Annotated in this window: 54 protein-coding genes, 3 tRNA genes and 1 other RNA gene (1 of these 58 only partly in view); 45 read left to right on the top strand and 13 right to left on the bottom strand. The window is 45.1% G+C overall.

Annotation, left to right across the window (positions count from 1 at the left end; all coding sequences use genetic code 11):
• The 5 genes from R7P64_RS13025 to mscS form a co-directional block, all read left to right on the top strand.
• On the top strand, nucleotides 1-712 hold the 3' portion of the coding sequence (locus R7P64_RS13025; RefSeq protein ID WP_053306783.1) for a ligand-gated channel protein. 1247 nt of this gene lie to the left of the window's left edge; 712 of the gene's 1959 nt are visible here — the last part of the coding sequence; its start codon lies off the left edge, out of view; it ends in the stop codon at nucleotides 710-712.
• A 135-nt stretch (nucleotides 713-847) separates the two neighbouring features.
• Entirely contained in the window at nucleotides 848-1885 is a 1038-nt protein-coding gene (gene epd / locus R7P64_RS13020) for an erythrose-4-phosphate dehydrogenase (protein WP_005384545.1), read from the top strand.
• Between the two features lie 151 nt (nucleotides 1886-2036).
• Nucleotides 2037-3197, top strand: a complete 1161-nt coding sequence (locus R7P64_RS13015) for a phosphoglycerate kinase (RefSeq protein WP_005384547.1) — start codon at nucleotides 2037-2039, stop codon at nucleotides 3195-3197.
• Nucleotides 3198-3351: 154 nt separating this feature from the next.
• Nucleotides 3352-4428 carry a class II fructose-bisphosphate aldolase gene (gene fbaA / locus R7P64_RS13010; protein ID WP_005380996.1) on the top strand — a complete coding sequence of 359 codons (1077 nt, stop codon included), beginning with the start codon at nucleotides 3352-3354 and terminating at the stop codon, nucleotides 4426-4428.
• Between the two features lie 424 nt (nucleotides 4429-4852).
• Nucleotides 4853-5719 (top strand): small-conductance mechanosensitive channel MscS, encoded by an 867-nt coding sequence (mscS, locus tag R7P64_RS13005; protein ID WP_005380995.1) that lies wholly within the window; start codon nucleotides 4853-4855, stop codon nucleotides 5717-5719.
• A 47-nt stretch (nucleotides 5720-5766) separates the two neighbouring features.
• Here mscS and R7P64_RS13000 read toward each other — a convergent pair whose 3' ends face one another.
• Nucleotides 5767-6249 carry a YbaK/EbsC family protein gene (locus R7P64_RS13000; protein WP_017633558.1) on the bottom strand — a complete coding sequence of 161 codons (483 nt, stop codon included), beginning with the start codon at nucleotides 6247-6249 and terminating at the stop codon, nucleotides 5767-5769.
• A gap of 26 nt (nucleotides 6250-6275) precedes the next feature.
• Nucleotides 6276-6905 carry a LysE/ArgO family amino acid transporter gene (locus R7P64_RS12995; RefSeq protein ID WP_151515121.1) on the bottom strand — a complete coding sequence of 210 codons (630 nt, stop codon included), beginning with the start codon at nucleotides 6903-6905 and terminating at the stop codon, nucleotides 6276-6278.
• A 147-nt stretch (nucleotides 6906-7052) separates the two neighbouring features.
• Here R7P64_RS12995 and R7P64_RS12990 point away from each other — a divergent pair, with 147 nt between their 5' ends.
• Nucleotides 7053-7949 (top strand): LysR family transcriptional regulator ArgP, encoded by an 897-nt coding sequence (locus tag R7P64_RS12990; RefSeq protein ID WP_225474080.1) that lies wholly within the window; start codon nucleotides 7053-7055, stop codon nucleotides 7947-7949.
• Nucleotides 7950-8156: 207 nt separating this feature from the next.
• Nucleotides 8157-8849: an oxidative stress defense protein gene (locus R7P64_RS12985; protein ID WP_005384550.1), complete on the top strand. Its 693-nt coding sequence runs from the start codon at nucleotides 8157-8159 to the stop codon at nucleotides 8847-8849.
• Between the two features lie 71 nt (nucleotides 8850-8920).
• Here the strand turns inward: R7P64_RS12985 and serA are convergent, their stop codons facing one another.
• From serA to R7P64_RS12960, 5 genes are all read right to left on the bottom strand, one after another.
• A complete protein-coding gene (serA, locus tag R7P64_RS12980) occupies nucleotides 8921-10153 on the bottom strand; it encodes a phosphoglycerate dehydrogenase (protein WP_005384551.1) in 1233 nt (410 codons plus the stop codon).
• Nucleotides 10154-10427: 274 nt separating this feature from the next.
• Nucleotides 10428-11084: a ribose-5-phosphate isomerase RpiA gene (gene rpiA, locus R7P64_RS12975; protein WP_005380982.1), complete on the bottom strand. Its 657-nt coding sequence runs from the start codon at nucleotides 11082-11084 to the stop codon at nucleotides 10428-10430.
• Nucleotides 11085-11137: 53 nt separating this feature from the next.
• Nucleotides 11138-11737 carry a 5-formyltetrahydrofolate cyclo-ligase gene (locus R7P64_RS12970; RefSeq protein WP_225474079.1) on the bottom strand — a complete coding sequence of 200 codons (600 nt, stop codon included), beginning with the start codon at nucleotides 11735-11737 and terminating at the stop codon, nucleotides 11138-11140.
• A gap of 5 nt (nucleotides 11738-11742) precedes the next feature.
• Nucleotides 11743-11927: non-coding RNA, 6S RNA (gene ssrS / locus R7P64_RS12965), on the bottom strand.
• A gap of 8 nt (nucleotides 11928-11935) precedes the next feature.
• Entirely contained in the window at nucleotides 11936-12244 is a 309-nt protein-coding gene (locus R7P64_RS12960; RefSeq protein ID WP_005384553.1) for a cell division protein ZapA, read from the bottom strand.
• Between the two features lie 249 nt (nucleotides 12245-12493).
• On the opposite strand from R7P64_RS12960, the gene R7P64_RS12955 reads away from it, so the two are divergent.
• Genes R7P64_RS12955 through R7P64_RS12945 form a run of 3 tightly spaced genes read left to right on the top strand, consistent with a single transcriptional unit; the run spans nucleotide 12494 to nucleotide 15514 of the window.
• Nucleotides 12494-13072, top strand: a complete 579-nt coding sequence (locus R7P64_RS12955; protein WP_033907447.1) for a YecA family protein — start codon at nucleotides 12494-12496, stop codon at nucleotides 13070-13072.
• 23 nt (nucleotides 13073-13095) lie between these two features.
• Nucleotides 13096-14274: a 2-octaprenyl-6-methoxyphenyl hydroxylase gene (gene ubiH, locus R7P64_RS12950; protein ID WP_104975592.1), complete on the top strand. Its 1179-nt coding sequence runs from the start codon at nucleotides 13096-13098 to the stop codon at nucleotides 14272-14274.
• Between the two features lie 31 nt (nucleotides 14275-14305).
• Entirely contained in the window at nucleotides 14306-15514 is a 1209-nt protein-coding gene (locus tag R7P64_RS12945) for an FAD-dependent 2-octaprenylphenol hydroxylase (RefSeq protein WP_033907445.1), read from the top strand.
• Between the two features lie 65 nt (nucleotides 15515-15579).
• Here the strand turns inward: R7P64_RS12945 and R7P64_RS12940 are convergent, their stop codons facing one another.
• The 3 genes from R7P64_RS12940 to ygfZ form a co-directional block, all read right to left on the bottom strand.
• Nucleotides 15580-15786 carry a DUF1107 domain-containing protein gene (locus R7P64_RS12940; protein ID WP_005380970.1) on the bottom strand — a complete coding sequence of 69 codons (207 nt, stop codon included), beginning with the start codon at nucleotides 15784-15786 and terminating at the stop codon, nucleotides 15580-15582.
• Between the two features lie 639 nt (nucleotides 15787-16425).
• The gene (locus tag R7P64_RS12935; protein ID WP_005384562.1) at nucleotides 16426-16899 is read right to left on the bottom strand and encodes an aminoacyl-tRNA deacylase; all 474 of its coding nucleotides are present in this window, start codon (nucleotides 16897-16899) and stop codon (nucleotides 16426-16428) included.
• Complete coding sequence (gene ygfZ / locus R7P64_RS12930; protein ID WP_005384564.1) at nucleotides 16892-17860, bottom strand: tRNA-modifying protein YgfZ; 969 nt, start codon at nucleotides 17858-17860, stop codon at nucleotides 16892-16894. Before ygfZ ends, R7P64_RS12935 begins: the two co-directional genes overlap by 8 nt.
• 189 nt (nucleotides 17861-18049) lie before the next feature.
• On the opposite strand from ygfZ, the gene R7P64_RS12925 reads away from it, so the two are divergent.
• Nucleotides 18050-18310, top strand: a complete 261-nt coding sequence (locus R7P64_RS12925) for a succinate dehydrogenase assembly factor 2 (protein WP_005380951.1) — start codon at nucleotides 18050-18052, stop codon at nucleotides 18308-18310.
• A complete protein-coding gene (locus R7P64_RS12920; protein WP_235429224.1) occupies nucleotides 18279-18740 on the top strand; it encodes a protein YgfX in 462 nt (153 codons plus the stop codon). Before R7P64_RS12925 ends, R7P64_RS12920 begins: the two co-directional genes overlap by 32 nt.
• Nucleotides 18741-18762: 22 nt before the next feature.
• Here R7P64_RS12920 and nadB read toward each other — a convergent pair whose 3' ends face one another.
• Entirely contained in the window at nucleotides 18763-20376 is a 1614-nt protein-coding gene (nadB, locus tag R7P64_RS12915; protein WP_005380947.1) for an L-aspartate oxidase, read from the bottom strand.
• 554 nt (nucleotides 20377-20930) lie between these two features.
• Between nadB and rpoE the strand changes: the two genes are divergently transcribed.
• From rpoE to acpS, 11 genes are all read left to right on the top strand, one after another.
• On the top strand, nucleotides 20931-21509 hold the full coding sequence (gene rpoE, locus R7P64_RS12910; RefSeq protein ID WP_005380946.1) for an RNA polymerase sigma factor RpoE: 579 nt from the start codon (nucleotides 20931-20933) through the stop codon (nucleotides 21507-21509).
• Between the two features lie 26 nt (nucleotides 21510-21535).
• Nucleotides 21536-22162, top strand: a complete 627-nt coding sequence (locus tag R7P64_RS12905; RefSeq protein ID WP_005380944.1) for a sigma-E factor negative regulatory protein — start codon at nucleotides 21536-21538, stop codon at nucleotides 22160-22162.
• Nucleotides 22159-23118: a sigma-E factor regulatory protein RseB gene (gene rseB, locus R7P64_RS12900; protein ID WP_005380941.1), complete on the top strand. Its 960-nt coding sequence runs from the start codon at nucleotides 22159-22161 to the stop codon at nucleotides 23116-23118. The genes R7P64_RS12905 and rseB overlap by 4 nt, the downstream gene beginning before the upstream one ends.
• A gap of 2 nt (nucleotides 23119-23120) precedes the next feature.
• A complete protein-coding gene (locus tag R7P64_RS12895) occupies nucleotides 23121-23591 on the top strand; it encodes a SoxR reducing system RseC family protein (protein WP_005380936.1) in 471 nt (156 codons plus the stop codon).
• 158 nt (nucleotides 23592-23749) lie between these two features.
• Nucleotides 23750-25543, top strand: coding sequence for a translation elongation factor 4 (gene lepA / locus R7P64_RS12890; protein ID WP_005384577.1), 1794 nt, complete (start codon nucleotides 23750-23752; stop codon nucleotides 25541-25543).
• Between the two features lie 104 nt (nucleotides 25544-25647).
• Nucleotides 25648-26547: a signal peptidase I gene (gene lepB, locus R7P64_RS12885; RefSeq protein WP_318123584.1), complete on the top strand. Its 900-nt coding sequence runs from the start codon at nucleotides 25648-25650 to the stop codon at nucleotides 26545-26547.
• Between the two features lie 21 nt (nucleotides 26548-26568).
• Nucleotides 26569-27246: a ribonuclease III gene (gene rnc / locus R7P64_RS12880; protein ID WP_005393907.1), complete on the top strand. Its 678-nt coding sequence runs from the start codon at nucleotides 26569-26571 to the stop codon at nucleotides 27244-27246.
• Nucleotides 27239-28201, top strand: a complete 963-nt coding sequence (era, locus tag R7P64_RS12875) for a GTPase Era (RefSeq protein WP_005380931.1) — start codon at nucleotides 27239-27241, stop codon at nucleotides 28199-28201. The genes rnc and era overlap by 8 nt, the downstream gene beginning before the upstream one ends.
• Nucleotides 28202-28316: 115 nt before the next feature.
• Entirely contained in the window at nucleotides 28317-29048 is a 732-nt protein-coding gene (recO, locus tag R7P64_RS12870; protein ID WP_005384578.1) for a DNA repair protein RecO, read from the top strand.
• Nucleotides 29045-29779 carry a pyridoxine 5'-phosphate synthase gene (gene pdxJ, locus R7P64_RS12865; protein WP_005384579.1) on the top strand — a complete coding sequence of 245 codons (735 nt, stop codon included), beginning with the start codon at nucleotides 29045-29047 and terminating at the stop codon, nucleotides 29777-29779. Before recO ends, pdxJ begins: the two co-directional genes overlap by 4 nt.
• Nucleotides 29780-29789: 10 nt before the next feature.
• Nucleotides 29790-30170 carry a holo-ACP synthase gene (gene acpS / locus R7P64_RS12860; RefSeq protein ID WP_005380927.1) on the top strand — a complete coding sequence of 127 codons (381 nt, stop codon included), beginning with the start codon at nucleotides 29790-29792 and terminating at the stop codon, nucleotides 30168-30170.
• A 69-nt stretch (nucleotides 30171-30239) separates the two neighbouring features.
• On the opposite strand, the gene barA is transcribed toward acpS, so the two are convergent.
• Complete coding sequence (gene barA, locus R7P64_RS12855) at nucleotides 30240-33038, bottom strand: two-component sensor histidine kinase BarA (protein WP_005383774.1); 2799 nt, start codon at nucleotides 33036-33038, stop codon at nucleotides 30240-30242.
• A 192-nt stretch (nucleotides 33039-33230) separates the two neighbouring features.
• Here barA and rlmD point away from each other — a divergent pair, with 192 nt between their 5' ends.
• From rlmD to rpoS, 13 genes are all read left to right on the top strand, one after another.
• Entirely contained in the window at nucleotides 33231-34550 is a 1320-nt protein-coding gene (gene rlmD / locus R7P64_RS12850) for a 23S rRNA (uracil(1939)-C(5))-methyltransferase RlmD (RefSeq protein WP_213898882.1), read from the top strand.
• 123 nt (nucleotides 34551-34673) lie between these two features.
• On the top strand, nucleotides 34674-36893 hold the full coding sequence (gene relA / locus R7P64_RS12845) for a GTP diphosphokinase (RefSeq protein ID WP_005380915.1): 2220 nt from the start codon (nucleotides 34674-34676) through the stop codon (nucleotides 36891-36893).
• Nucleotides 36894-37117: 224 nt separating this feature from the next.
• Nucleotides 37118-37921 (top strand): nucleoside triphosphate pyrophosphohydrolase, encoded by an 804-nt coding sequence (gene mazG / locus R7P64_RS12840; protein ID WP_005383780.1) that lies wholly within the window; start codon nucleotides 37118-37120, stop codon nucleotides 37919-37921.
• A 205-nt stretch (nucleotides 37922-38126) separates the two neighbouring features.
• A complete protein-coding gene (locus R7P64_RS12835) occupies nucleotides 38127-39767 on the top strand; it encodes a CTP synthase (protein WP_021034029.1) in 1641 nt (546 codons plus the stop codon).
• Between the two features lie 78 nt (nucleotides 39768-39845).
• Nucleotides 39846-41147: a phosphopyruvate hydratase gene (eno, locus tag R7P64_RS12830; protein ID WP_005383785.1), complete on the top strand. Its 1302-nt coding sequence runs from the start codon at nucleotides 39846-39848 to the stop codon at nucleotides 41145-41147.
• A gap of 425 nt (nucleotides 41148-41572) precedes the next feature.
• Nucleotides 41573-41854 carry a cell division protein FtsB gene (ftsB, locus tag R7P64_RS12825; RefSeq protein ID WP_005380907.1) on the top strand — a complete coding sequence of 94 codons (282 nt, stop codon included), beginning with the start codon at nucleotides 41573-41575 and terminating at the stop codon, nucleotides 41852-41854.
• A gap of 1 nt (nucleotide 41855) precedes the next feature.
• Nucleotides 41856-42563, top strand: coding sequence for a 2-C-methyl-D-erythritol 4-phosphate cytidylyltransferase (gene ispD / locus R7P64_RS12820; RefSeq protein WP_137282365.1), 708 nt, complete (start codon nucleotides 41856-41858; stop codon nucleotides 42561-42563).
• Between the two features lie 13 nt (nucleotides 42564-42576).
• Nucleotides 42577-43053, top strand: coding sequence for a 2-C-methyl-D-erythritol 2,4-cyclodiphosphate synthase (gene ispF, locus R7P64_RS12815; protein WP_005380896.1), 477 nt, complete (start codon nucleotides 42577-42579; stop codon nucleotides 43051-43053).
• A gap of 45 nt (nucleotides 43054-43098) precedes the next feature.
• A complete protein-coding gene (gene truD / locus R7P64_RS12810; protein ID WP_170890516.1) occupies nucleotides 43099-44142 on the top strand; it encodes a tRNA pseudouridine(13) synthase TruD in 1044 nt (347 codons plus the stop codon).
• On the top strand, nucleotides 44142-44918 hold the full coding sequence (surE, locus tag R7P64_RS12805; protein WP_005380894.1) for a 5'/3'-nucleotidase SurE: 777 nt from the start codon (nucleotides 44142-44144) through the stop codon (nucleotides 44916-44918). Before truD ends, surE begins: the two co-directional genes overlap by 1 nt.
• Entirely contained in the window at nucleotides 44918-45544 is a 627-nt protein-coding gene (locus R7P64_RS12800) for a protein-L-isoaspartate(D-aspartate) O-methyltransferase (RefSeq protein ID WP_005380892.1), read from the top strand. Before surE ends, R7P64_RS12800 begins: the two co-directional genes overlap by 1 nt.
• 13 nt (nucleotides 45545-45557) lie before the next feature.
• Nucleotides 45558-46481 carry a peptidoglycan DD-metalloendopeptidase family protein gene (locus R7P64_RS12795; RefSeq protein WP_262689200.1) on the top strand — a complete coding sequence of 308 codons (924 nt, stop codon included), beginning with the start codon at nucleotides 45558-45560 and terminating at the stop codon, nucleotides 46479-46481.
• Between the two features lie 80 nt (nucleotides 46482-46561).
• On the top strand, nucleotides 46562-47548 hold the full coding sequence (rpoS, locus tag R7P64_RS12790) for an RNA polymerase sigma factor RpoS (protein ID WP_005380887.1): 987 nt from the start codon (nucleotides 46562-46564) through the stop codon (nucleotides 47546-47548).
• 82 nt (nucleotides 47549-47630) lie between these two features.
• Here rpoS and mutS read toward each other — a convergent pair whose 3' ends face one another.
• Nucleotides 47631-50192, bottom strand: coding sequence for a DNA mismatch repair protein MutS (mutS, locus tag R7P64_RS12785; RefSeq protein ID WP_005380877.1), 2562 nt, complete (start codon nucleotides 50190-50192; stop codon nucleotides 47631-47633).
• Between the two features lie 84 nt (nucleotides 50193-50276).
• On the opposite strand from mutS, the gene pncC reads away from it, so the two are divergent.
• The 9 genes from pncC to R7P64_RS12740 all read left to right on the top strand — a co-directional run bounded on the left by pncC (nucleotide 50277) and on the right by R7P64_RS12740 (nucleotide 57668).
• Nucleotides 50277-50759, top strand: a complete 483-nt coding sequence (gene pncC, locus R7P64_RS12780) for a nicotinamide-nucleotide amidase (RefSeq protein WP_017633544.1) — start codon at nucleotides 50277-50279, stop codon at nucleotides 50757-50759.
• A 200-nt stretch (nucleotides 50760-50959) separates the two neighbouring features.
• Entirely contained in the window at nucleotides 50960-52003 is a 1044-nt protein-coding gene (gene recA, locus R7P64_RS12775; RefSeq protein WP_005380874.1) for a recombinase RecA, read from the top strand.
• Nucleotides 52004-52130: 127 nt separating this feature from the next.
• Nucleotides 52131-52598 carry a recombination regulator RecX gene (gene recX / locus R7P64_RS12770; protein WP_005383799.1) on the top strand — a complete coding sequence of 156 codons (468 nt, stop codon included), beginning with the start codon at nucleotides 52131-52133 and terminating at the stop codon, nucleotides 52596-52598.
• A 142-nt stretch (nucleotides 52599-52740) separates the two neighbouring features.
• Entirely contained in the window at nucleotides 52741-55323 is a 2583-nt protein-coding gene (gene alaS / locus R7P64_RS12765) for an alanine--tRNA ligase (RefSeq protein ID WP_213868949.1), read from the top strand.
• Nucleotides 55324-55535: 212 nt separating this feature from the next.
• Complete coding sequence (locus R7P64_RS12760; RefSeq protein WP_005383803.1) at nucleotides 55536-56723, top strand: aspartate kinase; 1188 nt, start codon at nucleotides 55536-55538, stop codon at nucleotides 56721-56723.
• Between the two features lie 92 nt (nucleotides 56724-56815).
• Nucleotides 56816-57013 (top strand): carbon storage regulator CsrA, encoded by a 198-nt coding sequence (gene csrA, locus R7P64_RS12755; RefSeq protein WP_004415691.1) that lies wholly within the window; start codon nucleotides 56816-56818, stop codon nucleotides 57011-57013.
• A gap of 334 nt (nucleotides 57014-57347) precedes the next feature.
• Nucleotides 57348-57439: transfer RNA gene (locus R7P64_RS12750), tRNA-Ser, on the top strand.
• Between the two features lie 31 nt (nucleotides 57440-57470).
• A tRNA-Arg gene (locus R7P64_RS12745) sits at nucleotides 57471-57547 on the top strand.
• A gap of 29 nt (nucleotides 57548-57576) precedes the next feature.
• A tRNA-Ser gene (locus R7P64_RS12740) sits at nucleotides 57577-57668 on the top strand.
• The last annotated feature ends 3 nt before the right edge of the window (nucleotides 57669-57671 follow it).

The following is a 57671-nucleotide window of genomic DNA, read 5'->3' as shown; positions in this document are numbered from 1 at the left end:
GGCAACAGGTTTCCGTTCTCCACAATTACGTGAAATTACTCCTGGCTGGGCGCAAGTCAGTGGTGGCGGTAATATCTACGGTAACCCAGATCTTGACCCTGAAACGTCGCTAAACAAAGAAATCAGCGTCTTGTATCAAGGTGATTCTGGCTTAGATGTCTCTTTGACAGCGTTCCATAACGAATTCAAAGACAAGATCACACGTGTTGTTTGTCCAGACACTATCTGTACTGATGGTCCAAACCAATGGGGCGCAGATCCAACGTACCGTATTAACGTGGATGAAGCCGTCACACAAGGTATTGAAGCGACTTTAGCATCGCCGTTAACGGAAACCATTTACCTTAGCTCGAGCTACACATTTACCGACTCAGAGCAAAAAACAGGTGAATACAAAGGCATGCCGCTGCAGCAGTTACCAAAGCATCTGTTTAATGTGGATGTGACTTGGCAAACGACAACAGATCTAGAGAGCTGGGCGAAAGTCACGTACCGAGGTAAAGAAATGGATCCGGTTACTGGCCCATCAAGAAACAGTATTGTAGAACCAGCTTATACCTTTGTGGACGCCGGTGTGACATACCAGTTAACCGACAATACTCGTATTAAAGGCGCTATCTATAACTTGCTAGACGAGGAAATCAGTTACGAAGAATACGGATATATTGAAGATGGTCGTCGCTACTGGTTAGGTTTAGACGTCGCATTTTAATTATCTATCGTTGTAATAAGGTCGAGCATAGTCTCGACCTTTTTTAATCCTGCTTTACTTTGATTCAACAGGTGCGTTTGTCAGCCTGATCAGGTAGTATCTGTGACACGAAATTTTTGGTAGGGCGAAGGATAAATGCTAAAGGTTGCGATCAATGGATTTGGACGTATAGGTCGTAATGTTCTGCGAGCGGTGTATGAAAGCGGAAAACACCAGCAGATCAAGGTTGTGGCGGTAAACGAACTAGCACAGCCAGAGGCGATGGCACACCTACTGCAATATGACACCAGTCATGGTCGCTTTGGTAAAAAAATTTCCCATGACCAAGAACATTTGCATGTTCATCATGACAGCGGTGAATATGATTCCATTCGCATTCTCCACCTCTCCGAAATCGAATTACTTCCTTGGCGTGATTTAGAAGTTGATATCGTCTTGGATTGCACTGGCGTATTTGGTTCGCAAGCGGATGGGCAAGCGCATATAGAAGCTGGCGCGAAGAAAGTACTGTTTTCGCACCCGGGCGCAAACGACCTAGATAATACGATTATCTATGGCGTGAACCACGAAACTCTGAAAGACGAGCACCGTGTTGTCTCCAATGGCTCTTGCACCACCAACTGTATCGTTCCCATCATTAAAGTATTAGACGAAGCCTTCGGCATAGAGTCTGGCACCATTACCACAATTCATTCGTCCATGAACGATCAACAAGTAATTGATGCGTATCATAACGACTTACGCCGTACCCGCGCTGCAAGCCAATCTATTATTCCGGTGGACACTAAGTTGCATAAGGGGATTGAAAGAATCTTCCCGAAATTTTCCAACAAATTCGAAGCAATTTCTGTTCGTGTTCCAACGGTTAACGTCACTGCAATGGATTTAAGTGTCACAATTAGTACAAATGTGAAAGTTAATGACGTAAATCAAACCATTGTTAACGCATCTCAGTGTACATTACGTAACATTGTTGACTATACTGAATCGCCACTCGTTTCCATCGACTTTAACCACGACCCCCATAGTGCGATTGTGGATGGAAGCCAGACTAGAGTGAGTAACGGGCAACTCGTAAAAATGCTCGTTTGGTGCGACAACGAATGGGGCTTTGCTAACCGGATGCTGGATACTGCCTTAGCAATGCAAGCTTCTTCGCAAGTGGAACAGTAATGACGAAGAAGTGATGGAGAATTTTTATTTCTAGCCTTGAAATAAATCCATAATATCTCCATATCTATAACCAGTTTGAAGAATTAACAGGCTTGGCAGGGTTGCCGAGTTTTCAAAAACTTTAATTATTAAATATTTGAGAGGACACATCATGTCTGTAATCAAGATGACTGACCTGGATCTTGCAGGTAAACGTGTATTTATCCGTGCTGACCTAAACGTGCCAGTAAAAGACGGTAAAGTAACTTCGGATGCACGTATCATCGCATCTCTTCCAACTATTAAGCACTGCCTAGAAGCAGGCGCTAAAGTAATGGTTACGTCTCACCTAGGTCGCCCAACTGAAGGTGAATACGCTGAAGAGTTCTCTCTACAACCAGTTGTTAATTACCTAAACGACGCACTAGATTGCGAAGTGAAGCTAGCAAAAGACTACCTAGATGGCCTAGAGCTAAATGCGGGTGAACTTGTTGTTCTTGAAAACGTTCGCTTCAACAAAGGCGAAAAGAAAAACGACGAAGAGCTATCTAAGAAATACGCAGCACTATGTGACGTATTCGTAATGGACGCATTCGGTACGGCTCACCGTGCTCAAGCATCTACTCACGGCGTTGGTATGCACGCAGACGTAGCATGTGCTGGTCCTCTACTAGCGAACGAACTAGAAGCGCTAGGCAAAGCAATGGACAAGCCAGCTCGCCCAATGGTTGCTATCGTTGGTGGTTCAAAAGTATCTACTAAGCTAACTGTTCTTGAGTCTCTATCTAAAATCGCTGACCAACTCGTTGTTGGTGGTGGTATTGCTAACACATTCATCGCAGCTGCTGGCCACAACGTTGGTAAGTCTCTATACGAAGCAGACCTAGTTGAAACAGCTAAGAAGCTAATGGACGAGTGTGCAATTCCAGTAGCAACTGACGTTGCATGTGCGAAAGCATTTGACGAGAACGCAGAAGCTGAAATCAAGCACGTTTCTGAAGTACAAGACGACGACATGATCTTCGACCTTGGTCCAGATTCAACTGCTGAACTAGCTGAAATCCTTAAAAACGCTAAGACTATCCTATGGAATGGTCCAGTAGGCGTATTCGAATTCAAGAACTTCGAAGCAGGTACTAAAGGTATCTCTGAAGCTATCGCAGCTTCTGAAGGCTTCTCTGTTGCTGGTGGTGGTGACACGCTAGCGGCTATCGACAAGTTCGGTATCAAAGCGGATGTATCTTACATCTCTACTGGCGGCGGCGCTTTCCTTGAGTTCGTAGAAGGTAAAGTTCTTCCAGCAGTAGAAATGCTAGAAGCACGCGCTAAGTAATTAAAGCAAAGCGGGGGAGTGATTCTCCCGCTTTCTTGTTTGCTGCAACGTGTGAGGAACTCTGCTAGAATAGCCTCAGTTGTGAGCAAACGTTTGCAAGATTTTCAACTTAACAAGTTTTGTTTAAAAACGACAGATAAATAGGATTACATCCATGTCTAAGATCTTCGACTTCGTAAAACCAGGTGTTATCTCTGGCGATGACGTTCAGAAAGTATTTGAAGTTGCAAAAGAAAACAGCTTTGCACTTCCAGCAGTAAACTGTGTGGGTACTGACTCTGTAAACGCAGTACTTGAAGCAGCTGCAAAAGTTAAAGCTCCAGTTATCGTTCAGTTCTCTAACGGTGGCGCTGCTTTCTTTGCTGGTAAAGGTCTAAAACTTGAAGGTCAAGAAGCTCAAATCCTAGGTGCTGTTGCTGGTGCGAAATACGTTCACGCTGTAGCTGAAGCTTACGGTGTTCCAGTAATCCTACACACTGACCACGCAGCTAAGAAACTACTTCCTTGGATCGACGGTCTACTAGACGCTGGTGAAGAGTACTTCGCGCAAACTGGTAAGCCACTATTCTCTTCTCACATGATCGACCTTTCTGAAGAGTCTCTAGAAGAGAACATCGAAATTTCTGCTAAGTACCTAGAGCGCATGGCTAAAATGAACATGACTCTAGAAATCGAACTAGGTTGTACTGGTGGTGAAGAAGACGGCGTTGACAACTCTGATATGGATGCGTCTGAGCTATACACTTCTCCAGAAGACGTTGCATACGCATACGAGAAACTAAGCGCAATCAGCCACCGTTTCACTATCGCAGCATCTTTCGGTAACGTACACGGCGTATACAAGCCAGGTAACGTTGTACTAACTCCAACTATCCTACGTGATTCTCAAGCGCACGTTTCTGAGAAATTCGGTCTTCCAGCGAACTCTCTAAACTTCGTATTCCACGGCGGTTCAGGTTCTTCTCTAGAAGAAATCCGTGAATCTATCGGCTACGGTGTAATCAAAATGAACATCGATACTGATACACAGTGGGCTACTTGGGATGGTATCCGTAAGTTCGAAGCTGAAAACCACGATTACCTACAAGGTCAGATCGGTAACCCAACTGGTGAAGATGCACCAAACAAGAAGTACTACGATCCACGCGTATGGCTACGTGCAGGCCAAGCTTCAATGGTTACTCGTCTAGAGCAAGCATTTGCTGACCTTAACGCAGTTGACGTACTATAATCGTTACTGATTAAGTTACTTAAAAACCCGCTCTTTGAGCGGGTTTTTTTATGTCTATCATTTTCTTCCAGGCTGCTTTCTCCCGATATTTTTATGCGTTAGATTGTATTTGCTAGTGAGATATCTCACCTTTAACGTTTTTTTAAAGAAAACATGGGAATATCAGTCTTAAGAGTGGCGAAATCAGAGTGCATTGCGTAACCTGTAACAAGTCAGTGTCAGAAAGCTCTGATAAAGTCTTGTTTTGCATATCTTTGCGAAACTCTGACTTTGAAAAAAGTCAGAGTTGGGATATTGTGCCAAAAATCTGACACTGTTCAGTGGAGCAATAGGGATGTTGTTTTAGAAAAGAGCCTTTAAAAAACAAGGTTCATAAATTAACGGCAATTGGATTTATATCTCTTTATTTTTGAGGATAAGAATTATGGCAGGTGAATCGGTGGGTATCGATACCACTTTAACGGATGGTCTAACTCAGGCTGAAACTTGGCTGACAAACAATTCAGATCTACTGGTTCAGTACGGTGTGAACATTATCTCTGCGCTGCTTATTCTGTTTATCGGTAATCTTATCGTTAAGGCAGTCGCTGGTAGTGTTTCTAAAGTACTAGAAAAGAAAAACATGGATAAGGCCGTCGTTGAATTTATTCACGGTCTTGTTCGTTACTTGCTATTTGTAATCGTGCTAATCGCGGCTCTTGGTCGATTAGGAGTTCAAACCGCTTCTGTTGTTGCTGTGATTGGTGCGGCAGGTCTTGCTGTTGGTCTTGCACTACAAGGTTCACTATCAAACTTTGCAGCAGGCGTACTTATTGTTGCGTTCCGTCCATTCAAATCAGGCGACTACGTAGAAATCGGTGGTGTAGCGGGTAGTGTTGAAGCAATTCAAATCTTCCAAACCGTTCTAAAAACACCAGACAACAAAATGGTTGTTGTGCCTAACTCTTCAGTTATCGGCGGTGCCATTACTAACTACTCTCGCCATGCGACACGACGTGTCGACCTAGTGATTGGTGTTTCATACAAAGCAGACCTTAAACTAACGAAGAAAGTGATTCGTGAGACGCTAGAGAAAGATCCACGTATCTTGAAAGACCCAGATATCACAATTGGTGTACTTACGTTAGCAGACTCTTCAGTTAACTTTGTGGTTCGTCCATGGGTGAAAACTGCAGATTACTGGGGCGTATACTTTGATGCAATGCAAGGTATTAAAGAAGCATTGGATGAAAATGGTATCGAGATTCCATTCCCACAAATGGATGTTCACCTGAACAAAGTCGACGCTTAATCAAAAGCAGTCGATATTCAAAAGCGAGGCCAATAGGCCTCGCTTTTTTATACTTCGTAAAGGGTGTGATGACCAGCAAGTAAGAGGCGTTTTAGATGTTTACCTGCAAATCCAAATGTGAACTCAGGTAAGCCAGGCGTATAGAGCAACTCTTGATGTTGATAGAGATTGGTATCAACAATGATAGTGATGTATTCCGGTAAGCCTATTGGGCAAACCGCGCCGGGTACGCAACCTAACACTTCGACCATTTCATCGTCATTACAAATAGAGGGACGTTTACCTGTAATCGCTTTAATCTGCTTGGCATCGAGGCGCGAGTCCTTATCTGTCAGATAAACCGCGTAACCTTGTCCTTTGAGTGTTAAAAAGAGGCTTTTGGTATGCGTACCCGTCCAACCAAGCTCTCTCGCAATGCGTATATCTGTCTCAAAGTCTAAGATGGCTTCGTGCTGCCATTCCCGAAAAGGAATAGAGAGCGCGTTGAATCGCTCTCTATTGTTGTTATAAATACGTTTTAGTGACTCCATGTCTTTGCTGCTTTACTACCTTATGATTACCAATACTTATCAATAAGCTCACTCGCTAAGATATACGCTATTGTGAACATCATCATTGCGATTGCAATGTCGATGGTTTTTTTCACTTTTGGTTTAGAGAGTGTTGGACCTAGTTTGGCGGCTCCTATCGATAAAGTGTAGAACCAAACAAAGGAAGCCATAATCGTACCTAGTGCAAAAGCAATGCGATCATGGCCTTCAAATTGTCCACCGATCGAACCTAGAATAACGACTGTATCTAAATATAAGTGCGGATTAAGCACAGTGACGGCTAACGCACCTAGAATAACCGTTCGACGACCTCGAGCTACGATCTCCCCTTTTGATTCCGATTCACTCTCTGGCTTAAAAGCACTTTTTAGCGAGAGCAGTCCATAGAAGCTCAAGAAAGCAATACCACCAAGTGTCACCGACGTCAGTAAGATTTCATTTTGAGACAGAATTGCACCACCACCAAAGATACCTAGAGAGATGAAAATCATATCTAGCACGCTACAAATAGTGGCGGTTGTTAGGTGGTGGTTACGCTTTATGCCTTGATTCAAAACATACGCATTTTGCGCGCCGATCGGAATGATCATTGATGCTCCTAAACCAAAACCTTGCAATAGAACCCACAAGTTCACACTTCACCTCACTTCAAAATAACAAATACATTTACAGAGAGGGGAAAGATAAAGCGTTTATCTAAATAAGTATAATTAATGATTTTAATCTTACATTAGATAGACTAATTTAACGGGAGGCGTTTGATCAAGAGTGAGAGGAAAGGTATGCGAGGGTTAGATTACAAATGGATTGAGGCATTAGACGCTATAGTTTATCAGGGTAGCTTTGAGCGTGCTGCCGAGCATTTATTTGTTTCTCAATCCGCCATTTCTCAACGTATCAAGCAGTTAGAGAAGTTTCTCGCGCAGCCTGTTTTAATTCGAAGCCAGCCACCTAAGCCAACGCCAATTGGTAAAAAATTGTTGGGTCTTTATCGGCGAGTACGCTTGCTAGAGCATGAAATTCTCCCCGAACTAAAAAATGATACCAGTACGCGACCTGTGCAACTCTCTTTAGCGACTAATGCAGATAGCCTTGCAACATGGCTACTGCCAGCGCTGCAAAATATTATGAAGCAGCGTCAAGTTGAACTAAAACTGACTATCTTTGGTGAATACCGCTCTATTGAAAAACTCAAAAGTGGCGAAGTGACAGGAGCGATCAGCTTGGAGTCCCAGCCAATCCCCGGATGCAGAGCAGACTATTTAGGTCGCATCGATTATGTTTGTGTCGCGAGCCCAGAGTTCTATCAGCGTTATTTTTTTAAAGGCGTAAATAATCAGACATTGGCAAAAGCACCGGCCGTTTCATATGACCAATATGATGATCTACATAAAACATTTCTTACCGAGCATTTTAACGTCAATCCTGACAGCGTTATTCATCACAACATCAGTAGTTCTGAAGCGTTTCTAAAAGTGGCGTTAGCTGGTGTTGCTTATTGCTTGATCCCCCGCTTGCAAATTACCGACGAATTAGACAGAGGTGTGTTGGTTGATGTGACTCCAGGTTTTTTAATGTCCCATCGGATTTATTGGCACCACTGGCAGTTAGAAACTGGGGTATTACAAGAAATCTCACACGCGATAGTGGGGTATGCGCAGCAGCATCTACCTCAATAAGTTTGTCAGAGCTGCATATCGTTAACTTAGTGTGTTTTGTTTAAAAATTACGCCAATGTTACATAGTCAAAGTTGTGTTAGAAGTCACTATGGGTGCTTGGATAATCGGCGGAAGTTTCTATTATGAAACCACACGCTTTCTCAGCCATGATAGTGATGTTGGAATCTGAGATTAAGTACTTAATTTTGTATGGATGGATTTATTGAATGAAATTGTATTCATTTTTGCTGGCTTCAGCACTCAGCCTTACCAGTGCTTCAGTTTTGGCGAATACGCCAGAGTTTGCTCATGTTACGACAACGGGGTATGGCGAAGTGACGGCCACACCTGATATGGCTACGTTTTCTGTAAAAGTAGTCGATACGACAATGACGGCCGAACAAGCGAAATTGTCCGTAGATAAAACCGTTGAAGAGTTTCTAAAAAGCTTATCGGATGCCGGCTTATCAAAAGACAATATTACTAGCTCGAATTTATACCTTGCTCCTCAGTACCATTACCCTAAATCAGGAAAAGCAGAACTTGTTGGGTATCGAGCATCTCGCAGTATTGATGTCACGGTGACGGATCTGAAAAACCTTAACCAATACCTAGATATGGCGTTAGAAGCGGGAATTAATCAGGTTGATAATATTCAACTTAAGGTAAGCAACCAAGCCGAGTATCAGCAAAAGGCACGAATGGCTGCGATTAAGGACGCAAGAGAAAAAGCAGGGTCATTAGCGACTGGTTTTGAGAAAAAGTTGGGCGATGTATGGCAGATCAATTACAGACAGATGCACGTTCAGCCTGTGTTAATGCGTTCAATGGCGATGGATAGTAAAGAAGGAGCGAATAGCTACCAAGATTCAACCATGATCATTCGCGATCAAGTCGATGTCATTTATAAGCTAAAGTAAGGCTTAGCAAACAGTAAAAAGCAAAAGGCAGGGAGTTACAACCCCTGCCTTTGTCATTTCTATTTCACAGTTTAATGCAGGATACGAGCACGGATTGTGCCTTCAATGTTTTTGAGCTTTGTTAGAGCTTCTTCTGAGCGTTCAGTTTCAACGTCGATCACTACGTAGCCTATTTCAGCGGCTGTTTGTAGGTACTGCGCGGCAATGTTAATGCCTTCTTCAGCAAAGATGGTGTTGATCTGAGTTAGGATACCAGGACGGTTCTTGTGGATATGAAGCAGACGAGAGCACTCACCACTGTGTTCTGGTAATGACACTTCAGGGAAGTTTACGCTTGAAAGTGTCGATCCGTTATCAGAGTACTTAGCCAGTTTACCCGCCACTTCTAAGCCGATATTTTCTTGTGCTTCTTGTGTTGAACCACCAACGTGTGGAGTGAGGATGACGTTATCGAATTTTTGTAAAGGAGACTCGAACGGGTCAGCATTCGTTTTTGGTTCAGTTGGGAATACATCAATTGCAGCGCCAGCAAGGTGACCAGCTTCTAAGCTATGGCAAAGTGCAGGAATATCCACAACGGTGCCACGTGCCGCGTTGATAAAGATGGAACCTGGTTTCATTCGAGCAAATTCAGCTTCACCCATCATGTTTTTCGTTTCCGGTGTTTCGGGAACGTGCAAAGAAATCACATCACATTTGTTCAATAGTTCACTCATGGTATGTACTTGCGTCGCATTACCAAGGGACAGTTTGTTCTCAATATCGTAGTAGTAAACGCGCATACCTAAGTTTTCGGCAATAATACCAAGCTGCGTACCAATGTGACCGTATCCGATAATGCCAAGGCACTTACCACGAGCTTCGTAAGAGTTGTCTGCACTTTTCTTCCAAATACCGCGATGTGCAAGTGCATTCTTTTCAGGAATCCCACGCACTAGTAAAAGGATTTGCCCAAGTACAAGCTCTGCCACGCTTCGAGTGTTAGAGAATGGTGCATTAAAGACAGGAATACCGCGTTTTGCTGCTGCATCTAGGTTTACTTGGTTAGTACCAATACAAAAACAGCCAATTGCAACCAGCTTGTTCGCCGCATTGATTACCTCTTCGGATAGGTTCGTACGGGAGCGGATACCAATGAAGTGTACGTCTTTTACCGCTTCAATTAGTTCTTCTTCCGGAAGGGAACCTTTATGGTATTCAATGTTGGTATAACCAGCTGCTTGAAGAACTTCAACTGAAGAAGGGTGGAGTCCCTCTAACAAGAGGATCTTAATCTTTTCTTTTTCCAGTGAAACTTTGGCCATTTTTTCTCGTCCTTAAAATGGAAAGGTGGGCTAATGTGGCGCACATTGGACAAAACTATTAAAAAGGGGATAATTAACAGTTTTGTAGGAAGACAAACGTTTCCCTGTGCGTCTTCTGTTCAATAAAGTAACAAAAAAAAATTGCTTTGGGTAAGAAAATTACGGAATAAGAGATAATTTTCTTATAGAAAGGAATAAAAAACGGTGCCTTGCAGCACCGTATGTAATGAAATAACAGAAAAGTGAACCAGATAGGTTCATTTTGGGCTGTTATTTACTCTTCAATTTTTGCACCTTCTGGTGTGCCAGTGATCACTACGTCTGCACCACGATGAGCGAAAAGACCCACAGTCACCACACCAGCGATGCCGTTTATTTTGTCTTCCATTTCTTTCGGGTTGGTAATTTGCATATTGTGCACATCCAGAATCACGTTGCCGTTGTCAGTCACAACGCCTTCACGGTAAGCTGGATCACCACCTAGTTTTACCAATTCACGAGCCACGTAAGAGCGTGCCATTGGGATTACTTCAACAGGCAATGGGAACTGGCCAAGTACGTCAACTGCTTTAGTGCCGTCAACGATACATACGAACTTATCAGAGATTGCTGCGACAATTTTCTCACGAGTCAGAGCCGCGCCGCCGCCTTTGATCATTTCACGTGCTGGGTTGATCTCATCTGCGCCATCAACATACACATCCAGCTTCATTACATCGTTGCACTCGTATACTTCAATACCAAGCTCTTTAAGGCGCTCAGTTGAAGCGACAGAGCTAGACACTGCACCTTTAATATCATCTTTGATAGTGCCTAGTGCATCGATGAAGTGATTCACGGTAGAGCCAGTACCAACACCGACAATGCTGCCTTTCTCAACATATTTTAGTGCTGCCCAACCAGCCGCTTTTTTCATTTCATCTTGAGTCATGCCAATCTCCTGAATAGATGTTCGTTAACGTTTGCGGGCGTGATTATAGCGGCTTACTTGTCACTTTCCCATTGCCATATTTGGCTTGGGGTCACGATCTTAGGTAATGGAATGTCCCAGCTTTCAATTGGTAAGCGTTCTACATGTTGGCAGTCATGAGCGATACCGACAGGTTTAGCACCCTCTCCAGTTACAAACCAACGTGACAGAGTACGATCGTAGTACCCCCCGCCCATGCCTAAGCGGTGTCCGATACTGTCGAACCCAACTAAAGGTGTGCAGATTAAATCAAGCTGGCGAACGGGTTTGAGGTGTCTGATATCGAGCTTGGGCTCTAAGATGCCGTACTTGTTGTAGACGAGCTGTTCATCACTTATATACTGAAGAAACAGTAACTGACCTTTAGAAAAGGGATGGATGACGGGCAGATAAACCGATTTTCCCTGTTGCCATAACCATTTAATGAGCGGTTTAGTATCAAGCTCACCGTCTGCAGAAAGGTAGATGGCAATATGTTGCGCCTGATCGATTTCAGGAAGTTGGGAAAATTGAGTAATCAGGTCGATTCCCGCTTGGTATTGCGTATCACTGCACAGAGCGTTGCGCTTTTCACGAATCAGTTTGCGGAAGTCTTGTCGAGAGAGGTCTGACATAGAGAGAATACCCCAGGGTGCCGTTGAGGATTGTGGCCCTTGAACCAGCTGGTTCAAGGCGGATCAGCAATGACAACCGTAGGCTTCTCGGTGCATGCCGAGCTTGCTCAATAGTTACCAAATACTAACCCTTAGGTATTGCTTATCGGCTCAGGGACTTAAATCCTGCTGACGCACACCCCAGGGTAAATTTTGTATTTACTGCTGTCCTTGCGTAACTTTGCTTAGTGCGTTCTCTAAAGACGCGGTGAGCTTTTCCATTCGCTCAGTAATTTCTTGCTGTTGACCATTGGATTCGTATGACTTGGTGTGCAACTCATAGCAAATATTCAATGCAGCAAAGGTCAGCAGTTGGATTTCATTGGTTACCTTAGTACGTTCGCTCATTTCTTTCAATCGGCGATCAAGATCTTTTGCCGCTGCAACAAGAGACTCTTCTTGTCCTGTCGGACAATTCACTCGTGTAAGTTTGCCTAATATTTCAACGTCGATCGCTTGATTGCTCATGATGAATAAACTCTATATTCGCGCTATCTAAGGTGTTGCTTCATACAACTACCGAGGAGCAAACTATAGGAAAACCGCTATTAAGATTCAAGCATTTCCCATCACAGAAAGAGAAATGATGACGAGATCACACAGGAATTGGGCAAATTGAACAAATGCTGTCCAAAATTGAATTTGATAGCCGTTTCAGACCACTAACCTTGATGGTAGGATATACCAATACATTATTACGCAAGAATGAGCCAAGTTATGAGTGAAATCACCCTTCCTGAATACCAATCTATTGCTGCTGAACTGCAATCTGCAAGTCTAGCAGTAACACCTGCGGAATTACATGGCTTATTTGTCGGCATGTTAAGTGGTGGATTGGCGATTAATGATCAAACTTGGCAGCCTATTCTGTTTGACTACACCAATGATGGTATGGGTTGGCCTTCTACCGCGCTAGCTTTTGCTCAAAGCGTATTCACTGTTACTGTCAATGAACTAACTGGCACGTCGATGGAGCTGTCTTTATTATTGCCAGATGAGCCGGGCGAAGAAGGCTTATTCGCATTAGCCGACAGTGTGTCCGACTTTGTAAACCACTTTATTTCTGGGCTAGGTCTAGCAGGCGTTGCTCTTAATAAAGCATCTGATGACGCTAAAGAAGCACTGGCTGATCTAGAAGAGATTGCCAAATTAGGCATTGATGAAGATGACGATCTTGGTGAACAAGCGCAATTGCTAGAGCAAGTGATTGAGCACATCAAAGCTTGCGTACTAACGATTCATGCTGAATTTGGTGTTCGTCCTGAAAGCAGCGACAAAAAACCTACTATTCACTAATCGTAGACCGTCCAGAGGTTAGTATGAAGCAATATGATGTAGTCATTGCTGGTGGTGCCATGGCTGGTGCAACGTTAGCATTGGCGATTGACCATTTGTCTCAGGGAAAGCTCCGCATTGCCGTCGTTGAGCCTTTTAAAGCACAATCAGATATGCACCCTGGTTTTGACTCTCGCTCAATCGCATTGTCTTACGGTACTGTCAATCTGTTGCGTCAACTACAGCTCTGGACGTCAGTAGAACCGTTTGTCACACCCATTGAACATATCCACGTTTCTGACCGTTCTCATGCTGGGATGACGGAGATTACCAAGCAAGAGGTTGGGGTGGGAGCTCTAGGGTATGTTGTAGAATTAGCCGATGTTGGGCGTGTATATCAAGAATTATTAGACAGCAGCGAATCAATTACGCTGTTTTGTCCTGACTCGGTTACCGATATCGAGCGCGAGCAAAACTGTACCCATGTGACGTTGAAAAGTGGTGAGCAACTTGAAGCAAAACTGCTGGTGGCTGCAGATGGTGCTGTTTCGACCTGTTGTCAGAAAATTGGTCTAGAACTTTCTGAGCAAGATTTTGAACAAGTGGCTGTCATTGCCAATATTGTGACTCAAGAACCTCATCAAGGTAGAGCCTTTGAACGTTTTACTGAAAATGGCCCTGTTGCTTTATTGCCAATGAGTGACAATCGAATGTCCTTAGTTTGGTGTTTGCACCCTGAAGAAGCCCAAGCCGTTCTTGAGTTATCTGATCAAGCATTTCTCCAGCATTTACAGAACGATTTTGGTTGGCGTTTAGGCGCGATGAAAAAAGTGGGGCGTCGTGCAAGTTACCCATTGCTTCTTCGCCATCGAAAGCAAAATATTTCACATCGCTTTGCGATTGTTGGAAATGCGGCGCAAACGCTGCACCCGATAGCTGGACAAGGCTTTAATCTCGGTATTCGCGATGTAGTCTCACTAGCAGAAGAAATTGTGCACCAAAGTGAGGATGTGGGTCTTTATCAAGGCCTGATGCGCTTTAGTCAACGTAGAGAAGCAGATCGAAGCGAAACTATTTGGCTAACCAGTGCCTTGGTGCATGTTTTTTCAAATGATTTACCCGCGATGCGAATTGGCCGAAATACTGCCTTAGCAGCGATGGATAACCTTTCTATTTTTAAGCAGCCGCTACTACGCCATACACTTGGCTTGGTAAAACGATGAACGGCCGCACTGAATTAGGTAATAAAAAGCAATGATGCAAAGTGTAGATATCGCCATCATCGGCGGAGGGATGGTTGGGTTGGCACTTGCTGCCGCGTTCAAAGACAGTGATCTGCGTGTCGCCGTTATTGAAGGTAAAGTGCCAGATGATTCGTTGAAAGAATTGCCCGATGTTCGTGTGTCTGCGCTGAGCCGCTCTAGTGAGACGATTTTGCGTAAACTTGGTGCTTGGCAGGGCATAGAACAGCGCCGAGCTTCACCTTACCATGGCATGGAAGTATGGGAACAAGATAGCTTTGCCAGTATTGAATTTAATGCACAAAGTATGGCACAACCTGATTTAGGGCACATTGTTGAGAATCGTGTGATTCAACTTGCGCTGCTTGAACAAGTCCAAAAGCTCGATAACGTCACTATGTTTATGCCTGCACGTTGCGCGACTCTCGCGGTCGGTGAGCAAGAAAGCTGGCTGACGCTCGATAATGGCCAAGCCATGACCGCTAAATTAGTGGTCGGAGCCGATGGGGCGAATTCGTGGCTTCGCCATCAAATGGATATTCCATTAACGCATTGGGACTATGGTCATCATGCTTTGGTCGCGAATGTCAAAACTGCTATGCCACACAACAGCATTGCGCGCCAGATATTTACTCCTCACGGACCGTTGGCATTTTTGCCAATGTCGCAACCAGATATGTGCTCTATTGTTTGGTCCACGGAGCCAAATCGAGCAGAGCAGTTAGTGGCGATGAGTGAACATGATTTCAATAAAGCGTTGACGAGTGAGTTTGATGCTCGACTTGGTCTATGTGAAGTAGTGGGAGAGCGTGCTGCGTTTCCTTTGAAAATGCGCTATGCGCGAGATTTTGTTGTCGAGCGAGTCGCGCTGGTTGGTGATGCGGCCCATACCATTCACCCATTAGCGGGGCAGGGTGTGAATTTAGGTTTATTAGATGCGGCCAGTCTTGCTCAAGAAGTATTAGCACTTTGGAAGCAGGGTCAAGATATCGGCAGTAAACGCAACCTAAGAAGCTACGAGCGTTGGCGAAAAGCGGAAGCGGCAAAGATGATCGCTACTATGCAAGGGTTTCGAGATTTGTTCTCTGGCGAGAACCCTGCTAAGAAGCTTGTTCGTGGCATTGGCTTGAGTTTAGCGGGGCAACTGCCGGGAGCGAAAGATGAGATCATGAAGCGCGCGCTTGGTTTAAAGGGACACTTGCCGGATCTGGCGCGTCAGTAAGTGCAAAGCGAACTTCAAATACACAAAAGGCTGGTTAATCCAGCCTTTGTTTTATCAACATTTTGCTAAGCATATGCGCATCGGAGTTTCATTATTTCTTGATTGATCTCTTTGACCGCTCGGAAATGGCGTTGCTCTGCTTTCTCCGGCAGTATTAACTTACCGTTATCAAACTCGAATCTACCGACCCCGTAAATATAAATTCTTCCTTTAAAAAGACGACTTATATGTTTAGCAATCATACTTGGTGTATAGCGCTTAAACAGTCTCATATTTACTTTCCTTTTATCTAACCTAGCCTAGGTATTCTACGTTCTGGACGCGAAAATTATTGTGACAGCAATAGTATTAAATACAGATGTAGGGTGTTGCGTCAGAGAATTGTGTTGTCTTAGACAATTTGACAGTGTCATCTCTTAAATAGCGTGAGGATTACCCCAAAAATAACCTCTCTAAAGGAACCCTTACGCCAATACACTCCTTTTTACGTGACGCATTAAGCAATAGTTTTGTTACAGAATTAAGAATAGAACGAAAACGGTTGTTTGCTAGTTGTTTCTATTAAGGTCGTGCTTCGCGTAACACACTTTACGTTCTAACGATTAGAGGAAATGAAAGAGAAAAAGTTCCACGTAAAAAAAAGCCCGCTTCAGCGGGCGAATAGTCACAGATGCATTACACAAAAGTGGATAACTAACTGCATGAATGCTGTCACTCAGCTAGCTGACTCACTTTATATCGGTTAAGTGCTTGTTTGAAACTTAACCAACAAATTCAGCATATACGAGTTTTATCTTTGTGACTATTTATGTTTTATATGTGATTAAAAATTCTCATGTCTATTTTTGTAGATATGAGCGAGATCACGCAGTGATAGAAACACTACGTGTCATTACATTGTTTTTAGACGATTAACGACAGATCTCAGCTACGGTCGGCTGGCACAATTGGATAAGATCTTGAATAGAAAGCGCCAGCCCAGCCATTCGATCGCCACTGCTGATCGTGACTTCCTGTTCTTCTAGTAAGCTAGGGTCGAACACGATTGGCATATGACGTTTGAGTAACAGAGGAGTGACAGTACCAATTTTGTAACCAGTGATGGACTCAACGTCGGCTTGATCAACACAAGTCATCCGGCGACATTTCAGTAACGAGCGCACTTTTTTGGGATCAACGCTACGATCACCTGGTGCACAGGCGAGTGCATATTGATTACCCATGTCTCGTAGCAAGATTGCTTTCACCATTTGAGAGGGGCGAATGCCGCGTTGGTGCGCGGCATCCTCAATGGTCGTTGCTGGTCTTTGATGCGGTAACAGACGAAACGGAATGTGTTGGTCTGTGAGAAATTGCATCAAAGGAGTATTGATTGTATTACTCATCATCAAGACTGTAAGGCAGTGATTCGATTGTCCATTCACATTCTGGTTGCGCAACTAAACGAAGACGAGTGTCCTCATCGAGATTATTAGGCAGCACGATCAGGCCAATCGCGTGATTGTCACTGAACTGGTAGTGATTTAATAAAGCACCTACTGAACGCCAGTTTTCACCTACGCTGCGTTCGAGCTCAATTGGTTCGTCACTAAATGGAGCAGAAGTTGCACCTTTTACGATATACATCGCACGTTTATTGGTACCGCGATACTTCGCTCGTGCTACCGTTTCTTGTCCCGTGTAGCAGCCCTTTGTGAAGCTTATGCCTCCTAAAGCTTGCACGTTGAGTGCTTGTGGAATGTGAGCATTCTGCGCGGATGCAGAGACAAATGGTAAACCTGCCTCAATATCGAAACGATTCCAAAGCTCATTTGTCGTAAAGACAGCGTCGGTAGTTTCAACGATTTGCTGTGCTTTTGGCGCACTTAATATCAGTAACCAACGATCTTGTGCAACTTGCACTGCTGTGCCACCGTCAACTGGGCGAACGCTGCCAGTTGTCTTGCTCATTGTTGAAATGAATTCGTCGGCTTTGACGCCAGCAACACCTAAGATAACGTCATCAGAAGCTTCAATCGTTACTTTAGAGAAAATGGCGTATTTCTTTATTTCACTAAGTTCTACGTCAATCGCCGATTTTGGTTGGATCATGCCGTAGCCATCATAATGATGGAAAAGGCGGAACACGCTCCACACTTTTCCTTTCGCATCACAATGTGCGCCCAGTGTTGATTGGTCTTGTTCTAAAGAAACAACATCGCAGGTAACCTGACCTTGTAAGTATGATTTTTTATCGTCACCGATCATGGTGATCATGCCGAAGTTATCCAGCAGTGAGATAGATAACTCTGGAAGTGCGTCTTGAGTTGAGAGAGGTAATGCTGAAAAACGAGTTTGCCATTCCATAATTACAATGCCTTTTGAAGATATTTTTCCGCTATGTTATACCCAAATAACCTTGAGATACTAGGGGAGCGATTTACGAATCAACATTTGTCTGCTTTCACTATCGTATTGTGACCCGCACACTAGTGACGTAGCACATCCCTTGTTACACTCCGCACTAACAACAAGACATCTATGAAGGAATAGTGAATGTACACTCCGGAAGAAAAAGCGCGTATTAAATGGGCTTGTCGTCGAGGCATGCTTGAGCTTGACGTAGTAATTATGCCGTTTTTTGAAGAGTGCTTTGATACTCTGAGTGAACAAGAGCAGCGTGACTTTGTTTCTTTACTTGAATGCGATGATCCTGATCTGTTTACTTGGGTAATGGGGCATGGCCGTAGCGAAAATTTAGGTCATGCAGCAATGGTTGATAAAATTGTCGCCCATAACCTCAGCAAAGTTCGTTAATTTTACTGCTTCTCCCTCTCTGACTGCCCGAGTCTTCAATGTTGTACTTTTCTTATTGATGACTTGGGCTGTTATCCTCTCTAGCATTCCGCTCGTATTATCGACTTATTTGTTATTACTGATTGTGAAGGCTTTCTCAAACCAAAGTCTTGTTCAACCTACAAGTCATGGGCATTGGTATGTGCACTGCGATGGCTCGGTTAGGTTTGATGCCCTTGAGTGTGGCGAATACTCGGAAGATATTGAGTCCGAAAAGGGTCATTTACAGCGAGTTGATACATCGGCATCACCATTCAAGATAACATTCCAATTGCAATCTGGCCGTAGTGTTACGATTTGGCGTGATAGCTGTGACGATGAGCAGTATCGTCAATTATCTTTGGTATTACGCCAATGGGAAATGAAACAGGGAGCTAATGCTCCCTGCTGATGTAATAGTTTACTCGGTAGAGTTAAAGCTGTTTAGCTGGAACCAAAATCGTTGGTCCGCTGTTTTCCAGTTGGTTCGGATAATCAAGCGTGTAGTGCAAACCTCGACTCTCTTTACGCTGCATCGCACAACGAACCATCAACTCTGCTACTTGTAAAAGGTTACGCAGTTCTAATAAGTTGTTCGACACGCGGAAATTGCTGTAGTACTCGTGTGTTTCTTGTTGCAACAGTTGGATACGGCGTAAGGCGCGCTCTAAACGCTTGTCAGTTCGCACAATGCCCATGTAGTCCCACATAAACAGACGAAGCTCGTGCCAGTTGTGCTGAATGATCACTTCTTCATCACTATTGGTTACTTTGCTTTCATCCCAACATGGCACCTGTGAAGGTAGCTCAACGTTAGTGTGATGTTTTAGAATATCTTTTGCCGCAGACCAAGCATAAACCACGCATTCGAGAAGTGAGTTTGATGCCATGCGGTTAGCACCATGCAGCCCGGTGTAGCTAACTTCACCAATCGCATACAAATTTTTCAGATCGGTGCAGCCATTTCTATCCACCATGACACCGCCACAAGTGTAGTGTGCAGCAGGTACGATTGGGATTGGCTCTTTAGTCATGTCAATGCCCAAGTCCATCAAACGTGAATAAATGGTTGGGAAGTGTTTCGTAATAAAGTCAGCAGGCTTATGGCTGATGTCGAGATACATACAGTCGGCACCTAAACGCTTCATTTCGAAGTCGATAGCACGAGCCACGACGTCACGCGGAGCAAGCTCTTTACGTTCATCGAAATCTGGCATAAAGCGAGAACCATCTGGACGACGCAGGTAAGCACCTTCGCCACGTAACGCTTCAGTTAGCAAGAAGTTACGTGCTTCTGGGTGATATAAACACGTCGGATGGAACTGGTTAAATTCCATATTAGCCACACGACACCCTGCACGCCAAGCAATCGCAATACCATCACCAGACGACACATCTGGGTTAGAGGTGTATTGATAAACCTTTGAAGCACCACCTGTAGCGAGAACCACAAATTTGGCTCGCACGGTTTCGACATGCTCTTCGTTGCGGTTCCAAATATAAGCACCGATAACTTTGTTTTTATCACCGCCAATTTTGTCTTCGGTGATTAAGTCCAGAGCATTGTGACGTTCGAGAACATGAATGTTTGGATGGTTATGAGCGTTATCTTGCAGGGAGGTTTGCATCGCCATACCTGTCGCATCTGCCGCGTGAAGAATACGACGACGGCTATGACCACCTTCACGAGTTAAGTGGTAGCGAGGTTCATCGTCAGAGTCATCTTCTTCACGATCAAATGGGACACCACCGTCAATCAACCACTGTACACACTCTTTTGAATGCTCAGCAATGAACCTTACGGTCTCCTCATCGCAAATACCATCCCCGGCGATTTGCGTGTCTTCAACGTGTGAATCAATGGTGTCTGACTCATCAAATACGGCAGCGATACCGCCTTGAGCATAGTAGGTCGCCCCTTCGCTGCGTGGTCCTTTACTCAGCACCATCACCTTACAGTGGTTAGCAACGCGCAAAGCCAACGACAAACCTGCCGCGCCACTCCCTACCACTAATACATCACACTCATGTTCACGATTTGTGTTCATATAACTTTTATAATCCCAAGCTAAGGTAACAAAGTTACCTTGTGTATTATTTGCACACCATGTGCATTCCATTATCGCGACATCTGTCGCTAAGGGCTAAGTTGGGAGACCTATCGACGTCCGTGTTACTGCGGTGACTGAGCCACTCTTCTTTTTCATGCAGAGCATGAGCATGCTTCCTAAGTTATAATTTGTAACGCGGTGTTCAGATAGCCATTAGCCATGCAAATGAAAAGTAATAGTTTGTCAATGCCATTGCTTTTCCATGCTCGACCCAGCACAATCTGGGACAGAGATCATTCATTATACCCATTTCCCTCCAAGATGCTCGCTTGTCAAACTTAGACTAAAGTCAGGCAGCGGTGGTCATTTGGGTACAGACATCACACTGTGAAAAAACAATGACAAAAAACTTGAGAAACCATGGAACTTTCTCATTCACGTTAGGGTCACAATAGTGCTCAAGTAAGCAGTGGTGTCAATACTACGTTTTGCATAATTAGTACCCATATCTGAGAAGAGTAGGGGCATAACAAATAGGAGTATCCGCTCGAATGAACGAGCAGCTGACCGATCAAGTATTGATTGAGCGAGTTCAGAATGGCGATAAGCAAGCATTCAACCTGTTGGTAACAAAGTACCAGAATAAGGTATGTAATCTTATTTCCAGATACGTTAGTAATCCTGGCGATGTACCAGATGTAGCACAAGAAGCGTTTATTAAAGCTTACCGAGCTATCCCTAGCTTTCGTGGGGAAAGTGCGTTTTATACGTGGCTGTATCGCATTGCAGTGAATACTGCGAAAAATCACATTGTTGCTCAAGGGCGTAGACCTCCAGCGACAGATGTCGATGCTGAAGATGCTGAATTTTACGAAACAGGTAGTGCACTTAAAGAAATATCGAACCCTGAGAACTTAACGTTGTCCAAAGAGTTGCAACGGGTGGTGTTCAGTGCAATCGAAGCTTTACCTGAAGATTTAAAAACCGCAATGACATTACGAGAGCTCGATGGCTTGAGTTATGAAGAAATTGCAGAAGTGATGGATTGCCCGGTAGGAACGGTACGATCGCGTATCTTCCGTGCTCGTGAGGCGGTGGAAAAGAAAATCAGACCTCTTTTGCAACGCTAGTACAAGTAATAACTATGGTGAAAATAATGGCTGACAAAGAAAAACTTTCAGCTCTCATGGATGGAGAATTGGTCGATAAGGCTTTAATTCAAGAGTTAGAGCAAGACCAAGAGAGCCGTGATGCTTGGCAGAACTATCACCTGATTGGTGATGTGATGCGAGGCGAAGCGCCAGCAAAACCTGAGTGGAATATTGCTGAAAGCGTGGCGTTAGCGTTAGAAGATGAACCTGCACACCGTGCGTTTGATTCGCACAGTGCAAATGTTATCTCAATTGCGGATACGCCAAAAGAGTCGCAACCAGAACCGCAAAAAGCAAAACGTCAATTGCCAGGTTGGTTGACGCAGTTTGGTCAAGTTGCTGTTGCTGCATGTGTATCGCTTGTTGTTATTTTAGGTGTACAGCAGTACGGTGGTAGCGATTCAATGTCGCCGCAAACAGATCAATTACCTGTATTGCAGACGGTTCCGTTTGCTGGCAGCGCAGAACCAGTGAGTTTGACTCGTGAGTCTGTAGAACGTTCTGTAGGCGAGGCAAATATGCAAGAGCAGCGCAAGCGTGTTCATGCTATGCTGCGAGACTACGAATTGCAGTTACGAATTAACAGTGATGCATCTCAACAAGATGCAAATCTGAATCCGGATATTGAATGAAAAAATTTCTGATCAGCGCTTGCGCTCTGTTCAGTATGATGTCTTCTCAAGCCTTTGCTGGTGATAAGCCAGCGGAGGCTTTATTGCATCAAATGAGCGAGGCGAGTAAGAATTTAAGTTACGAACTCTCTTATATCCTTATCAAAAAGAACAGCATTGAGCCGTTGCTGTATCGTCATGCTACGCATGGTGACGATCAATATGCTCATCTTGTCTACTTAAGTGGCCCTGTGCGTGAAGTGATTCGTCGCGGAACTGAAGTAAGTTATATCGAAACGGGTTTAGAACCGTTCACCATCGAGTCAGGTAAAATGGTCGCTCCGACTATGCCTATGCTCAACACCAATATCGATGAGCTAAACTTGTATTACGACTATGTAAAAGTGGGCAGAGCTCGTGAAGCTGGTGTGGCAACACAAGTGCTGCGTATTGTTCCTAAAGACGGTCTGCGCTATTCATACGTACTATGGATCGATGAAAAGAGTAAATTGCCGTTACGTGCCGACCTTGTGGACCGAGATGGTGAGATGCTTGAACAATATCGCACTATTTCTTACACGGTAAACCCAAAAATCGCAGAGTTAATGAGTGGCCTGCAAGATGTTCAATTACCTGCTGTTCTCACCATGCCAAAAGGCGATATTGGGACCAGTAATTGGCAGGTTGGTTGGATCCCTGAGGGTTTCGAGCCGAACGAGCTCAACCGCTATCGAATGGCCGTTACTAACCAAATGGTGGAGAGTCAGCTGTATTCTGATGGTCTGTTTAGCTTCTCTGTTTACGTAGCAAACAAAGATGAGCATTCGTTAAAAGGGCAGTTGGTTCGCCAAGGCAGAAGAACGCTACACAGTTTTGTGAGCGGTCAACATGAAATCTCTGTTGTAGGAGACATTCCACCGACCACAGCACAGCGTATCGCCCAATCTGTCACATTTAATGTAACAAAGAGTAAATAACAATGATGACCGCGTTGGCTACCGTTACAGACGTGCATCGTCGCGGCAAGCAATTCGAAATTGATTTAAGTTGCGAACAGCAGACCAGTTGCAGTAGTTGCTCTTCACAGAAAAGCTGTGGAACGGGCGTTGTTACTAAAGCCATTGGTAACAAGAGTTTATCTTGGCACCTGCGCACGGATAAATCGGTGAAAATAGGTCAAGTCGTCGAGATTGGTTTTCCTGAGTCGAGCCTAATAAAATCAGCAATGGCGGTTTATTTACTGCCATTGTTTGGTTTGATTATCGGTGCGATGTTTGGTCACTTCCTATTAGCGCCGCTGACAGCCGGCGGGGAAGGCATCATCATATTGGCATCGGTATTGTTTGCCGCTGGTGGAATGTGGATCGCAAAACGTGTTTCTCGTCCGTTAGAAGATGAATCCAAGCGCCAAGTTACCCTCGTTCGGGTACTTGGAGAGCCAATCCAGTAAGTGCTGTCCCCCTCCACTAAAGGTTATTTGGGTATGTACTTTAAATTACGTGCGCCCGTTAACGAAATTCGGTAGAATCTGCCAACTTGATTGAAATGCCGTCAGTAGATGGCGTTTCTTACTGTCCCTATTTGTAAAGAGTTAGTCACCCTAAATCTATGAAGCACATTCGTAACTTTTCGATTATCGCCCACATCGACCATGGTAAGTCGACCCTATCAGACCGTCTAATCCAAGTTTGTGGCGGGTTAACCGATCGTGAAATGGCCGCACAGGTTCTGGATTCTATGGATCTTGAACGTGAGCGTGGCATCACCATCAAATCTCAGAGTGTGACGCTAAACTACACCGCTAAAGACGGTGAGACGTATCAGCTGAACTTCATCGATACTCCGGGGCACGTTGACTTTGCATATGAAGTATCACGTTCTCTAGCGGCTTGTGAAGGTGCGCTATTGGTTGTGGATGCGGGTCAAGGTGTTGAGGCTCAAACACTGGCTAACTGTTACACCGCGATCGAAATGGATCTAGAGGTTGTGCCAATCTTAAACAAGATTGACCTACCTGCAGCTGATCCTGAGCGTGTAGCGGAAGAAATTGAAGAAATCGTTGGTATCGATGCAATGGAAGCAACCCGCTGTTCTGCGAAGACAGGCATCGGTGTTGATGACGTTCTAGAGAACATTGTGTCAGCGATTCCAGCACCGGAAGGTGATCCAGATGCGCCACTACAAGCGCTGATCATTGACTCATGGTTTGATAACTACCTTGGCGTTGTTTCTTTAGTGCGTATTAAAAACGGCGAACTGAAGAAGAACGATAAGATCAAAGTGATGAGTACGGGCCAAGTTTGGGGTGTAGATCGTCTTGGTATCTTTACGCCAAAACAAGTAGATACCGATATCCTTCGTACTGGTGAAGTAGGTTGGGTTGTTTGTGGTATCAAAGACATTCTTGGTGCCCCTGTTGGTGATACGCTGACTCTAGCGAAGAATGGTTGTGATAAACCGCTACCAGGCTTTAAGAAAGTTAAACCTCAGGTTTACGCAGGTCTGTTCCCTGTATCTTCTGACGATTACGAGAACTTCCGTGACGCACTAGGCAAACTAAGCCTAAACGACGCATCGCTATTCTACGAGCCAGAAAACTCTGCAGCACTAGGCTTTGGTTTCCGTTGTGGTTTCCTTGGCATGTTGCACATGGAAATCATCCAAGAGCGTCTAGAGCGTGAATACGACTTGGATCTTATTACCACAGCACCAACGGTAGTTTACGAAGTTGAGAAGACGGATGGCGATCTGCTGTATGTTGATAGCCCAGCAAAACTACCAGCGATCAATGATATTGAAGAAATTCGTGAACCGATTGCGCGTTGTAATATCCTTGTGCCTTCAGAGTACCTAGGTAATGTAATCACCCTGTGTGTTGAAAAGCGAGGCAGTCAAGTTGATATGGTTTACCACGGTAACCAAGTCGCTGTGACTTACGATATTCCAATGGCTGAAGTGGTACTGGATTTCTTCGATCGTCTGAAATCAACATCACGCGGTTACGCATCTTTGGATTACAACTTCCAGCGTTTTGAAGCTTCGAACATGGTACGTGTAGACGTTCTTCTTAACGGTGACACTGTTGATGCATTGGCGATGATCACACACAAAGATCAGTCTCAGACTCGCGGTCGTCAGTTGGTAGAGAAGATGAAAGAATTCATCCCTCGCCAAATGTTTGATATCGCAATCCAAGCGGCAATTGGTAACCACATTATCGCTCGTTCAACGGTAAAACAGTTGCGTAAGAACGTTATTGCGAAATGTTACGGCGGTGACGTAAGTCGTAAGAAAAAACTTCTGAAGAAACAGAAAGAAGGTAAGAAACGCATGAAGCAGATCGGTAACGTTGAGCTGCCTCAAGAAGCGTTCCTAGCCATCCTTCACGTAGGTAAAGACTAAAGTTGAACTTTGTCTCACACTTGTCGGTCTTAAGACGTTAGATATTAAAATAAGTGAAAGGGTTTCGGCTCTTTCACTTTCGTATTTTTAGATAAGGGAATTTAATGGCGAATACATTCTCACTGATGTTGGTTATTGCGACTTTGGTAACTGGCGTGGTTTGGCTATTGGAAAAGCTGGTTTTCGCGAAAAAGCGTCAGGAAAAACTGGCTGAGATTCAAGCTCAGACGTCTAATGGTTTGGATGCAGTGACCTTGCAAAAAGTTGAGCGTCAGCCTTGGTGGGTTGAAAATAGCGTCTCTATTTTTCCTGTGATCGCGTTCGTTTTAGTATTACGTTCTTTTATCTACGAACCATTTCAAATCCCATCAGGCTCAATGATGCCTACCTTGCTGGTTGGCGATTTCATTTTAGTTGAGAAGTACGCGTATGGTCTAAAAGACCCAGTATGGCGTACTCAGCTAGTGGAAACTGGTAAGCCTGAGCGTGGTGATATCGTGGTATTCAAATACCCACCACAACCAAGTGTGGACTACATTAAGCGTGTAGTTGGTTTACCTGGTGATATCGTGCGTTATTCAAGTGATAAGCAGCTTTGCGTGCAAAGCCAAGGCGAATCGGCATGTAAGCCAGTTAAACTGAGCAATGTTGAAGAAAGTCAGTTTAGCTCGAACGGTATTCCAATGATCCAACTGGATGAAAAATTGGGTAACGTTGAGCACAATATTTTGGTTAACCCTCTTGTGCGTAACCGCGTGGAGCAATATTTCCCACACAGCGGCACGACAGAGTGGGTTGTACCACAAGGTCAGTATTTTGTGATGGGTGATAACCGTGACAACAGTGCTGACAGCCGTTACTGGGGCTTTGTTCCAGAAGCAAACTTAGTCGGTAAAGCTGTCGCGATCTGGATCAGCTTCGAGTTTGATCGTGGCGCAGATAGTGTTCTACCTTCATGGATTCCAACTGGTGTGCGTTTTAACCGCATCGGTGGCATTCACTAACCATTCAAATATCGAGAGAGTATGAATTCTCCAATTGATAAACTAGAGAGAAAGCTCGGCTACCAGTTTCAAGATGCCGGGCTTATCAATTTGGCGCTGACGCACCGCAGCGCCAACAGTAAGCACAATGAACGTCTTGAGTTTCTGGGCGATTCAATTTTAAGTTTTGTCATCGCTGATGATCTGTACCATCGTTTCCCAAAAGTGAACGAAGGTGACATGAGCCGCATGCGTGCTACTTTGGTTCGCGGACATACATTGGCGGAACTGGGTCGTGAATTCGATCTAGGAGATTATTTAAAATTAGGTCCAGGTGAATTGAAGAGTGGCGGTTTTCGCCGAGACTCTATTTTAGCCGATGCGGTTGAAGCCATTATTGGCGCAATTTACCTAGACAGTGATCTTGAAGTTGTGCGAGGCATTGTACTGAGTTGGTACAACTCACGCCTTGAAGCCATTAAACCAGGCGTTTCACAGAAAGATCCGAAAACTCGCCTACAAGAGTTCCTACAAGGCAGAAGAAAACCGCTGCCTGTCTACACAGTGACTAATATTAAAGGTGAAGCGCACAACCAAGAGTTCACGGTTGAGTGCGAAGTAGCAGGTGTGGATAAGCCTGTAATCGGTAAAGGCACCAGCCGCCGCAAGGCAGAACAAGCGGCTGCTGAAACAGCACTTGAGCAATTAACAAATGGCTGATAACGAATTCGATATCGATGCGTTTTTCGCATCACAGGGTGAGCCAAGCTCGCCAGAAAACCAACACTGTGGCTTTATTGCTATTGTTGGTCGTCCAAACGTAGGTAAGTCGACACTTTTGAACAAGATTTTGGGTCAGAAGATTTCGATCACCTCACGTAAGCCGCAAACAACACGCCACCGCATAATGGGTGTGGACACGGATGGCGATTACCAAGCGATTTACGTCGACACGCCAGGACTTCACATTGAAGAAAAGCGTGCGATCAACCGTTTGATGAACCGTGCAGCTAACTCGTCATTGAGTGATGTAAACCTTGTGTTCTTCTTAGTCGATGGTACGCATTGGACTAAAGACGATGAGATGGTGCTGACCAAACTTCAAAAATCGAACTTCCCAGTTGTGCTTTGTGTAAACAAAGTCGACAACGTACAAGATCGTAACGACGTGATGCTACACATGGCGGAGATGTCGAAGAAGATGGACTTCGTGGATGTTGTGCCAATCTCTGCCAAGCAAGGTAAGAACATTGACGTACTGCGTAAGCACGTGCGTAATCACTTACCTAAAGCAACGCATCACTTCCCAGAAGAATACGTGACTGACCGTTCTCAGCGTTTTATGGCGTCTGAGATTGTGCGTGAAAAGCTGATGCGCTTTACTGGTGAAGAGCTGCCATACTCAGTAACGGTTGAAATTGAACGTTTTGATTACAACCCAGAAACCGACGGTTTCCACATCAATGCCTTGATTCTTGTTGAGCGTAATGGCCAGAAGAAAATGGTGATTGGCAAAGGCGGCGAGAAGATTAAGACTATTGGTCGCGAAGCGCGTTTAGATATGGAAGAATTGTTCGGTCGTAAAGTTTACCTAGAAACCTGGGTAAAAGTGAAATCTGGCTGGGCAGACGACGAACGAGCGTTGCGTTCGTTGGGTTATATAGACGATTTATAATCTTGGCTGCGAAGGTGCTTCGCTCCAACATCGATGAAAAATCAGTATCGATTAAAATAAGGAGCCGCTCGGCTCCTTATTTTTTATTTCACACTTTTTAGGCACAATGACTTAGATGAGTAATCTGTCTTCCGAAGGTTTACAGCGCTGTTTTGTATTGCACCGACGCCCTTACAGTGAATCGAGCTTAATCCTTGATGTATTTAGTGAGGAATATGGCCGAATGACTTTAATGGCCAAAGGCGCGCGCAGTAAGCGTTCGAACTTAAAAGGCGCATTGCAACCTTTTACCCCGCTATTACTTAAATGGTCGGGGAAAGGCTCGATGAAAACTTTGCGTCAAGCCGAGCCGATAAGTCTAGGTTTGCCGTTAACGGGCATTAATCTCTACTCAGCCATGTACGTCAATGAACTGATTGGCCGTATTTTGATGGCTGAAGTGCCGATGCCAGCACTATTTCATGATTATTTGCATGCGTTAACCGAGTTGGCGCACAACGAGAACCCTGAGCCTGCACTGCGTCGTTTTGAGTTAGCCTTGCTGTCTGCGATGGGGTATGGCGTGGATTTTTTGCATTGTGCAGGTACCGGCGAGCCCGTCGATCCAGAAATGACCTATCGTTACCGGGAACAGAAAGGGTTTATTGCTTCGGTTAGGCGCGATAACCTCACGTTTTTAGGGAATGAACTGATTGCTATCAGTGAGCGGCGGTTCGTCACTAAAGAGCAGCTAAAAGCGGCAAAACGCTTTACACGTATAGCCTTAAAGCCGTATCTTGGCGGCAAACCTTTAAAAAGTCGTGAATTTTTCATTCAGACCCCCAGAGCACGGAGTAACGGAAAATGAGCTCAATTTATTTAGGCGTCAATATCGACCATATTGCCACTCTACGTAATGCACGTGGTACAAAATACCCAGATCCTGTTCACGCTGCTGAAATTGCAGAGCGTGCAGGCGCGGACGGTATCACTATCCACTTACGTGAAGACCGTCGCCATATTTTGGATCGTGATGTACGTATTCTGCGTGAAACCATTCAAACGCGTATGAATCTAGAGATGGCAGTGACGGACGAAATGGTTGAGATTGCGCTGCAAACTAAACCAGAGTTTGTGTGTTTAGTGCCTGAAAAGCGTGAAGAACTGACGACGGAAGGTGGCTTAGATGTAGTAGGGCAGCTTGAAAAAATTAAAGCTGCGACGAAAAAGCTGACAGATGCAGGCATTAAAGTTTCGCTATTTATTGATGCTGACCGTCAACAGATTGAAGCTGCGAAAAAGTGTGGCGCTCCGTTTATTGAGCTACATACTGGCCATTATGCAGATGCGACGACAGAAGACGAGCAACAAGCTGAACTGAAGAAGATTGCCGCTGGTGCTAGTTATGCACATGATCTAGGTATTATTGTTAATGCCGGGCATGGCCTGACTTATCACAATGTCGCACCAATTGCTGCATTACCAGAAATTTACGAACTCAACATTGGTCACTCAATCATTGGTCGCGCGGTATTTGATGGTTTAAATAAAGCGGTTGCTGACATGAAAGCATTGATGATTGAGGCTCGCCAGTCATAGGGCTATCTAGATGGCGATTATAGGGTTAGGGACCGACATTGCAGAAATTGAGCGTATTGAAAAAGCGTTAGCTCGTAGTGGTGAACCTTTTGCTCAGCGGATTCTTTCAGAAGAAGAAATGGCCAAATTCTCACAGCTTAAGCTGCAAGGTCGTTATCTTGCTAAGCGCTTTGCTGTTAAAGAAGCTGCCTCAAAAGCATTGGGGACAGGGATCGCAAAAGGGGTCACGTTTCACGACTTTTCCATCTCGAACGATGAGCTTGGAAAACCAGTACTCGCATTGACGGGCACAGCCAAGCAAATAGCGGATGCGATGGGTGTTAACCACATTCACCTGTCCATTTCCGATGAGCGTCATTACGCTGTGGCGACGGTCATTTTTGAATCCTAGCTTGTAAGTCTTAAACAAAATACTAAAAAGCCAGAGCATTTGCTCTGGCTTTTGTTTCTCTTCAATAGATCACTGTTCAAGGTATAACTTTGCGGTTGTTGTTACTTTAATCATTTCATCTTGCAGCTCGAACATTTCAGGCTCAACCTCCTCAAGACTGACCCCTGAGCGCAGTGCTTGCTCAAGCGTCGCACAGAGTGACTTCAGTCTTGGAACGCCACAATATGAACTACTGCCGTGCAGCTTATGGATGACATGAATTAGGTCATCACGAGAGATATCTTCTTGCTCCAGAGCTTGGTCAACGACTGCTTCTACTTCAGGGATGAACTCAATCAACATGCGTAGCATGTCTTTAGCGAGATCCTCTTTATTCGCGCTCTGTTTTAAGGCTGCTTGCCAATCAATAATCACATCCTGCTGAGGCGAAGAAACGGGTTGTGGTGCGCTTCCTTCAGGTTCATCAACGTATGAAGGGGCGACTTTGCCAATGCTCTCTGTACAAGCATTTGGGTTCCAGTGAACCAAAACCTGTTGCAGCACATGCTCTTCAATAGGTTTGGTCAAGTAGTCATCCATTCCTGCTGAGAGCAAGCGGTCTCGTTCCCCTGCCATGGCATGCGCCGTTACCGCAATCACTGGCGTGTCTTTATTTAGCTCCAACTCTTTAATGTGCTTACAAGCGGTCACACCATCCATTTGTGGCATTTGGATATCCATGAAGATTAAATCGTACTTTTTCTCTGTCGCCAGGTTCACCGCTTGCTGGCCATTGCTACAGGCGGTGACGGTTTCTACTCGTTCGCGGAGTAGTGCAGAGATCAGCTTCAAGTTTGCAGGGTTGTCATCCACTGCTAGTACAGTGAGAGGTAAACGGTCCCCTTCGCTTGGCGTAATTGGAGCGCTTAATACCGGTGGCGATTCTACATGTTCGCTAATCAGGCTTTGTAGCAACTTACGGCGAGACAATGGTTTCGTCAGGCACTGGACGTGATGCTCTGTCATTATTTGGTCCGCAAGCGCCAATTCGGTACTCGGTGTCCCTAGGAGAACACTCGGAGCCATGCGTTTCGCTTGTTCTATCCAAGGTGTAATAACTTCCGCATCGTGAGTCTGGTTGGCCGCTAAATTCAACAGTACATAATCATATTGTTCTTCGTTGTTTGGTAGCGAAGAGCGGTAGGTTACTAAAATACCCTCCTGACTTAGAATCTGTTGGGTTACGGATGCGGCTTGCATGTTTGGTTCAATCAGCAGTAACTGCTTCCCAGTCAGAAGTTCCACTTCAATCAGTTCGCTCATTGGCATCTCGGTTGAGTGCAAGCGCACCGTAAACCAGAAGGTTGAACCTTGGTGTAGACGGCTGGTTAAACTGATTTCGCCGCCCATCTGGCTCACCAGTTTCTGAGTGATAACTAGACCAAGACCAGTACCGCCGTAACGACGTGAAATACTTGCATCTGCTTGGCTAAAGGCTTGGAACAACTGCGCTTGCTGACGCTCAGAGATACCAATACCGGTATCACGCACCATGAATTGCAGTTCGACGGAGTCTCCTGATTGAGAGCGCATTTCTACGCTAACATCAATGTTGCCTCGCTCGGTAAACTTGATTGAGTTACCGACTAAGTTCGTCAAAATTTGCTGAATACGTAGTGGATCCCCAACTAAACCTGGTGGAATTTTAGGGTCCACTTTTAGGGTGATTTCTAACCCTTTCTCATGTGCACTTGTGGCTTGTAGGTTAATTACCTCTTCTAAACTTTCTCGGAAATCAAAAGGAATATTTTCCAGCGCCAGCTTACCCGCTTCAAGTTTCGAGAAGTCGAGAATGTCATTGATGATATTCAGCAGGTTGTTCGCCGACTTCTCAATCGTCTGTAGGTAATCCGTTTGGCTGTTAGAAAGCTGCGTTTTAAGCATTTGACGAGTAAAGCCAATCACCCCATTGAGCGGAGTACGCAGCTCGTGCGACATGTTCGCCAAGAACTCTGACTTAACCCTGGCTGCTTCTTGCGCGCGTTTCTTCGCGATATCCAGCTCAACGTTCTGAATTTCTAGCTGCTCAAGCGTTTCACGTAAGTCGGACGTGGCTTGGTCTATACTGTGCTGCATCTCCACGTGATATTCTGATAACGATACCGCCATGGCGTTGATGCCATTTTTTAGCTGGTCTAACTCACCGTGCATTTTGCCTTCGATACGCACATCCAGATGACCACGGCGAATTCGGTCAACGACATTCTTCATGTGGGTGATAGGTTGGGTCACATCGTGCATTAGACGTGAAGCAAACACACTTGCTAAGCCAAGACCGAGAACCAGAACTAAAAACGCAGAGAAGACTTCTTGATACTGTTGCAGCCTCAAGGAGGAGAGATCTAACTCGACGGCGATGTAACCAATCGCTTTTGTGCCTTGGCTTTCGTTCGACAACTCCGCTAAGTAGTGACCTTCTGACAAAATGGGGACACGCAATATCAGTGAGTTTTCGTAGATTTCCGAATTACCCAGTTGCGGGATCGGTTTATCTTTGGGAAACATCAAGGCTTCAAAATTAGGATGAAAGTTAGAGGTTACAAAGAGCTCATGATGTTCATCAAATACCGCGATACTACGAACCAGTTTGGAGTTTTTACGGTGCGCGTAGCTTATCAAGCGACGTACCGCCTCTCGGCTTTCTGATAGTAGATGAGTTTCACTGGCAATCGCCAGCGGCTCAATAATGCTGTTACCAGTGGTGATAACTTGTTTCTCAAGGTCTTGGTAGCGGTTAAATGAGAAAAAGCCGCTCAGTAATAAACCAATAATGAGAGTGGGAGCGAGAGTTAGTGTAATTACACGTGCTCGTAAGCCATATCTGGTCATGTTATCTAATTACATCGGAGTCTGGATATGGGAAAATAACGCATTATTTCTCAAGCGCACGATAAAGCCTTGAGCAAAGAAGTGACGTCACCGAATAAACGGTAAGCATAATCAAGTCACTCGAATCACACAACGGCTGCAATCAAGAATAGTGAAGCCGAAGAGCAATTACACATAAATCAGGCATAGAGCATGGCACGCATCTTTCAACCGAAAAAGAAAACCCAACTCAATACTCGGCACCAAGCAGTGCAAGTAGAGCGTTTAGATCACCACGGCGCAGGCATTGCTTACCTCAAAAAGAAGCCATTGTTTATTGATGGAGCACTGCCGGGTGAGGAGGTGGTCACTCAATTGGTGGAAGAAAAGAGCAAATACGCTCGCGGTAAGTTGATTAAAATCCTTAAGCCGAGTGAAGCTCGTGTGGAGCCATTTTGCCCACATTATCATGAGTGCGGTGGCTGTGATTTGCAGCATTTAGATTATGACCAACAATTGACGTACAAACAGCAAACGTTGCGTCAGCTAATGCGAAAATTTTCAGGCAGTGATATTGAACTAGATGCCCCGTTATTGGGATATTCGCAGGCCTACCGTCGCCGTGCGAGAGTGAGCTTGTTTGTTGATAAAAAAACACGTCAGCTACATTTTGGTTTCCGTAAAAAGCAGAGTAAGCAAATTGCGCAAGTGACCGATTGCCTAGTGCTGGCACCGGAACTGAATGTTTTGCTGCCAGAGATTTACTCAGCCCTAAAAGCGTTCAAAAAGCCGGAACAATTGGGTCATGTAGAGCTGGTACTTGGTGATAATGGACCGTGTATTACGCTGCGCCACTTGAGCGCTCTGACAACGAGTGAAACTCAATCTCTAACGGAGTTGGCAAAACGTCATGGCGCATCGTTGTACTTGATGCCATCGACAGAACAATTAGACCTTATCGAAGGCGATATGCCTTTTTATCAAGAAGTTGGAGTGAAAATCCCTTTTGCACCAAATAACTTTATTCAAGTAAACCAAGGTGTAAACCAACAAATGGTCAAGCAAGCGGTTGAGTGGTTAGACCCACAAAAAAGTGACCGAGTGTTAGATTTGTTCTGTGGTTTAGGCAACTTTAGTTTACCAGTTGCGAAATTAGCTAAGCACGTGGTTGGAGTAGAGGGTGTTGCAGAGATGGTAGAAAAAGCCACAAACAATGCATCTTTGAACCAAATCAATAACGCGCAATTTTATCACGCTAACCTTGAGCAAGATTTTGAAGGCCAAGCCTGGGCCGCAGAGCGGTTTGATAAAGTATTATTAGACCCGGCACGCGCGGGAGCGAGTGGGATCATCGATCAAGTTTCTGAGCTTGGCGCACAGCGTGTAGTTTATGTTTCTTGTAATCCTGCTACCCTTGCTAGGGATAGTCAAAGCTTGATAGAGCAAGGCTATAAATTAACTAAATTAGGTATGCTGGATATGTTCCCTCATACCAGTCATCTAGAATCGATGGCATTGTTTGAAAAGTCCTAACTTTAGGACTTTGACCCCTTATTTGTGGTGGGTGGTCATAAAGCCAGCGTGTACGCGCGGTAAAAAGAACTAACCTGGACGGTGTTAGTCAAACCACACGAATATAATAATTAGGATGATGAGATGGTTGCGGTAAGAAGCGCGCATTTAAACCAAGATGAACAGTTTGAACTCGAAAACTGGGTGGCTAGCCTAGGACAAGAGAAAAACACAGCCTCACGCTTAATCGAAGTATATCGAGATTGCCAGACGGTATTGGCTGATAACGAGCAAGCGGAGCTGTTGTTGTGGCGTGGACGAGAAATGATCGAAATTTTGATCACCTTGTCTATGGATCAAGCCACTTTAGTGGCTGCTCAACTGTTTCCTTTGGTTTCAAGTGGTGCTTTTAACAGAGAAATTCTGGAAGAGAAATACAGCAAAGAAATCATAAAATTAATCGACGGCGTTGAAGAAATGGCTGCTATTGGCCAACTCAACGTCAACATGGAAGGCAGTGCAGCGTCATCTCAGGTAGATAACGTACGCCGCATGCTGCTTGCCATGGTGGATGACTTCCGCTGCGTAGTTATCAAGCTCGCGGAACGAATTTGTAACCTTATTGAAGTTAAAAAAGCGCCAGATGAAGTTCGACGTGCGGCGGCAAAAGAGTGTGCCAACATCTATGCGCCGCTAGCAAACCGATTAGGCATCGGTCAGCTGAAATGGGAAATTGAAGATTACGCTTTCCGCTACCAACAACCGGAAACTTACAAACAAATTGCCAAACAGCTTTCTGAGCGACGCATCGTTCGTGAACAATACATCAAAGACTTTGTTGAAGACCTCACGCACGAAATGGAAGTGTCGGGCATCAATGCCGAAGTGAGTGGTCGACCTAAGCACATCTACAGCATTTGGCGAAAAATGCAGAAAAAGAGTTTGGCCTTTGATGAGCTGTTTGATGTGCGAGCAGTGCGTATCATCGCAGACAAACTGCAAGATTGTTACGCGGCTTTAGGCGTAGTTCACACCAAATACAAGCATCTACCGAGCGAGTTTGATGACTACGTTGCTAACCCTAAACCAAACGGTTATCAATCGATCCATACAGTAATTCTAGGGCCAGAAGGCAAAACCATCGAGATCCAGATTCGTACCAAGCAAATGCATGAAGAGTCGGAACTGGGGGTTGCAGCGCACTGGAAATATAAAGAAGGGGCAAGCAGCCGAAGCGGTTATGATGAGAAGATCACGTGGCTGCGTAAGCTACTGGATTGGCAAGAAGAAATGTCTGACTCTGGCGAAATGCTCGATGAGCTGCGTAGCCAAGTCTTTGATGACCGTGTTTATGCCTTTACACCACGTGGTGATGTTGTCGATTTGCCAATGGGGGCAACGCCGCTAGATTTTGCCTATCACATTCACTCCGAAGTGGGACACCGTTGTATCGGTGCCAAAGTCGGAGGTCGTATTGTGCCGTTCACGCATAAATTACATATGGGTGACCAAGTCGAGATTATCACTCAGAAAGAACCTAACCCATCACGTGACTGGTTAAACCCATCATTAGGCTTCGTTCATTCTGGTCGTGCGCGTGCCAAAATTAACGCCTGGTTCCGAAAACAAAGCCGTGAGAAGAACCTCGAAGCAGGTCGTGAAATCCTTGAGCATGAGTTAGCCAAAATTGGCGCAACGTTAAAAGATGCAGAGCATTACGCCCTCAAGCGGTTTAACGTCAAAACACCAGATGAATTGTATGTTGGGGTAGGTAGCGGTGATTTGCGCATCAACCAAATCATTAACCATATCAACGCGTTAGTTAACAAGCCAACGGCAGAGGAAGAAGACCAGCAAGCACTGGAAAAACTGCAAGAAGCTGAGCATAAATCACCCGCGCAAAGCCGACCGAAAAAAGACGCAGTTGTAGTAGAAGGCGTCGATAACCTAATGACACATCTAGCACGTTGCTGTCAGCCAATTCCAGGTGACGATATCTCTGGTTACATAACGCAAGGTCGTGGGATTTCAGTACACCGTAGTGACTGTGAACAGCTAGAAGAACTGCGCCATCATGCGCCAGAGCGCATCATCGATACAGTCTGGGGCAGCGGCTTTGTGGGGTCATACATCCTCACCGTGCGTGTTGAAGCGATGGAGCGAGGTGGTCTACTCAAAGACATTACGACACTGTTCGCCAACGAAAAGATCAAAGTGACCAGTATGAAGAACCGAGTCGACTACAGACGTCAACTTGCCATCATGGACTTTGACCTAGAAGTCACCAATATTGAGGTGCTTTCGCGGGTTTCGAAGCGTGTGGAACAGATCAAGGATGTCATGACGGTGAAACGCCTCGGCTAAAACTCTCGTCATAGTTATCGTTGTAGCGTTGTTGCCTGCGCTCACTCCGGAGTGCCGGCCCAGGCTCATCACATAGGCGAGCTATGCTCAGGAGTCGCGAAAATTTGTTGCCTTGTCAAAGTAACAATTACTTAGTGAAAGCTGCTGAGAAAATATAATGTAGAAGGTGAGTGGTTTTGGCTGCTCACCTTTTTCTTTAATAGAAAGGTTTAAAGGAACAAAAAATGAGTCATCCAATTGAACAGTTAGAACAAATCATGGCGAAGCTGCGTGACCCAGAAAACGGTTGCCCTTGGGACTTAAAACAAACCTTTGACACCATCGTTCCGCATACTATAGAAGAAACCTACGAAGTGGTGGACGCGATTCAAAATCGAGATTGGCCCAATCTAAAAGAAGAGCTAGGGGATTTGTTGTTTCAGGTGATTTTTTACAGTCAGCTAGCGAAAGAGCAAGAGCTGTTTGACTTTTCGGATGTCGTTGAAACCGTGAACGAAAAACTGACTCGTCGCCACCCGCATGTTTTTTCAGATGTTGAGTTTGAATCTGACGAGGAAATTAACGCGAACTGGGAAGCGGAAAAAGCAAAAGAAAAAGCCCTAGTAGGCAAAGCGGAAGAAAGTATCCTAGACTCAATACCAAACTCTTTACCGGCACTTTCTCGTGCTACAAAAATTCAGAAAAAATGTGCAAAATTTGGGTTTGATTGGGATTCACTTGGCCCGGTTGTCGATAAAGTACGAGAAGAAATTGACGAAGTCATGGAAGAGGCACTGCAAGTTCAGCCCGATGAAGAGAAAGTTGAGTTGGAGCTCGGTGATTTGCTATTTGCGACTGTCAATTTGGCTCGCCACCTTGATAAAAACCCAGAAGTCGCACTAGGAAAAGCAAACGTAAAGTTTGCGCGACGTTTTAAACAAGTTGAAGGCAAGGTCCAGCAGTCAGGCAAAGTACTTACAGATTGTTCTTTATCAGAACTTGACCATTTTTGGGATGAAGTAAAACAAGAAGAATCGAGGCAGAGGTAAACTGGCAGAATACATAATATAAGGTCCGCTTGTTTGGTTACACGAAAACGGACTTTGGTTTGTCTTTGCTCACTTTGATTTGAAGCAAAAAATAAAAAATTACGGTGTGATAGATTTCACGTTGTGGCGGTAAGGAGCTTCTGGTATATTTATCTCCCGTCCAGAAGCACTCCATTTCCCTCATTCAACCAATTTCAGGTTAAACATGACGACAAATTACATTTTTGTTACTGGCGGGGTTGTATCCTCTCTAGGTAAAGGTATTGCAGCAGCATCTCTTGCGGCTATTCTAGAAGCTCGTGGTCTTAAAGTGACTATGATGAAGCTTGACCCTTACATCAACGTTGACCCGGGCACAATGAGCCCTACTCAGCACGGTGAAGTGTTCGTTACAGAAGATGGCGCAGAGACTGACCTTGACCTTGGTCACTACGAGCGTTTCATCCGTACCAAGATGACCAAGCGTAACAACTTCACTGCAGGTCGTGTTTATGCCGACGTACTTCGTAAAGAACGTCGTGGTGACTACCTAGGCGCAACTATTCAAGTTATCCCTCATATCACTAACGCGATCAAAGATCGCGTTATTGCAGGTTCTGAAGGCCATGATGTGGCTATCGTTGAAGTTGGCGGTACTGTTGGTGATATCGAATCACTACCATTTATGGAAGCGATTCGTCAGCTAGCTGTTGAGCTAGGCCGTGAGCGCGCAATGTTCATGCACCTAACACTTGTTCCTTACCTAGCGGCAGCGGGCGAAGTGAAAACTAAGCCGACGCAACACTCTGTAAAAGAACTTCTATCTATCGGTATTCAGCCAGACATCCTAGTTTGCCGTAGCGATCGCGTTATTCCTGCGAATGAGCGTAAAAAAATCGCACTGTTCTGTAATGTTCCAGAAAAAGCAGTAATTTCAATGAAGGATGTAGACTCTATCTACAAGATCCCTCAGTTGATTAAATCTCAAGGGCTAGATGACCTTGTGTGTGCTCGCTTTGGTATTACTGCTCCTGAAGCAGACCTTTCTGAATGGGAACAGGTTATCTACGAAGAAGCAAATCCTACTGGTGAAGTAACCATCGGTATGGTTGGTAAATACATTGAATTACCAGATGCATACAAATCTGTGAACGAAGCGCTTAAACACGCTGGCTTGAAAAACCGTCTAAGCGTCACAATTAAGTATGTAGACTCACAAGATATCGAAACAAAAGGCGTTGAACTTCTAGAAGGTTTGGACGCGATCCTAGTACCAGGTGGCTTCGGCGATCGTGGTATTGAAGGCAAGATCCGTGCGGCTCAATATGCACGTGAAAATAACGTGCCTTACCTAGGTATTTGTTTGGGTATGCAAGTTGCACTAATCGAATACGCGCGTAACGTTGCGGGTATGGAAGGTGCACATTCAACAGAATTTAACAAAGAGACTAAGTACCCTGTGGTAGGTTTGATCACAGAGTGGGTAGACGAATCAGGTAGCGTAGAAGAGCGTACTGAAAAGTCTGACCTAGGCGGTACGATGCGTCTTGGTTCACAGCTGTGTCACCTAGAGAAAGGGACTAAAGCTCGTGAACTGTACGGTAGCGCGACGATCCATGAACGTCACCGTCACCGTTACGAAGTGAATAACGTGCTTCGTCCGCAAATCGAAAAAGCAGGCCTAAAAGTATCAGGTCTATCTGCGGACAAGAAGTTAGTGGAAATGATTGAGAACCCAGCTCACCCATGGTTTGTAGCGGCTCAGTTCCACCCAGAATTCACCTCGACTCCTCGCGATGGACATCCATTGTTTGCAGGTTTTGTTAAGGCTGCGGGCCAAAACGCACGCGGCGAATTCGAGAAGTAAAAGGATACGGGCGGCGGCGAAGGTTGTGCTGCTGCCCTTTAAGATTGACATTTATATTTGAAACGAGAGGAAACATTAATGTCTAAGATCGTTAAAGTTCTAGGTCGTGAAATCATCGACTCACGTGGTAACCCAACTGTAGAAGCTGAAGTACACCTAGAAGGCGGTTTCGTAGGTATGGCGGCAGCTCCATCTGGCGCATCTACTGGTTCTCGCGAAGCTCTTGAGCTACGTGACGGTGACAAAGCACGTTTCCTAGGTAAAGGTGTTCTTAAAGCAGTTGAAGCTGTAAACGGCCCAATCGCTGAAGCTCTAGTTGGCAAAGACGCTAAAGACCAAGCTGCAATCGACGCAGTAATGATCGAACTAGACGGCACTGAAAACAAATCTAAATTCGGTGCTAACGCTATCCTAGCTGTTTCTCTAGCAAACGCTAAAGCTGCTGCTGCTGCGAAAGGCATGCCTCTATACGAGCACATCGCTGAGCTAAACGGCACTGCAGGTCAGTTCTCTATGCCTCTACCAATGATGAACATCATCAACGGTGGTGAGCACGCAGACAACAACGTTGACATCCAAGAGTTCATGATCCAACCAGTTGGCGCTAAGACTCTTAAAGAAGGTCTACGTATCGGTGCAGAAGTATTCCACAACCTAGCTAAAGTTCTTAAGTCTAAAGGCTACAGCACTGCAGTTGGTGATGAAGGTGGTTTCGCTCCTAACCTTAAATCTAACGCTGAAGCTCTAGAAGTTATCGCAGAAGCTGTTGCAGCTGCTGGTTACGAACTAGGTAAAGACGTAACTCTAGCTATGGACTGTGCTGCATCTGAGTTCTTCGACAAAGAAGCTGGCATCTACAACATGAAAGGCGAAGGTAAAACTTTCACTTCTGAAGAGTTCAACCACTACCTAGCTGAGCTAGCTAACCAATTCCCAATCGTTTCTATCGAAGACGGTCTAGACGAGTCTGACTGGGATGGCTTCAAGCACCAAACTGAACTACTAGGTGACAAGCTTCAACTAGTAGGTGACGATCTATTCGTTACTAACACTAAGATCCTTGCTGAAGGTATCGAGAAAGGCGTAGCTAACTCTATCCTTATCAAGTTCAACCAAATCGGTTCTCTAACTGAGACTCTAGCTGCAATCAAGATGGCTAAAGACGCAGGTTACACAGCAGTAATCTCTCACCGTTCTGGCGAAACTGAAGATGCAACTATCGCTGACCTAGCGGTAGGTACAGCTGCAGGTCAAATCAAAACTGGTTCTATGAGCCGTTCTGACCGTGTTGCTAAGTACAACCAGCTAATCCGTATCGAGGAAGCTCTAGGTGAGCGCGCTCCTTTCAACGGTCTTAAAGAAGTTAAAGGTCAAGCTTAATTCTTCACTGAATTAGCTGCTTAACTTAAAGCTTTTAAAACACCCTGCTTTGGCGGGGTGTTTTTTTATATAACGGAAGCGCTAAGTCCATGTTTCAAGTAAGCGATCTTAAAGAAGTTAAAGGTCAAGCTTAATTCTTAACTGAATTAACGGCTTAACTTAAAACTTTAAAAACACCCAGCTTTGGCGGGGTGTTTTTGTATCTGACATATGAGAACAGGCTTTGCTTTTTGATGTCTTTCGCTTACGTTCATTTGTGATTCCATAGAACGAGGAGAGAGTAGAGAAGTCTCTTTGTTTCATTTTGCTGCTTATTTCTTGTAAGGAGCGTGTGAGTCTCCCTTTCTCCCCTAGAGGCAACCTCGCATTTATGCTATATATGTCACCTTATCTAATTCCTTCCGGTACAGAATGTTAGCAGTGATATGCGAATCTTTGTTATAGCCCTTACGCTACTGTTTGGCTTGCTTCAATACACTCTATGGTTTGGTAAAAACGGAGTGTCTGACTACTACACAGTAAAAGATGAAATTGAAGTTCAGCAACAAGTGAACAGCAAGCTACAAGCTCGCAACAATGAAATGTTCGCTGAGATTGATGACTTAAGGCAAGGTCTTGATGCGATTGAAGAACGTGCGCGTCATGAGCTCGGTTTAGTTAAAGATGGCGAGACTTTTTACCGCATTATAGGTGAGGAAAACCATTAAAATGTTGGATATGAACTCATCGCATATCGCAATTGTGCCTGCTGCTGGTGTGGGTAGCAGAATGAAGGCAGATCGCCCTAAGCAATATTTATTGATCGAAGGTAAAGCGGTACTGGAACATACCGTAGAGAAACTGCTTTCTCACCCAAATATTTCTAAGGTTGTCGTTGCCATTACTTACGGCGACCCATATTACCCAGAATTGTCCATTGCTAAGCACCCAGATGTGATTCGTGTAGCTGGTGGTAAAGAAAGAGCAGACTCTGTGTTATCAGGGCTAAACTATGTCAATGAGCATCTGGAAAGCGAGTGGGTATTAGTTCACGACGCTGCAAGGCCATGTGTATTAACATCCGACATTGACCGTTTGATTGATGTTTGCTGCGCTCACTCAACGGGTGGCATTCTCGCATCTCCTGTGAGAGATACAATGAAGCGAGCAAACGCAGTACAAGATATCGATCATACGGTAGATAGAGAAGCATTGTGGCATGCACTGACTCCACAAATGTTTAAAACTCAGCAGCTTACTCAAGCACTGGCTGACGCATTAGAACAGGGTGTAACCATTACCGATGAAGCCTCGGCTTTGGAATGGCTAGGCGAGAAGCCAGCCTTAGTTCAAGGGAATGCGAACAATATAAAAATCACTCAGCCAGAAGATCTTGCGTTAGCCGAGTTTTATCTAAGCCGTGAGCGCGGCGAATAAGAAAGGATAGAAAATGATTCGAATTGGTCATGGTTTCGACGTACATAAATTCGGCGGTGAAGGTCCGGTAATTATCGGTGGTGTAGCGATTCCTTACGAACAAGGTTTGATTGCTCACTCAGATGGCGATGTAGCGTTGCATGCGTTAACGGATGCTCTGCTGGGCGCGATTGCTGCCGGCGATATTGGTCGTCATTTCCCAGATACGGATGATAAATGGAAAGGCGCAAACAGTCGTGAATTACTGAAAGACGTTTACCGTCGAGTTAAAGAGCAAGGCTACCGTCTTGGCAATGCTGATGTAACCATCATGGCACAAGCGCCTAAAATGGCACCACACATTGACGCAATGTGTGCGGCGATAGCCGAAGACCTAGAAACCGACATTAGTAACATTAACGTAAAAGCGACGACGACAGAACGTCTCGGTTTTACTGGACGCAAAGAAGGCATTGCAACGGAAGCCGTTGTACTTCTGTTTAAGCAATAACTAGCAATTTGCTCCCCTAAGCTGTGATATCAGCGGAAACACATCATGTCAGACATTTTATCTTCATTGGCTTACCTAACGGGTAAGCCAGTTGCATCGGCAAAAATTAAAGCGCAGCCAGAGCATTTTCAGGTTCGCGAAGATTTAGGTTTTGCCTTTACGGGCGAAGGCGAGCACCTAATGGTTCGTATCCGTAAAACGGGCGAGAACACCAGCTTCGTTGCTAACGAGTTAGCGAAAGCCTGTGGTGTTAAGTCGAAAGACGTTAGCTGGGCGGGTCTTAAAGACCGTCATGCGGTGACGGAACAGTGGTTAAGTGTCCATTTACCGAAAGGTGAAACGCCAGATTTTTCAGCGTTTTTGGCTCAATACCCAAGTATCGAAATCCTTGCAACAGATCGTCACAATAAAAAACTGCGTCCTGGTGACCTAGTAGGGAACGAGTTCGTGGTTACTTTGTCTGAAGTGACAGATATAGCGGATGTAGAGCAACGTCTTGAAAAAGTGAAACAAGTTGGCGTGCCAAACTACTTTGGTAGTCAGCGTTTTGGTAACGATGGCAACAACCTTGAAGAAGCACGTCGATGGGGACGCGAAAACGTTCGTACCCGCAATCAAAACAAGCGCAGTATGTATTTATCAGCGGCTCGTTCGTGGATTTTCAACCGTATCGTTTCAGCTCGTCTAGAGAATGGTGTGTTTGATAAGTTCATTGATGGTGACATTGCGCAGACGAATTCTGGCACTCAGTTGATTGATGCAAACAACATTGCTGCTCTGCAAGTGCAATTTGCGCAAGGTGAAGCGGCAATTACCGCTGCGCTTGCTGGCGATAATGCACTGCCTACTCAAACTGAGGCTCTGGCATTAGAGCAACCGTTTTTAGACGAAGAGCCTGACCTCATGGCGCTGATTCGTGGTAATCGCATGCGCCACGACCGTCGCGATATTGCGCTAAAGCCAAAAGATTTAGCTTGGACGGTTGAAGGTAACAACATTACGCTGACTTTCTCACTGGATGCGGGATCTTTTGCGACCTCTATTGTTCGTGAGTTAGTTAATGAGGTTGAAGTAGAAAGAGAATACTAATGGAACAGGATTCACGAAACCCGAAGCCCTTAAGAGTCTTAATCAGCAATGATGATGGTGTTCATGCTCAAGGGATTCATGCCCTCGCTGATGAGTTGAGAGATATCGCTGAAGTGACCATTGTCGCACCTGATCGAAATCGTTCAGGTGCTTCGAATTCACTTACATTAGAACAACCATTACGCGTGACTGAAATTGCCCCAAATATCTACTCAGTGCAAGGCACGCCCACGGATTGTGTGCATTTCGCGCTGAATGAGCTAATGAAAGATGATTTGCCTGATCTTGTTCTGTCAGGAATCAACCATGGCGCTAATTTGGGTGATGATGTTCTTTATTCTGGAACAGTAGCAGCAGCCATGGAAGGTCATTTCCTTGGCGTTCAGTCGGTGGCTTTTTCTCTAGTGGGTAAGCGACATTTCGAATCCGCCGCTAAAATTGCACGTCAAATTGTACAACAGCATTTAGCGTCGCCGATTCCAACGAATCGTCTACTGAACGTAAACGTGCCTGACTTACCATCAGAGAATTTAGGTGAAATTGAAGTTACTCGTTTAGGTGCACGTCATCACGCAGAGAATATGATCAAGCAGAAAGATCCGAGAGGCCATGACATTTATTGGTTAGGCCCACCAGGAAAGGAGCAAGATGCAGGAGAGGGCACGGACTTTTATGCAATTGAGCATGGCCGAGTTTCAATGACGCCTCTGCAAGTTGATCTCACCGCTCACGAGTCGCTGCGTGCTATGGATAGTTGGTTAAAGGAAGAGAAGTAATGAGTAACCCACATGCTGACAGGTTGATAGCGTTTCTTATCTCCAGTGGCATCAAAGACCAAAGAGTTCTGGATGCTATCCAACGCTTGCCACGAGAAAGCTTTGTTTCTCAAGCGATGATGCACCAAGCCTATGATAACAATGCGTTACCAATTGGTCAGGGACAAACTATTTCTCAGCCTTATATCGTTGCTCGTATGACCGAGTTGCTTGAGCTAGAGCCGGCGAGTCGTGTTCTGGAAATCGGAACGGGATCGGGTTATCAAACCGCGGTACTGGCGCAAATTGTTGATCATGTATACTCCGTTGAGCGAATTAAATCGTTGCAATGGGAAGCAAAGCGTCGCCTGAAGCAATTGGATATCTACAATGTTTCAACTAAGCATGCTGATGGGTGGCAGGGCTGGGAAGCGCGAGGTCCTTTCGATGCTATTATTGTTACCGCTGCCGCTGAAGTGATTCCCCAAGCTCTTCTCTCACAATTAAGAGATGGCGGAAAAATGGTCATTCCTGTTGGAGATACGGAACAACAGTTATTAAAAATAGAGCGTAAGGGAGACGAATATCTCTCTACCGTTGTAGAAATGGTTCGGTTCGTACCTCTGGTTGCGGGTGATTTAGCTTAAGGGTTAGGGATAGGTGAATAAGTTACTACGTCATATTGGTATTAGCTTTGTGTTTGCTGCAGGACTAGTTGGTTGTGCAGCGCATTCCCCTGCACCTGTCTCTAGCCTAAAAAAAGACTATTCAAGCCTTGAAAGAGGGAGTTACAGAGGGAGTTATTATGAGGTAAAAAAAGGCGATACGCTTTACTTCATAGCTTATGTCACAGATAAAGATGTAAATGATCTTGTTCGTTACAATGAGTTAACTCAGCCTTACACTATCTACCCAGGACAGAGGCTAAAACTTTGGGCTCCGAAATATGTCGCCCCTAAATATGGTCAAAAAGTTGAACCCGTTGTGGCTCCTGTTGTTACGACACCCCCAGCTCCAGTGACGAAAACATCAACAGCCTCTAAACCTAAACCTTCGAGTAAAAACTCTAGTCAAAAACCTACAGAGACTAAGCCTAAAGTCGTACAAAAACAGCCTCCAAAGAAGGTTGAACAATCGAAAACAAAGGAGTATGTTGGTTTAAAAGATAACCAAAAAGTGAAGCAAAAAGCGCCAACTACCACAGCAAAGAGTGATAAAGTCTCCAAGTGGTTGTGGCCAACAAAAGGGAGAGTAATCAAGAACTTTTCGGCGGGAGAACAGGGAAATAAAGGTATCGACATCGCAGGACAGCGTGGTCAACCTATCGTTTCAACCGCAGCCGGCACAGTCGTTTATTCAGGCAATGCGCTACGAGGTTATGGCAACTTAATTATAGTAAAGCATAACGACAATTATTTAAGCGCATACGCACATAATGACAAACTGCTGGTCACAGAAGGACAAAGCGTAAAAAGCGGACAAAAAATCGCTACCATGGGTAGTTCAGGTGCAAAGTCGGTCAAACTACACTTTGAAATTCGCTATCAAGGTAAATCAGTGAATCCAAAACGCTATTTGCCTTAAAACTTTGAAAAACAACTTGCGACATCATTTAGCGACATATTGAGTTGTCATGTCTTGCTAACTCGCCAGGGGGAGGCGTTATGAGTATCAGCAACACAGTAACCAAAGTTGAAGAGTTTGCATTTGATAATGCGTCAGTGAAGACCATTGATAACGAACTCGAAAGATCATCATCCACAGAAAGCAAAGCGACTGCGCGTGAAGAATTTGACGCGAGCAGTAAAAGCTTAGATGCAACTCAGTTGTATTTGGGCGAAATTGGCTTCTCACCTTTACTTACTGCCGAAGAAGAAGTGCTTTACGCAAGACGCGCCCTACGTGGCGACGAAGCGGCACGCAAACGTATGATCGAAAGTAACCTACGTTTGGTTGTTAAGATTTCTCGTCGATACAGTAACCGTGGTCTAGCACTACTCGATCTGATTGAAGAAGGTAACCTCGGCTTGATCCGAGCGGTCGAAAAATTCGACCCAGAACGTGGTTTCCGTTTCTCTACTTACGCAACATGGTGGATCAGACAAACGATAGAGCGAGCGTTGATGAACCAAACTCGCACGATCCGTCTACCTATCCATGTAGTGAAAGAGCTGAACATTTATCTGCGTACTGCGCGTGAACTTTCTCAAAAGCTCGATCACGAACCGACCGCAGAAGAAATTGCTGCTCAATTAGATATTCCAGTCGAAGACGTAAGCAAAATGCTACGCCTTAATGAGCGTATTAGCTCTGTCGACACGCCAATCGGTGGTGACGGTGAGAAAGCGCTGCTAGATATTATTCCTGATGCAAACAACTCTGATCCAGAAGTTTCGACTCAAGATGACGACATCAAATCATCGTTGATTCATTGGTTAGAAGAGTTGAATCCGAAACAGAAAGAAGTGCTTGCACGTCGCTTCGGCCTACTAGGCTACGAGCCTTCGACGCTGGAAGAAGTTGGTCGAGAGATTGGTCTGACACGTGAGCGAGTACGTCAAATACAAGTGGAAGGTTTACGTCGTCTTCGTGAAGTCCTAATCAAACAAGGTTTGAATATGGAAAACTTGTTTAACGTAGAAGACGATTAAATAATCCGTATTTCACTAGATACATAAAAGGCTATGGTTCCCCATAGCCTTTTTTCTTTTTTTCTCGTTGGTGTGAGTCTGTTTACAGCATCTTCTTCAAGCGATACAGCTCTTCAAGAGCTTGGCGTGGCGTTAAGTCGTCAGGGTCAATACCTGACAGAGCTTGTTCGACCTCGCTAGGCTCTGGAATCAGGCTCAACTGGTTAGCCACATCTACTGCACTTGGACGCGGTGTGTCACTGTTTTGCCCCAGTTGCTCTAGCTGAGATAGCTTGTTACGCGCATTTTTGATGACCGTTTTTGGTACGCCTGCTAAGCCCGCAACAGCCAGGCCGTAAGACTTACTTGCCGCACCTTCTTGAACTGCGTGCATAAAGGCAATGCTGTCTCCATGTTCTACGGCATCCAAGTGAACGTTCGCTAAGTTTGGCAGCTGGCTTGGTAACTCTGTTAATTCGAAGTAGTGGGTTGCAAATAGGGTCATCGCACCAATTTGTGTTGCGAGCCATTCCGCACTTGCCCAAGCTAAAGACAGACCGTCGTAAGTACTAGTACCACGTCCGATTTCATCCATTAGCACCAAACTATTCTTAGTTGCGTTGTGAAGAATATTGGCTGTTTCGGTCATTTCTACCATGAAGGTCGAGCGGCCAGATGCAAGATCATCTGACGCACCAATACGAGTAAATATACGATCTAAAGAACCAATCTGTGCGGATTCTGCCGGTACATAAGAGCCGATATGTGCCATCAATGCAATCAGCGCAGTTTGACGCATGTAGGTTGATTTACCACCCATGTTTGGACCGGTGATGATCAACATCTTACGGGCTGGGTTAAGCTCAATTGGGTTCGCGATGAACGGCTCTGTTGTTACTTGTTCTACGACTGGATGACGACCAGCTTGAATGTGAATTCCTGCGTCTTTCACAAGCGTTGGGCGGCAGTAATCTAACGAATCTGCACGCTCTGCTAGGTTTTGTAATACATCCAGTTGAGACAGGGCAGAAGCTAGGTTTTGCAGCTTCTCAAGGTTTGGCATCAATAGATCAAACAGTTCTTCCCACAACTGTTTCTCAAGTGCTAACGCTTTAGATTTCGAGTTAAGTACTTTGTCTTCGTGTTCCTTAAGCTCTGGGATGATGTAGCGTTCAGCGTTTTTGAGTGTTTGGCGACGTACATAATGCGGTGGAACCAAATGGCTCTGGCCACGGCTTACTTGGATAAAGAAGCCATGAACGTTGTTGTAGCCTACTTTAAGCGTATCGATACCGTGTCGTTCACGCTCATCTCGCTCAAGCTGCTCAAGATATTCTGTTGCACCGTCTGCCAATTTTCGCCATTCATCGAGCTCCGCATTGTAGCCTTCAGCGATGACGCCACCATCACGAATAACAACCGGCGGATTTTCTTTAATCGCGCGCTCTAACAGGTCACATACTTCGTCAATCGGAGCTGCATACTTCGCCAATTTCGTTAGGTACGGATGGGTCAAAGAAGCGGTGACAGATTCTAGCTCTGGTAGCTGTTGCATGGCATTGCGAAGTCTAGCCATATCGCGAGGGCGAGCAGAGCGTAATGCAAGGCGCGCTAAGATACGTTCAATATCACCAATTTGCTTTAACGTTGGTTGAAGATCGGCAAACAGAGCTTGTTCTTTAATCTCACCAATCGCATCAAGGCGATTGTTTAACGTTTCAATGCAACGCATAGGCTGATGCAACCAACGCTTCAGCATTCGGCTGCCCATCGGAGTTGCACAATGGTCGAGTACTGCAGCGAGCGTGTTATCGGTTCCGCCTGCTAGATTTTGAGTAATTTCCAGATTACGTCGGGTAGCAGCATCAAGGATGACGGATTGATCCTGATGATCAAACGTTAAAGAGCGAATATGAGGTAAAGCCGTACGTTGAGTATCTTTTACGTACTGGATCAAACAACCAGCAGCACATAACCCTAAGGACGCATGCTCTACACCAAAACCAACCAGATCTTTTGTGCCAAATTGTTGATTGAGTTGTTGCTTAGCCGTATCAAGCTCAAACTCCCAGACTGGGCGACGACGGTTACCATTGCGGCTCGCCATTAAATGTACAGGTTCAAAATCTTCTGGGAACAGTAGCTCACGTGGTGCGGTACGTTGAAGCTCGGCTGTCATCGCTTCTTCAGTTTCTGGTTCTGTCAGTTGGAAGCGACCAGAGGTGACATCCAGCGTCGCATAACCGAACTTACCGTTGTGATGGTAAATTGCTGCGATTAAGTTATCGACACGCTCAGAAAGCAGCGCCTCATCCGTCACTGTACCTGGTGTCACGATACGCACAACTTTACGTTCTACTGGGCCCTTGCTGGTGGCCGGATCGCCAATCTGTTCACAGATCGCCACAGACTCACCAAGCTGAACAAGTTTTGCCAGGTAGCCCTCTACGGCGTGAAATGGCACACCCGCCATTGGGATAGGTTCACCTGCAGACGCACCACGTTTGGTCAATGAAATATCAAGAAGCTGAGAAGCTCGCTTGGCATCATCGTAAAAGAGTTCGTAGAAATCGCCCATGCGGTAGAACAGCAAAATCTCTGGGTTCTCAGCTTTTAGCTTGAGGTATTGCTGCATCATCGGAGTGTGTTTTTGTTCAGCTTTCACAGGTAAGTTCTTTTGTTTATTTCCGTAGCGGCTTAGGATACGTGAATCCCTATCAAGTAAAAAGAGACAAAGGGCATTTTGGCTATGGAAAAAACAACAAAATTGAGTGCCGATTTAGGCGCATTATTGGCTAAACACGGGCATCTTTTAACGACCGCAGAATCATGCACAGGTGGTGGTGTTGCAACCGCCATTACTGACATTGCTGGTAGTTCAGCGTGGCTTGACCGTGCGTTTGTCACCTACAGTAATGAAGCGAAAATGGAGATGCTTGGTGTGCAAGCTTCAACGTTAGAAGCGCATGGTGCAGTGAGTGAGCCAGTTGTGATTGAAATGGTACAGGGTGCAATTAAAAACTCCAATGCGACCATCGGTGTGTCCATCAGTGGTATTGCAGGGCCGGGTGGTGGCAGTGAAGAGAAACCAGTCGGCATGGTCTGCTTTGCTTTTGCTGATAACCAAAGTTGGCAGCAAGTCGAAACCATGCATTTTACTGGTGACCGTGCAGAAGTTCGCAAAAAAGCGGTCGAGCATGCGCTGACTCAATTGTATCAACATCTACTCTAGAATTTCTTAAATTGTTTTAGCCCAGCATTGATAAGGGCTAGAGCAAATCATGACTTTAGGTCAGCCAAATTTTTTTCATACAGGTATGGACACTGTATGAATCAACAGTATAATAACTTTCATTGCTGAGCAGTTCTTCTGCTTAAGAAAAATGAATTACTATTCGTCGCCCAAAGAAGATGAATAAATCGGAGAAAGTAATGGACGAGAACAAACAGAAAGCGCTCGCCGCTGCGCTAGGTCAAATTGAAAAGCAATTCGGTAAAGGCTCTATCATGCGCCTTGGTGATAACCGCGCAATGGACGTAGAAACCATCTCAACGGGTTCTCTTTCTCTTGATATCGCTTTGGGTGCTGGTGGTCTACCAATGGGTCGTATCGTAGAAATCTACGGTCCAGAATCTTCAGGTAAAACAACGCTAACCCTTGAGCTTATTGCTGCTGCACAACGTGAAGGCAAAACGTGTGCGTTTATCGATGCAGAGCACGCTCTAGATCCTGTATACGCGAAGAAACTTGGCGTTGATATCGATGCATTGCTAGTTTCTCAGCCAGACACAGGTGAGCAAGCGCTAGAGATCTGTGACGCACTTGCACGTTCTGGTGCTATCGATGTTATGGTTGTCGACTCTGTCGCAGCACTAACACCGAAAGCAGAAATCGAAGGCGAAATGGGCGATAGCCACATGGGTCTGCAAGCACGTATGCTTTCTCAAGCAATGCGTAAGCTAACGGGTAACCTAAAGCAGTCTAACTGTATGTGTATCTTCATCAACCAAATCCGTATGAAGATTGGTGTGATGTTTGGTAACCCAGAAACAACAACAGGTGGTAACGCACTTAAGTTCTACGCTTCTGTTCGTCTAGATATCCGTCGTACTGGCGCAATCAAAGAAGGTGACGAAGTCGTAGGTAACGAAACGCGCATCAAAGTTGTTAAGAATAAGATTGCAGCACCATTTAAAGAAGCAAACACACAAATCATGTACGGCCAAGGCTTTAACCGCGAAGGTGAACTTGTCGATCTAGGTGTGAAGCACAAGTTAGTTGAAAAAGCCGGTGCTTGGTATAGCTACAATGGCGATAAGATTGGTCAAGGTAAAGCGAATGCGTGTAACTACCTGCGTGAGCACCCTGAAGTGGCTAAAACTATCGATACAAAACTGCGTGAAATGTTGCTAGCGCCAGCACTTGCGGAAGCGCCTGAAGCTGGTGAAGCGCCAGAGCAAGCTGAAGAGTTTTAATCTCTCATAGATTAATAAATGACAAAGCCCTGCAATGCGGGGCTTTGTTGTATCTATTGAAATCAAAAATCGAATTATCACAAAGGCCATTGAGAGCCTGTACAGCAAAAATACTTTTAGGATCATCATGTACCAAAAACGCCAGGCGCCAACATTATCGAGCAAAGAGGCAGCTATCCAATTGCTTAGCCGTCGCGATCATGGTCAGTATGAGCTTTACCAAAAATTATCGATGAAGGGCTATGAAGAATCAGACATCGACATCGCAATTAATTTTTGCCTAGACCATAATTATCTAGATGATTTACGTTACGCGAAGAGTCAAATTAGACAGCATGTATACAAAGGACATGGAGAGCGTCGAATTCGTCAAGAGTTAAACCAGAAGCGTGTTGCGGAATCGGTGATTGAGCAAGCTATGGCTGAAGAGCCGCAAGATTGGTTTGAACTGGCTAAACAGGCGGCAGAAAAGAAATTCAAAGGTATTAAAGCCAAAGACCAGAAAGAGTACGCTAAACAGGTGCGATTTCTGCAATATCGTGGCTACAGTTTTGACCAAATCAGCTACGCGCTGAACTTTGAGGACGAAGATTAACGGTCAGTCGTCCGCACTGATTTTTGTTTTGCTTCAAATTTTTTCTCCTACTCCCTCTTTTCCTCAAGAAAACTAGTCTCAGCTGTTTGCATGATCTACAATACGGCAAAATTCTAACTCGACTATTTTCAGGAAGAGCTGCATGTACATGAGCACTGATGAGGTTCGTAACGCGTTCCTCAAGTTCTTTGAGAGCAAAGGACACCAAATCGTAGAAAGTTCATCGTTAGTTCCACATAACGACCCAACCCTGCTGTTCACAAACGCAGGTATGAACCAATTTAAAGATTGTTTCTTAGGCTTAGAAAAACGAGCCTACACTCGAGCGACTACGGCTCAGCGTTGCGTACGTGCTGGTGGTAAACATAACGACCTAGAAAATGTTGGCTTTACTGCTCGTCACCACACATTCTTTGAAATGTTAGGCAACTTCAGCTTTGGCGATTACTTCAAAGAAGATGCGATCTCCTTTGCTTGGGAATTCCTAACCGAAGTTCTTAAACTGCCAGCGGATCGTTTATTGGTAACTGTTTACGAAACCGATGACGAAGCGTTTGACATCTGGAACAAGAAAGTTGGCGTACCCGCTGATCGTATTGTTCGCATTGGTGATAAAGAAGGCGGCAAGCCGTACGAGTCTGATAACTTCTGGCAAATGGGCGACACTGGCCCTTGTGGTCCATGTACTGAAATCTTCTACGATCACGGTGAGCACATCTGGGGTGGCCGTCCTGGCACGCCTGAAGAAGATGGTGACCGTTTCATCGAGATCTGGAACAACGTATTCATGCAGTTCAACCGTCACGCAGACGGGACTATGGAACCGCTACCAAAACCATCGGTAGATACTGGTATGGGTATCGAGCGTATCTCTGCAATCATGCAGGGCGTTCACTCAAACTACGAAATCGATGTATTCCAAGCTCTTATCAAAGCAGCAGCAGAAGTGATCGGTTACGAAGACCTATCAAACCAATCACTACGCGTTATCGCTGACCACATCCGTTCATGTTCATTCCTGATCGTGGATGGCGTTATGCCTTCAAACGAAGGTCGAGGTTACGTATTACGCCGTATCATCCGTCGTGCAGTTCGTCACGGTAACAAGCTGGGCGCACAAGGTGCATTCTTCCACAAGTTGGTTGGCGTTCTAGCTGACATCATGGGTACGGCTGGTGAAGAGCTGAAGCGTCAACAAGCTGTGGTTGAAAAAGTACTGCGTATCGAAGAAGAAAACTTTGGTCGTACACTTGAGCGCGGTATGGCGATTCTAAACGAAGCACTAGATAACCTAGACGGTAAAGTACTAGACGGCGAAACCGTATTTAAACTTTACGATACTTACGGCTTCCCAGCTGACTTAACTAACGACGTAGCACGTGAGCGTGAGTTCGCAATCGACGAAGAAGGTTTCGAGAAAGCGATGGAAGAGCAGCGTCAACGTGCGCGTGAAGCGGGTAACTTCGGTACTGACTATAACGCAGCAATCAAAGTTGATACGCAAACAGAATTCTGTGGTTACACAGGTACTAAAGGCTCTAGTTCTGTAGCAGCGATGTTCGTTGAAGGCAACGAAGTAGATTCGCTATCTGCGGGCGACAAAGCAATCATCGTACTTGGTGAAACACCATTCTACGCAGAGTCAGGCGGTCAGTGTGGTGACGCTGGTGAAATCCGTACTGAGTCTGGTGTATTCCGCGTTGAGGACACTCAAAAACTAGGTAACGCAATCGCGCACCACGGTGTAATGGCAGAAGGCGTTCTAGCGAAAGGTGATGAAGTAGCAACTATCGTTGACGCAGAGCGTCGCGCAGCTATCTCTCTAAACCACTCAGCAACGCACTTGCTACACGCAGCACTACGCCAAGTTTTAGGTGAGCACGTAACGCAGAAAGGCTCATTGGTGAAGGCAGACAACCTACGTTTCGACTTCTCACACCTAGAAGCCGTAACTGCAGCAGAACTGAAAAAAGTTGAGCGTCTAGTTAACGCGCAAATTCGTCGCAACCACACGATTGAAACCAACGTGATGGACATTGAGTCTGCTAAGAAGAAAGGCGCAATGGCACTGTTTGGTGAGAAGTACGATGACGAAGTACGCGTACTGTCTATGGGTGACTTCTCGACAGAGCTTTGCGGTGGTATTCACGCATCAAGCACAGGTGATATTGGCCTATTCAAAATCACTTCAGAAAGCGGCATTGCTGCAGGTATTCGACGTATTGAGGCGGTAACAGGCGAGGCTGCATTAGACGCGATTGAAGCTCAAAACGCGAAGTACGAAGAGAAACTGTCAGAATCTGCGCAGAAAGCAAAAGCGCTAGAGAAAGAAGTGCAGAAGCTAAAAGATAAGATGGCGGCAGCAGAAAGCGCTAACATCATGGGCAAAGCGGTTGAAGTCAATGGTACAAAAGTTCTAGTCGCAGCTCTTGAAGGTGCTGACAGCAAGAACCTACGTACTATGGTTGATGACATCAAGAACCAAATGGGGTCTGGTGTCGTACTGCTTGCCAACGTAACAGGTGACAAGGTTGGCCTGATTGCTGGTGTGACTAAAGATCTAACTGGTAAAGTAAAAGCTGGTGATCTAGTTAAGATGATTGCTGAGCAAGTCGGTGGTAAGGGCGGTGGTCGTCCTGACATGGCTCAAGCTGGTGGTACTGATGTAGCCGCACTACCAGAGGCAATTAAAACAGTTCAGCCTTGGTTAGAAGAGCGCTTATAAGCTTTTAACTACTAAAATTACGCTCAATCAAGTTTCTTTGATTGAGCGTAATTTTTTTTAGCAGCCAAGTGGTTTAATTGACCAAAAGTTAACCGAGTCATTTAGGCTATTTGGTTTTTGTTGTAACTACTGCTTATATAATTTTTCTAAAAGGAAATACTGACGATGTAAGCAGTTCTAAAGAGACTTCGGTCTTGGGAAGGTGAAGACTGGTGAAAAAGCCCCTTATCGTGCAAAAGTTTGGCGGAACCTCCGTGGGTTCAATTGAAAGAATCCACCAAGTTGCTGAACACATCATTAAGGCGAAAAATGATGGCAATCAAGTTGTTGTTGTCGTGTCTGCAATGTCAGGCGAAACAAACAGACTGATGGACCTCGCTAAACAGATAGATAGCGTGCCTACAGCTCGAGAACTTGATGTTTTGCTCTCTGCTGGTGAGCAAGTGTCAATGGCACTGTTAGCAATGACACTCAATAAATTGGGTCATGCTGCACGCTCGCTTACCGGAGCACAGGCGAATATTGTGACGGATAATCAACACAATGACGCAACGATTAAACACATTGATACTAAGACAATTCTGGGATTGCTTGAGCAAGACCAAATCGTGATTGTTGCAGGCTTTCAAGGTGTGAATGAGAACGGGGATATCACCACATTAGGTCGAGGTGGCTCAGATACGAGCGCTGTGGCACTGGCAGGCGCATTGCGCGCTGATGAGTGTCAAATCTTTACCGACGTTGATGGTATTTATACTTGTGACCCACGTGTAGTGAAAAACGCGCGAAAATTGGCGGTTATCGATTTTCCTTCCATGGAAGCGATGGCAAGCCGAGGCGCGAAAGTATTACATTTACCTTCAGTGCAATTTGCATGGAAGAATAATGTGCCACTGCGCGTGCTTTCGACATTTGATGTTAATGAAGGCAGTCTGGTAAAGGGGGAGTTAGGCAATCAAGCCGTCTCTGGTATAGCCATTCAACGTGACCTTGCCATAATCGAAGTCGATAAAGAACATTTATCTAGTGCTACAAAACAATGTCAGATGTTGGGTATCGACATTTGGAATGTGATCGAGGAAACAGAACGGGCAGGTATCATGATAAAACAAGATGCATGTGCCAAGTTCGATCTGGTGTTCAGCGACAAAATCCGTAATAGTGAAGTGGTAAGCCTGTTGACCGCAGTGGGGCTTGAGGCCAATGGAATGGTAGAGCACGCATGCGATTTGTTGGCAAAGCGAGATATTGAGATCAATTTCAGCGCAACGAATGCACTCACTATGATGCTAGTTTTAGCACCCGAATGTGTGGATACAGCAGCAAACATTCTGCATGATGCTTACATTACGTCTAGTGAAGCATTAAACATTCAACAAAAACATGCCTTTTTAGGCTGATTTTCGCTAACAAGGTAGTTTACGAAAATATAACTTTTGTTGGATAATAGCTTTGTAGCAAGAAAATTTAGAGATTACTCAAGGAGCAAAGAATGCTAATTTTGACTCGCCGCGTAGGCGAAACACTGATGATTGGTGATGAAGTGACTGTAACTGTACTAGGTGTTAAAGGTAACCAAGTGCGTATCGGCGTTAACGCTCCGAAAGAGGTTTCAGTTCACCGTGAAGAAATCTACATGCGCATTCAAGCTGAAAAAGGCAATGGCAACGTTGCTTCAGGTAACTACTAAGTCGCTCCTGTTTACAGAGCTTAGTTTGAATGAAAAAGGCTAACCGAAGGGTTGGCCTTTTTAGTTTTTACTGTTTTTGAAAATTTGCAGAAACTATTGTGTTGAGTATGGCTGTGAATTCATCAATAATGTTGATTCGAACTTCAGAAAGTTATTTGAAAATAAATGTCTTTTTTTCAGAGAAGACTCTCTTTTTTTCATCATAATAGAGTGATAAAGTTCGTTTAATAGTCACTTTGATTAAATCAGCAACGGTTAAGCCAGTTTCGTAGATTTTTTCAAAGAAAGTGTTTGACATATTTTCGGTAAAACGTAATATGTGCCTCCGCAAGACGGTGAGGTGGCCGAGAGGCTGAAGGCGCTCCCCTGCTAAGGGAGTATACGGTTTATCCCGTATCGAGGGTTCGAATCCCTCCTTCACCGCCATTCTTGCAACGTTGATTTATCAACAAAAAGTGCGTCCTTAGCTCAGCTGGATAGAGTACCTGGCTACGAACCAGGCGGTCGGAGGTTCGAATCCTCCAGGACGCGCCATATCTCTTTTGAGATATAACAATGAAAACGGTGAGGTGGCCGAGAGGCTGAAGGCGCTCCCCTGCTAAGGGAGTATACGGTTTATCCCGTATCGAGGGTTCGAATCCCTCCTTCACCGCCATTC

It is taken from the genome of Vibrio sp. 2304, assembly GCF_033339475.1.
In the GTDB taxonomy this organism is placed as follows: domain Bacteria; phylum Pseudomonadota; class Gammaproteobacteria; order Enterobacterales; family Vibrionaceae; genus Vibrio; species Vibrio alginolyticus.
The sequence above is the reverse complement of the archived record's forward strand: the minus strand, read 5'-3'. Positions and strand labels throughout refer to the sequence as shown.

Bases quoted from the DNA above. Each gene is read 5' to 3' on its own strand.
- lepA (WP_005384577.1), top strand. From the start codon at position 23,750: ATGAAGCACATTCGTAACTTTTCGATTATCGCCCACATCGACCATGGT.
- R7P64_RS12800 (WP_005380892.1), top strand. From the start codon at position 44,918: ATGAGTAACCCACATGCTGACAGGTTGATAGCGTTTCTTATCTCCAGT.
- era (WP_005380931.1), top strand. From the start codon at position 27,239: ATGGCTGATAACGAATTCGATATCGATGCGTTTTTCGCATCACAGGGT.
- R7P64_RS12940 (WP_005380970.1), bottom strand. From the start codon at position 15,786: ATGAGACTGTTTAAGCGCTATACACCAAGTATGATTGCTAAACATATA.
- rpoS (WP_005380887.1), top strand. From the start codon at position 46,562: ATGAGTATCAGCAACACAGTAACCAAAGTTGAAGAGTTTGCATTTGAT.
- truD (WP_170890516.1), top strand. From the start codon at position 43,099: ATGTCAGACATTTTATCTTCATTGGCTTACCTAACGGGTAAGCCAGTT.
- recO (WP_005384578.1), top strand. From the start codon at position 28,317: ATGAGTAATCTGTCTTCCGAAGGTTTACAGCGCTGTTTTGTATTGCAC.
- pncC (WP_017633544.1), top strand. From the start codon at position 50,277: ATGGAAAAAACAACAAAATTGAGTGCCGATTTAGGCGCATTATTGGCT.
- ftsB (WP_005380907.1), top strand. From the start codon at position 41,573: ATGCGAATCTTTGTTATAGCCCTTACGCTACTGTTTGGCTTGCTTCAA.
- fbaA (WP_005380996.1), top strand. From the start codon at position 3,352: ATGTCTAAGATCTTCGACTTCGTAAAACCAGGTGTTATCTCTGGCGAT.
- mscS (WP_005380995.1), top strand. From the start codon at position 4,853: ATGGCAGGTGAATCGGTGGGTATCGATACCACTTTAACGGATGGTCTA.
- R7P64_RS12990 (WP_225474080.1), top strand. From the start codon at position 7,053: ATGCGAGGGTTAGATTACAAATGGATTGAGGCATTAGACGCTATAGTT.
- R7P64_RS13000 (WP_017633558.1), bottom strand. From the start codon at position 6,249: ATGGAGTCACTAAAACGTATTTATAACAACAATAGAGAGCGATTCAAC.
- rpoE (WP_005380946.1), top strand. From the start codon at position 20,931: ATGAACGAGCAGCTGACCGATCAAGTATTGATTGAGCGAGTTCAGAAT.
- R7P64_RS12960 (WP_005384553.1), bottom strand. From the start codon at position 12,244: ATGAGCAATCAAGCGATCGACGTTGAAATATTAGGCAAACTTACACGA.
- recA (WP_005380874.1), top strand. From the start codon at position 50,960: ATGGACGAGAACAAACAGAAAGCGCTCGCCGCTGCGCTAGGTCAAATT.
- rlmD (WP_213898882.1), top strand. From the start codon at position 33,231: ATGGCACGCATCTTTCAACCGAAAAAGAAAACCCAACTCAATACTCGG.
- R7P64_RS13015 (WP_005384547.1), top strand. From the start codon at position 2,037: ATGTCTGTAATCAAGATGACTGACCTGGATCTTGCAGGTAAACGTGTA.
- R7P64_RS12945 (WP_033907445.1), top strand. From the start codon at position 14,306: ATGATGCAAAGTGTAGATATCGCCATCATCGGCGGAGGGATGGTTGGG.
- rseB (WP_005380941.1), top strand. From the start codon at position 22,159: ATGAAAAAATTTCTGATCAGCGCTTGCGCTCTGTTCAGTATGATGTCT.
- lepB (WP_318123584.1), top strand. From the start codon at position 25,648: ATGGCGAATACATTCTCACTGATGTTGGTTATTGCGACTTTGGTAACT.
- alaS (WP_213868949.1), top strand. From the start codon at position 52,741: ATGTACATGAGCACTGATGAGGTTCGTAACGCGTTCCTCAAGTTCTTT.
- mazG (WP_005383780.1), top strand. From the start codon at position 37,118: ATGAGTCATCCAATTGAACAGTTAGAACAAATCATGGCGAAGCTGCGT.
- ispF (WP_005380896.1), top strand. From the start codon at position 42,577: ATGATTCGAATTGGTCATGGTTTCGACGTACATAAATTCGGCGGTGAA.
- R7P64_RS12925 (WP_005380951.1), top strand. From the start codon at position 18,050: ATGTACACTCCGGAAGAAAAAGCGCGTATTAAATGGGCTTGTCGTCGA.
- epd (WP_005384545.1), top strand. From the start codon at position 848: ATGCTAAAGGTTGCGATCAATGGATTTGGACGTATAGGTCGTAATGTT.
- ubiH (WP_104975592.1), top strand. From the start codon at position 13,096: ATGAAGCAATATGATGTAGTCATTGCTGGTGGTGCCATGGCTGGTGCA.
- rnc (WP_005393907.1), top strand. From the start codon at position 26,569: ATGAATTCTCCAATTGATAAACTAGAGAGAAAGCTCGGCTACCAGTTT.
- serA (WP_005384551.1), bottom strand. From the start codon at position 10,153: ATGGCCAAAGTTTCACTGGAAAAAGAAAAGATTAAGATCCTCTTGTTA.
- csrA (WP_004415691.1), top strand. From the start codon at position 56,816: ATGCTAATTTTGACTCGCCGCGTAGGCGAAACACTGATGATTGGTGAT.
- nadB (WP_005380947.1), bottom strand. From the start codon at position 20,376: ATGAACACAAATCGTGAACATGAGTGTGATGTATTAGTGGTAGGGAGT.
- barA (WP_005383774.1), bottom strand. From the start codon at position 33,038: ATGACCAGATATGGCTTACGAGCACGTGTAATTACACTAACTCTCGCT.
- acpS (WP_005380927.1), top strand. From the start codon at position 29,790: ATGGCGATTATAGGGTTAGGGACCGACATTGCAGAAATTGAGCGTATT.
- eno (WP_005383785.1), top strand. From the start codon at position 39,846: ATGTCTAAGATCGTTAAAGTTCTAGGTCGTGAAATCATCGACTCACGT.
- recX (WP_005383799.1), top strand. From the start codon at position 52,131: ATGTACCAAAAACGCCAGGCGCCAACATTATCGAGCAAAGAGGCAGCT.
- ygfZ (WP_005384564.1), bottom strand. From the start codon at position 17,860: ATGGAATGGCAAACTCGTTTTTCAGCATTACCTCTCTCAACTCAAGAC.
- ispD (WP_137282365.1), top strand. From the start codon at position 41,856: ATGTTGGATATGAACTCATCGCATATCGCAATTGTGCCTGCTGCTGGT.
- R7P64_RS12970 (WP_225474079.1), bottom strand. From the start codon at position 11,737: ATGTCAGACCTCTCTCGACAAGACTTCCGCAAACTGATTCGTGAAAAG.
- R7P64_RS12985 (WP_005384550.1), top strand. From the start codon at position 8,157: ATGAAATTGTATTCATTTTTGCTGGCTTCAGCACTCAGCCTTACCAGT.
- R7P64_RS12835 (WP_021034029.1), top strand. From the start codon at position 38,127: ATGACGACAAATTACATTTTTGTTACTGGCGGGGTTGTATCCTCTCTA.
- R7P64_RS12895 (WP_005380936.1), top strand. From the start codon at position 23,121: ATGATGACCGCGTTGGCTACCGTTACAGACGTGCATCGTCGCGGCAAG.
- pdxJ (WP_005384579.1), top strand. From the start codon at position 29,045: ATGAGCTCAATTTATTTAGGCGTCAATATCGACCATATTGCCACTCTA.
- R7P64_RS12905 (WP_005380944.1), top strand. From the start codon at position 21,536: ATGGCTGACAAAGAAAAACTTTCAGCTCTCATGGATGGAGAATTGGTC.
- R7P64_RS12955 (WP_033907447.1), top strand. From the start codon at position 12,494: ATGAGTGAAATCACCCTTCCTGAATACCAATCTATTGCTGCTGAACTG.
- relA (WP_005380915.1), top strand. From the start codon at position 34,674: ATGGTTGCGGTAAGAAGCGCGCATTTAAACCAAGATGAACAGTTTGAA.
- surE (WP_005380894.1), top strand. From the start codon at position 44,142: ATGGAACAGGATTCACGAAACCCGAAGCCCTTAAGAGTCTTAATCAGC.
- rpiA (WP_005380982.1), bottom strand. From the start codon at position 11,084: ATGACTCAAGATGAAATGAAAAAAGCGGCTGGTTGGGCAGCACTAAAA.
- R7P64_RS12935 (WP_005384562.1), bottom strand. From the start codon at position 16,899: ATGAGTAATACAATCAATACTCCTTTGATGCAATTTCTCACAGACCAA.